Here is a 57671-nt window from a genome sequence, read left to right on the forward strand (position 1 = left end):
GCAACAAAAATTCCATCATTGGTTAATTCTTTATATTTCTTTGCAGGAGCTGTTTTACTATCCAAAAGGGTAACTACTTTTTCTTTAAGACCGCGTTTTAAAATATTCAAATGAGCAGCAAAGTTCTCTTCAAACTTTTGTGTTTCTTTGAGCACGATGTCTTTATAACGTTTGTCTTTTCTGATACCACTACGAGAGAATACTTTAACGTCAACAACTGTTGCTTCAACTCCAGGTGGAACGCGCAACGATGTATCGCGAACTTCTCGTGACTTTTCTCCAAAAATTGCTCGAAGCAATTTTTCTTCAGGAGAGACTTGAATATCACCTTTGAGTGTTACTTTTCCAACAAGGATATCGCCAGGCTTAATTCGTGTTCCAATTTTAACGATACCATCTTCGTCAAGTGCTTCAAGATCTTTTTCGGAGACATTTGGGATGTCTCGTGTAATTTCTTCGGCACCAAGTTTGGTGTCACGTGCTTCAGAAACAAATTCTTCAACGTGAACTGATGAAAAAACGTCATCAGAAACAAGTCGTTTACTGATAACAATAGCGTCTTCATAGTTGTATCCTTGCCATGGCATGAATGCTACCAAGACGTTACTTCCAAGTGCAAGTTCACCATTTTTTGTTGCAGCACCATTGGTGAGCACATCGCCTTTTTTGACGGTGTGACCAACGCGAACAATCGGATCGTAATGAATCCAAGTGTTATGACTTGATCGAGAGAATTTCTTTAAGTGATAAACGTCGATAGGTTTTGCAAGCCACTCCGTTTCACTCGTACTTTTTTCGTCAATTCTAATAATGATCTTATCAGCTGAAACATATTCAACCAGACCATCATTTTTAGAAACTATAACAGTGCCTTCAAGCGAACCGAGTTCTTTTTCCATGCCGGTTCCTACTATTGGAACTTGGCATTTTATAAGCGGTACAGCTTGTCGTTGCATGTTAGAGCCCATCAATGCTCGGTTTGCGTCGTCATGTTCCAAAAATGGAATTAAAGCTGTAGGAACAGAGAAAATTTGTCTTGGAGAAGCGTCGAGATAATCAATTTCTCCCACTTCAACAGGAAGAATGTTTCCATCCTTACGAATAAGAATCTTGCTTTCATTAATTGCATTATGCTTATTCATTTTGATTGCGGCTTGTGCAATTGTTTTGCCTTGCTCTTCAAACGCATCTAAATACATGACGTTATCAGCAACTTTTCCATCATCAACCTTGCGATAAGGTGTTTCAATGAAGCCAAGTTCGTTTACGCGAGCATAGGTTGAAAGTGATGAAATAAGACCAATGTTCTGTCCTTCAGGTGTTTCGATAGGACAGATGCGACCATAGTGAGAGGTATGAACGTCACGAACTTCGAAAGTAGCGCGTTCGCGGGTAATACCACCGGGCCCAAGAGCGGAAAGTCTACGTTTGTGTGCCATTTCTGCAAGTGGGTTGGTTTGGTCCATAAATTGAGAAAGTTGACCAGTTCCAAAGAATTCTCGTAATACAGCAGCCAGAGGCTTCACGTTTAAGAAGTCATAAGGCATGAGTGATGAATAATTTTCTTGCAAACGGAAACGCTCTTTAATGATACGTTCAATTCTTGAAAAACCAACATACAGCTGACTTTGAAGTAATTCACCAACTAATCGAATACATCGGTTACCTAAATGATCGATGTCATCTAATTCGCCTTCACCACGTTCTTTTAAACCAACGAGGTATTTGAGCGTTGTGATAATATCTTCTTGGGTTAAGTGAGTGATCTCTTGATTACTGCTCATGCCTAACTTACGATTTGTACGAATACGTCCAACAATTGTTAAGTCATAAAAGCGAGAATTAAAGAAGAGATTACTAATGTATTCTTCCATTATTTTTAATGAAGGAATATCGCCAGGCTTCAGTTTTGAGTAGACCTCTTTAAGAGCATCTTCATGATTATTGATCTGATCTTGAGCAAAGGTCAAAGCCATGGTTGGCTGAAATACATAACCAGATGATTGAATGAGGCTGAGTTTGCAGTCTCCAAGTTCACCAATTTGATCAATAATTTCTTCAGTGAGAATAGATCCCAATGGAATGAGAACTTCGCCGGTTGTTTCATCAATAACGTCTTTAGCAACGATACGATTAGTCAAGCTGCTTTTACGTACAGATAAATTTTTGATGCCATCTTTGAGAATTTTATCGATCATAGGCTTCGTGAAACGTTGCCCGATAACGAAGCTATCCTCGATATCTTTTGGCAATGAACCTGTTTCAAGACGCTGTCCTATGAGATCAGCATTAACTTTTCTGTAAAATTTTCCTTTTTTAACTTCAATATCATCAAAGTCATAAAAGGTTGATAGAATTGAGTTTTTTTCAATTCCAATTGCTTGAAGAAATGTTGTAGCAAGAATTTTTTTCTTCTTGTCGATACGGACGTATACAAGATCATTATGATCAAATTCAAAATCAAGCCAAGACCCTCGCCCAGGAATAATTCTTGCGACATGATATGGCTGACCACGGTAGTCTTTTGTCTTCTTACTTAAAGAAAACATTACACCCGGAGCACGATGAATTTGGCTTACAACAACACGATCAACGCCATTGATCAAGAATGTTCCTTGGCTACCAAGTTGGAAGCACCCATCTTGATCTTCGTAAAGATCGACCATTACCGGTAAATCACAAAAGAATACATCTTGTTCTTTGATATCGCGAATGACTTTAGCATTTGTTTGCGGATCAATATCCCAGCTACTCAGTTGCATTTTTACTTTGAGCGGCATTGAATAAGTTTTTCCACTATATCGACAGTCACTAACCGAAATATTGCCTTTGATTGTGACACGGGAGAAACATTTTTTGCAAGGAGTATAGCAAGCAGTATCTTTGCTGCAAGCAGGACAAATTTTTCCATTTTTTAGAGAATTGAATCCTGTTTTTTTACAGGAAGAGCAACCCCACTTGTAACGATTTTGAATACCGGTTAATTGGCCGCATACGCAAGCCCAATCACCAAGCTCATAACTTACATACTCCAAAGAGATGCGCTCATTATGTTCCACAGGGAATGTATCGCGCAAAACCTTTTCAAGCCCAATATTTTTACGCTCGGAAGGTAAGCAATCTAATTGAACAAAATCATTAAAGGATTTTGATTGTACCTCAATAAGATTGGGTAGCGATACGACCTCTTTGATTTTGCCAAATGATTTTCTTAAGACTCCCTGACCTCTGCCGAACTGAGACATTCAATCGCTCCTAATCGTAAACGCAACAAGACATCACACTGCAAACATAATTATTTTCATAAGAGAAAATAAAGGGGACCCGTCTTAAAAGGCATTATTTTTCCTTTAAGACGGTCCCAAAACTTTATTCCAAGCACGTAGAATTAAATTTAGCTTAATTCTACTTTGGCGCCAGCTTCTTCAAGTGTTTTTTTGATTTTTTGAGCTTCTTCTTTTGGAGATGCTTCTGCGACAACAAACGGAGTATTGTCAGCAGCTTCTTTAGCAGCGCCAAGAGATAGTGTTGTTACACCTCGAAGTGCTTTAATAACGTTGAGCTTGTTAGCTCCAGCGTCTGTAAGCGTTACTTTGAATTCAGACTTCTCTTCTGCTGGTGCAGCAGCGCCGGCTGCAGCTACTGGCATTGCAGCAACTGGTGCAGCTGCAGAAACGCCAAATGCTTCTTCCAAAGCTTTCACCAAATCAGCGAGATCTTTAACGGACATTTTGCTGATTTCTTCAATCATCTTTGATGACATGGATAACTCCCTATAACAAACAGTAAACGAACAATCTTAATTACTCTGACAACCTAAAAACAGATTCGTAAAATCCCCCACGAAATCTATTACTTACTAAGCACTCAATTGCTTTTGTTCTTCGATGCGCTTCAATACATAAAGTAATCGAACAATAAGCAAGTTAAGCAAGCGAACAAAGCTTGAAATTGGAGCTTGTATTGTTCCAACAACTTGCGCAAGTAAGACTTCTCGAGAAGGAAGTGATGCAAGAAATACAACATCTCCAAGTGCAAGTTTTTTTGCTTCAAAAAAACCTGAAACCACTTGCAGTAATCCGTTGTCTTTTGAAAACTTAATAAGATTTTTTGCAAGTGCGGAAACGTCGCCTTGTGCAAATACTATTCCAACTTGATTGGAAAAGTCTTGACTAAAATCATTAGCACCTTCAACATCACGTGCGGCAAGCTTCATTAATGTTGTTTTGGTGACTTTAAAAACAGCCTTATTTTCTCTCAGATTTTTTCGAAAATCTCTAAGAGCTGCTACGTTTAGCCCTTTATATTGCACTAAAAACGCCGCTTCAGATTCTGAAAACAGTTTTTTAAAGTCAGAAAGAGCTGATTCTTTTTGTTGACGATTCATAACAAAACCCTTTTAAAAACTGCTTATAAAATCTCATCAGAGTTGATGGTGACGCCAACTCCCATGGTTGAAGAAATAGAAATCTTCCTGACAAACTTGCCTTTTGATGTCCCAGGCTTGCTGCTTTGAACCGCTTTAATAAGGGCTACAAGATTTTCAAGAAGTTTTGGTATTCCAAATGATACTTTTCCAAATGGAGCATGCAGGATGCCACCTTTATCATTTCTGAAAGTAACACGACCTTTTTTGAGATCTGAAACAATACTTGCTATGTCGAAGGTTACAGTGCCTACTTTTTTATTAGGCAACAAACCTCGAGGCCCAAGAATTTTTGCAACTTTTCCTACAGGACCCATAAGGTCTGGAGTAGCAACTGCTGCATCAAAATCAACCCAGCCACCTTCAATTTTTTCAATTAAATCATCAGAACCAACAAAGTCAGCACCAGCACTCGTTGCAGCATCAGCGTATTCACCTTTAGCAAACACGAGAACGCGAACCTGGTTTCCGGTACCATGAGGAAGAAGTACTGAGCCACGAACAGTTTGCTCACCCTTTGTAGGATCAATTCCGAGGGTAACGCTTACATCCACAGACTCATCAAATTTCACATGTGCATTTTTTATAACAAAGTCAAGGGCGTCTTTATTTGAAGAAATTGCTGCAGAGGCTAATTTTTCTTTTACTTGTCTGTGTTTTTTTCCAATATTACTCATTGAGTATCCAATTCATCTAAACCATGTTTCAATCGTTTATTCAACGATTGCAATACCCATACTACGAGCACTTCCTGCAATTACTTTCTTAGCAGCTTCAAGATCAAAGGCGCTTAAATCAGGTAGTTTGATTTTTGCGATATCTTCAACATCTTTCCACTTAAGAGTGCTAACTCGCTCTTTGCCAGGATTTTTAGCCCCTTTGCTTATGTTAGCTTTTTTGCGAAGCAATTCCGAAACTGGAGGTGTCTTTAGAACAAAATCAAATGTTTTGTCTTGATAGATCACAATTTGAACCGGAACAGTTTCGCCTTTGCGATTTGCTGAAGCAGCATTGAATTTTTTGCAAAAGTCCATGAGGTTCACGCCGTGTTGACCTAATGTGGAACCTACTGGAGGAGCTGGTGTTGCGCCACCACCAGGCAATTGCAGTTTTACCTGAGCTTTAATTTTTTTCGACATGACATTACCTATACACGATTACTTTTTAACTTGATCGAAACCTAACTCAACGGGGGTTAATCTACCAAAAATACTTACCATAAGAGTAAGTCTTTCTCGGTCTTCATCAACCTTATCAATGATACCAACAAAACCAGAAAAAGGGCCGCTTGAAATTTGAACTTCATTGCCAACAATAAACGATGTTTTCTCGCTTAAAGCTGAAAGTTTACCAGACATTTGAGAGAAGATTCGCTCAACTTCTCGGTCTGATAGTGGAGCTGGGCTCTCACCACCTAAAAAACGTGTAACACGTTGATTTGAAGAAACAAGTCGAAAAGTTTCTCCATTCATGTCCATATTAATGAGAAGGTACCCAGGAAAGATTTTTTCTTTTTTGTTTTTTAGTTCAGAAAAGAAAGAAGCAACCTCGCCAGTTGGAATTAATATTTCCCCGAACAAATCTTGAAGACCTTCTTCCTCGAATCGTTTTTCGAGGTCAGTTTTTACAATATCTTCAAATCCTGTAAATACTTGTGCCACATACCAACGTTTCATTGCTTAACCGCGCGCCTTTTCATATTGTTAATCAATTATTATCTAGCCAATTAGTTGTCTGATAAAATAACTAAACGAACTGTCCATTGTTCCAAGAATAGCTGAAAAAATAACAACCACCGTGCAAACAATTACCATGGACCCTGTTAGTTCATCTCGACTTGGCCACGTTGTCTTTTTTATTTCGGCTACCACTTCACTTGAAAATGAAGTGATACGACTGAAAAATGAAGTAACATTGCTCATAAGCCAACTTTCCTTCAATTTTGGGTTTTGGCAGGCCAGGAGGGATTCGAACCCCCAACACGCGGATTTGGAGTCCGCTGCTCTACCATTGGAGCTACTGACCCAACCCTTTTTTTATTTTGTTTCTTTATGCACAGAATGTTTTCGGCATTTGGCGCAATACTTATTCAATGCAAGCTTTCCAAATGAACGCTTTTTTGATACACGCATGCTGTAATTTCTCAAGCCACATCCAGCGCACTCTAAGTGCATGATAACGCGATTTTTAGCCATAATCAAACTTTCAGTACTCGTTAAACCATTAATCAATTGAAACTGGAGCCCGCGACCGGGCTTGAACCGGTGACCTCTCCCTTACCAAGGAAGTGCTCTACCAACTGAGCTACGTGGGCTTTCTCTTTTATTTCAAATTCTATTCGTGTGGATTATCCACTTGTTTGCTTTTAAAGTTTTTCATCGCTCACTTAGGGCGTGTATGCGGTCATCAAGGGTGTTTAAGCACTTGTCTAGGTTCTGGAGCTGGCAACTGGACTCGAACCAGCGACCTGCTGATTACAAATCAGCTGCTCTACCAACTGAGCTATGCCAGCTTATGTCTCTTGGAGCGGGAAACGGGGCTCGAACCCGCAACCTACAGCTTGGAAGGCTGTCGCTCTAGCCAATTGAGCTATTCCCGCGGAGCTTTTACCTGTAGAAAGAGCACTTTTTGTATTATACAAAAGTTTTTATTAAGTGCCAATTAACAAGTAATTTTTTTCTTAAAAACAATTATTTTAAGAAAATGGTGGGGAGAACAGGATTCGAACCTGTGAAGGCTGAGCCAACGGATTTACAGTCCGTCCCCTTTGACCGCTCGGGAACCTCCCCATTAAGCATTAAGAATCAACTATTCTTTGCAATGACATTAAGGATAGATTTTTTATAAAAGATTTCAACTTTTTTTTAAAAAAAAGTTCAATATGTGCTATTAGATTCTGATTATTCTACAAGAAAAATCGTTTGGATCATATGATAATTTGATAGATTGAGTTCTTTTAATTAGTTCAGAGGTAGCAAGCAATGAATCGATCAGATCGGGCCATTCGATAATAATAAAAGAATTTTTTTGTGAGAAATATTCATCAAATCCAGCTCCAATAAATTCATCAATTGATGAAAGCCGATAAAGATCAAAGTGATAAAATATTCGATTATGAGATCCATGATAGGTATTAACATACCCAAAAGTGGGACTTACAACGGTCTGGGTAACGCCAGATTGTTGTAAAATTTCTTTGACCAATGTTGTTTTTCCAGCTCCCATAGGGCCATGCAAGGTGAAAATATTTTTATAAGCAAGGAGGGGGATGATTTCTTTTTTTACAATCGCGGGAATATTTTCTTGATTAAAAATAATATCCATAAGGCCTAATAGATCGATGTTATTATCAAAGTTTCTTGAGTTTAGCATAAATCTTTTTTTCTTTTTTAGATAGAGATTGAGCAGCTCCCTTCCTGCTACGAGGAGTATTTTGCTCTACAATAGGATCTTTTTTTGGAGTAAAAACGCTTGCTTGCTGCATTAAAAAATCAAGAGCCTGTTTATTGGTTTGAGTCTCAGCTTCAGAGAATTCTTCGTCATAAAGACTTTGAATGGGTTCAAATTTTTTGATTTTTTCGTCATAGAGAAGCGTATTGGTATTATTCGATTGCTCGGCTATTGCATTGTAAACAAGTTGATAAAAACTTGATCCATCAATCGATTCTGCATGGTATTTACTACATTCTTGAATAAGGCCTCGATCTTTAGTAACAACAATAACTTCTCGATTTTTGTTTTTTTTTGCATAATTTATGATCCATTCGTCAGCATTGCTTTGCTGACCTGAAAACATCACAACAACTCCTTTGTGTACTTCTCGGGTTGCATGATGGAGTGGTCCTGCATCAAAAACAATAATGAGGTCGGAGATTTCGTTTTTTTTATAATTTTTATAGTGTGCAAGTTGTTGGATGAGGTACTTTCTTTGTGGGTCAAGTTTACCTTTATCACCTGGAAATATTTGTCTAAGCATATTATAACCGTCAATAACAACAATCATAAGTGGTTTTTTCCTAAAAAATGGTTGAGGTTTAAAGTGTTGCCCCTTACTATAGCCTATCTCTTTAGTTCACTCATTGTAAAAAAAATGATTTTTTCGTATGTTAATAAGTGCCGAACAACTGCATGCCGATCTTTTTGACAAGGAATAAACGTGTCTCAACTAGCCCAATTAAAACAGCAGATTAAATCGGTCCAAACAACAAAAAAAATTACACATGCTGTTCGACTCGTATCGATGTCGCTTTATGCTAAACTTGAAAAACAGCGTGTTCCAATGAATACCTATATGAGTAGCGTTCGATCTCTTTTCTTACGGTTTACTCAGGGAGCTCATTGGAATGATCCTTTTTTATTTCCTAATGATGTTCTTGATCAAAATCCTCTTTTTCTGATTATTGGCACGTCAAAAGGGCTTTGTGGTAGCCTTAATTCAAATCTTTTTCGTTATGCAAAAAAATCTATGTTTGTTGAGCCGCATCAAAAACTCAAGCTTATTGCTATTGGCCAAAAGGCGGTTAAATTTGCAAAAGAGGCTAAGATTGGTGAATTAATTTGTTTTTACCATGAGCTTACATCGCATAATCTAGCAACGATTACCGATGACTTAATGGAAAAAATTTTAAATACAGATCAGCCATATTCTTCAGTAACTATTCTGAGTAACGAATTAAAATCATTTTTTATGCAACGACCTCTTAAAACAACTCTTACTCCTGCTTGTCTTGATAATTATGAGGGTGATTCGCATGATTCTGAAAGTATCAACAAGCAAACTGATCTTATCGACGATCAAGAGATTATTTTAGAGCAAGATCGTGATGATATCGCAAAATATCTTGCTCATTTATATGTGCGTACCACTCTGGTAAACACTCTCTTTCAGGCTCTTATTGCAGAGCAAGCTGCTCGTTTTGTAGCAATGGATGGTTCGTATACCAATGCTGATAAGATTCTTGAGCGGCTGACCATTCAATTTAATAAACTACGTCAGGCGCTTATTACAAAAGAAGTTGCAGAACTTTCAGCAAGCTTACCGGGGAGATAAGCTGCTGACGTATAGTGTGCTTGGTTATCTATTTATGGTATACAGCTCAGGCAGATCGTAGCTCAATTTGAGCACCTAAAATTCGAAGTTTTTCTTCTAGGTTATCATAGCCACGTTGCCAGTGGTGAATACCGGTGACTTTGGTTTGTCCAGCAGCCTGCAGACCAGCCATGACAAGACTGCATGATGCTCGAATATCATTTGCAATAACTTCACAACCATAGAGTGCATCGACTCCGTGTATTACCGCGGTTGTTCCATTTACAGAAATTTGTGCCCCCATTTTGCGTAGTTCTTGTGCATGAATAAGGCGATTTTCAAAAACAGTTTCTTCAACAATACTGGTTCCATTTGCCAAACACAAAGCTGCCATCATGGGAGCTTGTAGATCGGTTGGAAATCCTGGATAGGGAGCTGTTTTAAAACTTACAGCGCGTGGAGATTTTGTTGCAATTAATGTAATTCCTTTCCAGGTTGGATCAGGATTATTGAATTGCGTAATTACTTGATGTCCCATTTCTTCAAGTTTTGCCAAAAACATATCCATATGATCTGGACGCGCATCGGGAAGATGAATCTGGCCGCCAGTAATGCTTGCAGCCAGTAAAAGTGCGCCGGCTTCAAGGCGATCTGGAATAACATGATGATCTATTGGATTGAGCTTGCTAACGCCTTGAATATGGAGCGTTCCATTTCCAAGTACGCTAATTTTTGCACCCATTTTATTAAGTACATCAATCATATCAAGAACTTCTGGTTCTGTTGCAGCATTAATAATCGTCGTTTGTCCAGGCAATGCAACGGCAAGCATCATAATATTTTCGGTAGCTCCAACGCTTGGATATTCAAGAACAATTCTGGCATGATCACTGCTTTGGTGCGATGATAGTTTTGCGTACAAAAAATGACCTTGACTTTCAATGACCACACCCAATTTTTTTAGACCAATCAGGTGGTAGTTAATAGGGCGAGCTCCAAGGACACAACCTCCTGGATATGCTACGCGTGCTTTGCCAAAACGTGCAAGCAACGGTCCTAAAACGAGTATCGATGCACGCATTTTATTCATAATATCAGGAGAAACTTCAAAACAGTTGAGTGTTGATGTATCAACCGTGAGTTCTTTACTTTGAGTGTTAAAGTTTACAAGAGCTCCCAATGATCTAAGCAGGTTAATCATTTGATGAACATCTGCAGAGTCTGGAACATTTTTAAGATGAGATGTTCCTTGAGTCAGAATGAGTGAAGCAATAATCCCCAAGACGGCATTTTTTGCACCAACAATGGCTGCTTGACCGTGAAGCTCCGGAGATTTTTTGAGTAAAAGATATTCTTCTGACATGACGTTCTTTCTACGTAAAGAAATTAAAGTAGGATAAGCTGTTCAATAAAAATAATTTTTGTTTTTTGATAATATCACTAAAATAAAATTGTTGAACAGCGAATTGTTATTTTGTTCAGGAGTTTTATTGTGTTAGAAAAAAAAATGGCTTCAAAAAAAATTGTTTGTGTAATACCTGCTCGTTTGCAGGCAACACGGTATCCTAAAAAATTGCTATCAACATTGCATGATCGCCCCCTTTTAGAGTGGGTATGGAATGCAGCAAAAAAAGTTTCACTTTTTGATGAAGTAATTTTTGCAATCGATGATCAAGAGCTTGCCGATGTGATTGATACATTTGGCGGACAATGGACAATGACCTCAAAAGATTGTCAATCTGGTACTGATCGTATTATTGAAATTATGCAACGCAATATTTTATCAGCCGACATTTGGGTAAATTGGCAAGGAGATGAGCCTTTTATTACGCAATCAATGATCGAGCAGTTATTACAGTCAAGTGGCTCAAATGATGCTGATGTTTGGACACTTAAAAAACAAATTATTACTGCACAAGAATTAACAAGTCCTAAGTTTGCAAAAGTTGTATCCGATCATAATGGATATGCACTTTATTTTTCTCGAAGCATGATTCCTGCTGTGCGCGATGAGCAAGATTTAGAAGTAATTATAAAACAGCAAATTCACTACAAGCATGTTGGGCTCTATGCTTATACGACCGATGCTCTGAAAAAAATAGCGCTCGCCGAAGCTTGTGCCCTTGAAGAAGCTGAGAAACTTGAGCAGTTGAGATTTCTTTATCATGGCTTACGCATTAAAATGCATAAAACAGATCAAGAAGTAATCGGTATTGATACTCCAGAAGATCTTGTACGAGCTCATGAATACGCTCAAATCCGTGGACTGAGTGGATTTATTCAAGCTACAATTTCAAAATAATTACTCTCATGTGCGTCCATTTTTTATATTCAGATTGAAAAATAGGCGCACATTTATTTATTATTCTCATAATAATATAATTACAACAATTCCCTATTTGACACTTTCTTTGTCTTGGCTAAACTTTGACTATCGTTAAAATACTGATTCTTAGGACCATTTACTTGATTATTTGGTACTCACTTCAATCATTTAATTAAAAAATGAGATTTATGCACTACAGATTGCAAAGATATTTTGGCTTAGATATGAGCGTAGTTTTTAGTAAGGTTTGGATACTCTTTTTTTTTCTTTTTTCATTAGTTAGTCAATGTAAGTCCCGAGATGCATTACCATCTCTTTATAAATTTCAAAAAAAAGTAGAGCATGCTCGTAGTTCGTTTGAAGACGTTTATTATGAGCTGGTAAAAAGTCACTTCTTTGATGATGTGAATAATCCAAGTTCTCCTTATTCTAATAATTTAATTATTTCAACTAATCTTAATGATGACCCTGTTATGCAGGGTACTATTTTATTACGTTTAATTTCCTGGCTTGAGAAAAAAAATGATCGAGATAGTCGTTTTTTATTACGTAAAATTAATCGCCTTTATTATTTAGAGTTTCATAGAAATCTGGCAAGCTTAAATCCTAAGGATGAAAGCTTGCCAGATTCCCTTATGGATTCATTTCATACATTAGGTAAATATAAAATTTTTAATGTTGCAATAGGCTCTGATTATCCTTTTAGAACTGCTATTACAAAATCTGTTTTAACATTATTGGTTCTTAATAAAACTTCAATTCCCTATTCGGAAAAAAAAGAATCAGTTCTCTATATTCTTCAAAAAATTAAACAGGAAATACTATACATTAATAATAATTTGGGTAAAGAAAGCATTGATGAAGAAGTTATTCATGCCTTTATTTTTGGGCTTGAAAAATTTGGGGTACGTCAAACGCTTGTTGAATCTAAAATATTTAGAAATTTAATTATAACTACCATTACCATTACTGTAATTGGTTTTTGCTTTTACCGTTGGGATTTAGTTGCTAAAGGGTCTCATAAAGCTGGTGAGTGGGCAAACTATTTTTTTACACAAGCAATTAATGGGCTTACAAAGAAAATGGCTGAAGGCTTTGAAGAAGTGTGGCACATTAATGCGCGTGTCAACAGAATAGAAGCACAACTATCTCCTCAAGGAGTTGCAGATTTATCGCGAAGGGCTGGAGAAAGTATGATGGATGCTCTTGCGATTTCTTTAGAGGGAGGGGTTTTGGGCGATGTTGTGAGTACGCCTCAATATATAGCCGCAGCTCGCCAGCGTTTCCACGAGCAGGGAATCCGAGAGCAGGCTGCGTTAGAGCTAGCTCTCGCTCAAGCTGCCTTAACAGTCGCACAAGCCCAGGCTGCATTAAATGAACAAGGCAATGAGGATCAACCTGGACAACATGCTGCATTAGAATTGGCACAAGCTCAGGCTGCGTTAGCATTAGTACAAGCTCAGGCTGGACTAAATCAACCGGCGCCTGCCTACATACCTCTACCGGAGCAGCCTATAATTCAGGCTGAAGTGCCATCAAGAATGAAACGAGCACTTGCTCGATTCGCTTTAAAGGGATTAGGGGTAAGGCCCTCTGATTTAGATCTTAACTTGCAAGAAGCCCCTGCAGCGCCTGCAGTTGGCAGATTGCGCTTCATATGGGATAATTATTTTTATGGGGTTGGAACTTAATTTCAAGAAAAGAATATCAATAATGCACATTGGTATCAATTATGCATTAATTTGCTATTTTTTAAAATTCAAATTGAGAATTTAACCATGAAACACTTTATTTTAAGGTTGAATTATCAGGGTTGACAGGCTACTTTTTGACATTCTTCAAGCCTTGTCTAAACTTTGACTACTGTTGAAATACTGATTCTTAAGACTATTTACTTGAGCATTTAATGCTCGCTACAATTATTTAGTTGAAACGTGAGATCTATGGACTACGGAATGCAAAAAAAAATTGGGTGGGATATGAGAGTAGTTCTCTATAGAATGTTCGGATTATTTTTTGGATTCTTTATATTGATTGGTCAATGTGAATCGCGAGGCACATTGCCACCTCTTTATGATTTTCAAAAAAAGGTAGAACAAGCTCGCAGCTCGTTTGAAGATGTTTACTATGAGCTCGTTAAAAGTCATTTTTTTGACGATGTGAACAATCCAAGCTCTCCTTATTCTAATAATTTAATTATATCAACTAATCTTAATGATGACCCTGTTATGCAGGGTACTATTTTACTTAGTTTAATTTCTTGGCTCGAGAAAAAAAATGATCGAGATAGTCGGTTTTTGTTGCGTAAAATTAATCGCTTATATCATTTAGAGTTTCATACAACTCTATCAAGCTTGAATACGAAAGACGAAAACTATAAAGATTCTCTTTTGGGTTCTTTTCATGAATTAAGTAAGTATAAAATTTTTAATGTTGCAATAGGCACAGATTATCCATTTGGGAATGCTATTACAAAAGCAGTTTTGACCTTGTTTGTTGTTAATAAAACATCGGTTCCCTATGCTCAAAAAAAAGAATCAGTTTTGTATACTCTTGAAAAAATTAAACAAGAGATGTTGCGCATTAACAATGGTTTGGGTAAAGAAAAAATTGATGAAGAATTTATTCGAGTATTTATTTTTGGGCTTGAAAAATTTGGCGTACGAGAAACACTTGTTGAATCTAAAATTTTTAGAAATTTAATTATTACGACCATTGTCATTGCTATAATTGGCTTTTCCCTTTACCGTTGGGATCTTGTATCTAAAGGTGCCGATCAGGCGGGTGTATGGGCTAACGACTTCTTTACTAAGGCAATTGATGGACTTACAGAAAAAATTGCTGAAGGTTTTGAAAAAGTTTGGCACATTAACGCACGCGCTGATCGAATGGAAGCACAAGTTAATACTGCAACTAATGACCTGCGAACTGCAATTAATGATCTTAGAACTAATGGTCCAATGTATGCAGATCAAGCAACAGAGCGAGCTGTACGTGGAGCTCTTCGTGCGGCTGCACATAACGCACCACAACCTCTTCCCGTTGTGCCTGGTGCTGAACCGAATTTAAACCCAGATGCTCCTGTGATTGTTCCAGAAGGACCAAATCCAGATGTTCAAATTATTGTTGCTCAAGCACTTACTCCGGCAATTGCGCGGTTAGATCAGCTTATTAATGAAGCTCGTGCTGGATATGTTGGAAGAACCATTTTTGGAAATGCCCCTCAGCCGCCAGTGCCTGTTGTAGCAGTGCCAGGTGATCAGCAACAACCGCCTCAACCTCCTGCAGGAGGTCGTCGTTGGTTTGGAGGTCTTTTTGGTGGTGGTGAGCCTGATGCAGACGATAGTGACTTTGATGATGAATAGTTTTTTCAGCTCCTTCTTTTATCGCTTGATAACCTTGATATACTAAGAGCGGTTTTGATTTTATTTTGTTACGGTGAGGAGCTGCTATGAAGTTTGAGTCCAGTGTATTTCCTCAAAAAGGAAGATTAGAAGTTGTTTGTGGATCGATGTTTTCAGGAAAGACTGAAGAGTTGATGAGGCGTCTCAGACGAGCAGAATATGCAAAGCAGCAAGTTGTTACTATCAAACATCATATCGACAAACGAAACAACAAAGCTCCAACGTGTATCGTATCACATGAAGGCCGTGAGCGCTTTGCATTTTCGGTTGGTGAGAATGCGGTTTCAATTGATAAAATTCTTGAACTTGCTCATAAAAATGTTGATGTTATTGGTATCGATGAAATCCAATTTTTTACAACAGAAATCATTGATATTATCTGCAAATTAATCGACGCTGGAAAGCGCGTAGTTGTTGCTGGTCTTGATCTTGATTTTCGTGGCGAGCCTTTTGGGATCATGCCGATTCTTATGTCAATTGCTGATGAAGTTGTAAAATTCAAGGCAATTTGTGTTCAGTGTGGTCAAGATGCTCATCAAACACAAAGGCTGATTGATGGAAAGCCAGCTCGTTACTCTGATCCGATTATTTTAGTTGGCGCAGAAGAGCTTTATGAAGCACGTTGTCGTAGTTGCTTTCAAATTGATTGTTCAGCGCAGCTTGGTGTCTCTATTCCTCCCCTTGTACAGAAAAAAAACACAACAACATTGGTTGAATAAACTGTGGCAAAGCAAAAAATTTCGTTTGAATGTACTAATTGTGCATTGCAAAGCGCTAAATGGGTAGGTTGTTGCCCCGCTTGCAGTGAGTGGAACAGTTTTATTGAGCAAACTCCTACCTTTGATGCTTTTGCAAAGAAAAGCTTTGGTGGCAGCGGTACAACAAACATGCCGGCAGCCGAGCTTTTTCAACTTGATGATATTAATATTCAAGCTCAAGAGCGCATGCAGTCGGGCATTAAAGAATGGGACCGTGTGCTTGGTGGCGGAGTTCTTCCAGGATCATTTATTATTCTGACGGGCGACCCGGGCATTGGAAAATCTACGCTCTTATTGCAGGTTGCAGATCGCCTTGCTCAAGAATATGAAGTTGTTTATTTTTCATCTGAAGAGTCTTTGCAACAGGTTAAAAATCGAGCAAATCGCCTTGAAGTGACTGCTTCTCATTTACGATTTTCAGATCAGTCATATCTTGAAGGTATTGTTTCTACAGCAAAAGCACATAAGCCTGCATTGATTATTCTTGATTCAATTCAAAACTGTCACCTGTCACCAGATTCACATGCTATTCCCGGCACGATTGCGCAGTTACGTGAGGCGGGATTTATTCTTATGCGTCTTGCAAAAGAAAATAACATTGCGGTACTTATTACCGGCCATATTACTAAAGAGGGGCAGATGGCTGGCCCTAAAGTGCTTGAGCATATGGTTGATGCAGTTTTTTATCTGCAGGGCGAAGATCGTTGGCAGTCACGTATTTTACGTTCAGTAAAAAACCGTTTTGGAACGATTAATGAAGTTGGTTTTTTTGAAATGCGTGAAGAAGGGCTTGAAGAGATTGCCAACATCAACCAGCATCTCCTGGGAGAGGCATCGCAAGTTCCGGGTGCAGCACTTGTTTGCAGTATTGAAGGCTCTCGGCCCTTGTTGCTCGAGCTGCAAGCGCTGACGATTCAATCAAAATTCGGTATGCCTCAACGTGTAGTAACCGGTATGGATCCCAAGCGTATTGTTCTTATTGCTGCAATTCTTGAGAAATATTTGTACATTAAATTTAGTATGCAGGACATTTTCTTCAAAGTGAGCGGTGGTTTTAAAATCAAAGAAAGTTCTTCAGATCTTGGTATAGCACTTGCGCTCCTTTCAAGCTACTTCCAAAAACCGCTTCCACCCAAATCACTTGCCCTTGCAGAAATCAGTCTTACCGGGCAAATTAAGCCGGCCAATCAAGTAGGCATGTGTATCAAAGAAGCTGAAAAATTTGGAATAGATACAATATTTATTGCACGGGCTCAGACTGGAATCAAAAGCTCGTGTAGGGTAATTGCTTTTCAATCGGTCTATGAATTACTGAACCTCTTTCCTGAAGATAAATAAAAATCGGGCGTAGATTCTACGCTTCGGCCAAAAACACCCCTTTTGAACCTGCCTAGAAAGTCTCTACTTAACTTCCAATAAATCTTTTAATTCTTTTCTGATATTTTGCTTTTGAGCAAGACTGCGAGCACTTCTTCCATGGTTATCAGCAAGGTCAGGGTCGGCATTTTTATTGAGCAAGAGTACAACAATTTTGGTGAAGTCTATACGCTTTGATTCGTCATCGCTATGCTCTATAGCTTTTGCAACAGCCCGTTGCAACGGCGATTGGTCATGAGCACCATTCGTGTAATTCACTTTTGCTCCATGATTGAGCAGTAATTCTACAACTGATAGTTTGCCATTTTCAATTGCATGCAAAAGGGGAGTATCCCCATGTGCTGCTCGCACCTCAATATTTGTCCCTTTATTAAGAAGTTTCCTCATACGTTTGATATCGGATTTTCCATCTGCAACCGATGCAAGCAGTAGGAGCTTCTCTTCCTTACTAGTGGGCGTGTAGGCATTTACTTGTGAACATAATAAACCTGCTACGATAAGAACGAGTATTTTTTTTGAAAAATATGACATGTGTGTCTCCTTTTGTTTTATAGGAATAAATCAACTTCCTGAGGGATTATCAAGGTGATTATTCCCTGCAGTTTTATCCTACATAAAATATATTCATTTTGTAAATGATTTAATTAAACAAACTGAAAAAAGATTCTTTGGTAATATTTTTATAGTTTCAATTTTGCACTATTTGAGATGGGGGTAAGTTAAGAAAAGTAAAAAAAAGACAGGAAATCGAGGCTGCAACAAGGGCGATTTTCTGTCTTTTTGAGAATTGGTTAATTTATTTGATGAAGCAAGATAAGTTATTATTGCTAAGACAGGATTGCTTCTTCCCTTAACTGAGCAAATCCTTCGTTTTCATGAGTGAGCATAAAGTTGGTCAGATACCCTAAAACCTCTTGTTTATAAAGCTTATTAAGCTTTGCAAATGTTATAACCGAGCGACCATAGTTGTCTTTATGGCATAACACGGCGATAATCATATCATATTTTTCCAATGCCTTTACCAACATTTGTACAATTTCAGGGCACGCATTTTGTGCGGCAGGGTGTAGTGGAGTTCTCCCCGCCTGGTCGATGATGTGAACCGGTGCTCCAGAGTCAAGCAATTGACGAACAACCGGAACAAGGTTTTGTGCTGCCGCACGGTGCAACGGAGTTTGTCCTGGGTGTGCGCCGGAGAAGCGTAATTCTGTTCCTAAGTTTGGATGCGTTAGAAGCATGATAATATTTCTTGCGGAGGTCACTTGTTCACTCTCAGATTCTTCAAATTCTTTGCCTGCAAAATCCCCAGACTTTGCAATGGCAACCAAAAGAAGCGTGTCTTTGGTGTCATCGATAGTATTAGGATCAAAATCACCGCGCTGTATTAATTCGCGAATATGAGATTCAGCAATAACTGTACTGTTGTTACTAAAACAAGAAAATATATGTGCATACTGTGCAAGTTTTTTGTTGTTTGCGCGTGCAACAATTATATTATTTGGTAATTTTGCAAAGTTACTTTGCATAGCATGAACAGAAGAAAAACTGAGCAAGCAGAACGCCGAAGTTTTGATAAATCTAAACATCATCATAACCCTTTCACAAAATATAAAGCGAAAATTTTGACGGCATGATGGTAGGCCCTTTTTGGTAGCCTGTCAAATGTAATGTGCGATTATAAATTTAGTTTGAATCTTTGGTCAGAAATGATACTCCATAAATTAATACAACGCTTATTGCAAAGCCAGGAATCAGTGCGGGAATAGAAAGTCCTGAAATAGTGATTAATGATTTGAGGTAATTTTCCCACAGCGCAGCAATAATACCACCTCCTAAAATGCCAGCACAAGCACCGTAGCGGTTGATACTTTTGCTGTAGAGTGAAAGGAGAACTACTGGGCCAAAAGAGCTTCCAAGTCCCATCCAGGCATATCCAACAAGTTGTTGGATAGAATGTAATTTGAGAAGAGCTAGGCAGCATGCTGCAATGGTAACAAAAAAGATGCAGGTACGAAATGCCCATTCAAGTGCTTTTTTGGTAGGATTTTTGAGTGTCTGATGGTAAAAATCTTCGGTAAAAACTGAGGCAACGACAATGACTTGCGCTTCAACGGTTGCAAGTGTAGCGCCCACAATAGCGCATAAAATGAGTCCTGCAGCAAGTGGTGAAAACATATCAACAACCATGCGGATAAAAATAAGCTCAGGATTGATTATTCCCTGCGAAAAATATGCCATACCAATAACGCCAATACTTACCGCAACACTGAGTGCCATAATTTGCCAAGCGATGCCAATGTACTTAGCCTTATGCATTTCTCGTACATCGTTAATGGCCATAAATTTAGTAAGAACATGAGGTACACCAAAATAGCCAAGTCCCCAGCTGAGTCCAATAAAAAGAGCATTGAGGAGTGTGGTCCATGAGTAATCTGAGAGCAAACTGAGCGAAACTCCTTGAGTTGCAGCTGCAATCGGGAGCATTGGCCAGCCTCCAACAATAATTAAAGCACTTGATGCGGTTAAAAATAGAGCGCAAAGTAAAAAAATTGCTTGAAATGCATCAAACCATGCAACGGCAACAAAGCCCCCTACAATGGTATAAATTGCAACCATGATACTTGCACCAATAACACCATATGCGTAATTTATATTCAGAGCAGATTCGACAAGCAAGCCTATACCGGTCAGCCCTGCGCAAATATAGACAATAAAGAAAAAGAGCGTCATGAGGGCGCTTAATGTTCGGAGTATTCCTGATTGGTCGTTAAATCTTTTTTCGAAGTAACTAGAAAGCGTAAAGCAGTTAAGTTGCTCAGTGATAGTTCGAAGCTTAGGGGCAATAAAGTGCCAGCTTGCAAACATACCGCTCACAAGACCAATGGCAACCCAGGCATTAAAAAGACCTCCTGTAAAGATCATAGCAGGGAGTGCCATAAACAACCAATCACTCATGTCGCTTGCCTGAGCAGAAAGGGCTGTTAGCCAATAATTAACCGATCGGTTTCCAAGAATAAAGCCAGAAGAACTTTCCGGGCTTGAGGAGAGCGCTTGATTTTTATGAGCTAAATAACCAATTAAAAAGACGACTGTAAAGTAAATAATAAAGCCAAGCACAATAAACATAAAAGACCCTTGTTTTGAGTAAGAAAATCTAGGCTAAAGTTTATTAAGCATAGATTAGAAGCTGTAAAAGCTCAACTTTGCCTGATTTTCAAACAGGGGAAAGTAATTGTGGAGCTCTTGATTATTTTCAGAAGAACTGGAAATTTCGTTTGTTGAAGAACCTATTTTGTTTCAGATATGTTTGTATATCGACGTAAGTTATGGGCTGGTTATTGGGAATAGCTCTTTATGAAGAAAATTATAATAGTACTCTGCTTGTTGAGTAATATTGGATCTTTTTTTTGGTGCTTGCCATGTAAGAACAAGGCTTCTGATCCTGTAACAGAGTTAGAAGCTCAATTGTTCGTTGATGCCACGTGTAAAGATGAGGCATCAATAAAATCATTCCGATCTTTTCTTTTGCGAGAGTTTAATTTTTGCGTTAATAACAGCATGATACTCCCTCAAATTGCATCAAGAAGTAGTAATTTTTGGGGTAACCAGAGTTTTTTATATCGAGATATTCAGAATCATAATTTTGGTTCGTATGATCCTGCGGTTAAGAAAGTCTATCTACAAATTCACGATCAAGAAGTTTTTTGTCGTCTCCAACAACTACTGACCACTTCAGAATCTATCCAAGATAAGGCGTACAGTCTTAAGAATCTTTACGGTATGTCATGGGGTGTGTGCATGCTTGATCTTGCTCAAAATAATGGACTTAATTTATTTACAGATCTCATTGCAGATCTTTCTTATGGAAAAGTTAATACAAAGAAATGGAAGCATTTTTTTACCTGCTATAAAAAATTTATCAATATGCCAATGTTTCCGTATTTATTGATTGATGGAGGATTATCGCCTCAAGAGTATTATTTTAGTTATGTTACATTGAATCAATATATAGTTATCAACACTCCGCTTATCGTTGCGGTTCAAAAAAATAATGAATTTCTTACAGAATGGCTCATGCATCAAGAAGTAAGAGTTGACCAACGAAATAGTGAAAATAAAACGGCATTAATGGTTGCTGCTTATAGGAATAACTATCGTTTTGTTCGATTTCTTTTGGAGTGTAAAGCTGACTTATCATTAAGAAATGATGAGCGTAAAGCATATGATTATGCCACACAAGATAGTGTGAAAGATATCTTGTATCAGTGGGAACTTATGTTGCAAGAAAAAGAACAACTCGCTCATGAAGCAATTCCCTACAACCTATGTTGTGACGATATCGATGATTTTATTTATGGTGTATTGAGTGTTATGGCTGATCGACCAGAGGAATTGCGCTTTCGTTCTATGTTAACCAGTAGTGCTTATCGATGTATCGATCGCATGCACAATTTGTTTGATAAGATTCAGAGTGATGGTGTGTTAGAATATCTTTGTAAGCGTATAAAATTTCGGATATCAGATGCAGATCGATGCAATAAACTCATAGAAACGCTTCATTGGTTTGCAGAAAATTATGTACCATCAAACAAAAATATGGATGTTTTGTGAAGAAAATTATTGATTTTTTATTATTATTTTTTTTGCTCAATGCACTGCCGACGGTTATTTTGGGAATGGAAGAAGTAAGTCCAGAAGAGGTGAATTTTATTCGAGCAAATTTCTTATCAGAACCATTACCATCTGAGCAAGAGGCTGAATTATTTATTACCGGAGTACTTGAATCAAAAGAAAAATTTGATGTTTTCAAAATGCTCTTAAAAAGTCTGACTATTGAACCAAATGTCTGTACCTTTTTAGAAATAATTAAGACAACCTCGTATCAGCTGCTAAGCGACGCTTCTTCAATAGAGCCTGAGATAAAAAAAATTTATCTGCAACTTTATGATCCTCGATATTTTGAATTTATTTGCCAGCGCATACGAGCAGGTGAGTTTACTCAAGCAGAGACGCTCAGCCGCTTATATGAACTTACGTGGGGGGTTATTATGCTTGTGCTTGCCGAGCAGAATAAAATTAAAAAATTCAAACTCCTGATCAACGGTCTGCGCATAACGACTCAATTTAAAGATCATCTTTGGCATGCTTTTTTTAATGAAAACCCTTGGCTGATCAATATGCCTCTTTTTGTTGTCTCACCAACTAATAATTATTTTACGTATATCCCAACAGATAATTCTGGGAGTGTTAATACTCCCTTGATGGCTACTACGGGACTTCGAACACAAGCTATGGCTCAGTGGCTTATTGAACAGGGAGCTTTGATTGATGGGCAAAATAGCCTTGGTCACTCAGTTTTTATTTGGTTTTTAAGATATAAATTCCTGGATTGTACTTATACTAATTTTGCACAATATGAGAGTTGGATCAGATGGTTTTTAGAGCGAAAAGCTGATATTAATTTGCCAAACTATTTGGGTAAAACAGTGCTTGAAGATGCAATTATGAGTAAAAAAACTTTGTTAACAGGATATCTTGTTGAGTGTGGAGCAGATTGCTCAATAGTAAATGCATTAGATGGTCAAACGCTCCTCATGAAAGCAGCCGAACATAATCTTTATACAGAGGTTAATTTTTTGATTGGGCAGGGCGCAGATCCAGAAGCAGTTAATTATGATGGGAAGCGAGCATCGGAGCTTACTACTGATTATAATGTACAGCTTCTTTTATGCGGCTGGGAAGAGATAAAAAAGAATGAACGAGAACTGGCTTTAGAAGAAGTGCCGTGCGGTTTTGAGCGATGTGATATTGATGATTTTATCTTTGCAATACTCGAAAAAATGCTGAAAGTACCAGAGGATAAACGATTACGTATTTTTCTTCAAAGCACACATCGAAGTGCCTCTATTGCAAGCTCGTTATTTAATAATCTTATCGATCATAAACTTCTTATCTATGTACGCAAGCGCCTTGCTGTTTTTAAGGAGAATTTCAAAGAAGTAGACGGGTTGCTTGAAGTACTGCATTGGTGTAGCGATAGCTTAGTTCGTAAAAAAATGGGTTATGAAGATTCGCTAGAATTAGATCAACTTCTTTATCAAATATATCATGAAAAAATCTTTAACTCTGAGAGATTGACTCGATTTATTGAGAAAAATCAGTGGCTTATCAACAGCCCTCTGTCTTATAAAACAGAAACAAAAACATCAACAGAAACATTATTAGTTCATGCTCTTTATGCCCAAAATATATCATGTATTGAGTTTCTTGTGCACGAAGCGCAAGTAGATACAGATTATCCTTCTACCTGTGGATATACGCCTAAAATTATTGCCGAAAAAATAGAAGATCAATCTGTGAAAGTCACAATTCAAGAGCTATTGCTACGCGATGTTGAGCATTAAAAAAGGCCCCCAAATTTTTGAGAGCCTTTTTTAAAATTATTCAACGGTTACTGATTTAGCCAAATTTCGAGGCTTATCGATTGGTCGATCAAGCTGTCGCGTAATTTGGTAAATGAAGAATTGCATAAGCCCAGTCATCGATAGCGGTCCAAGGAGCGGTGTAACTCGCGGTACAATAAATGCATAATCTGCAAGCTTAATAAGCTCATCTTGACCTTCAAATGCAAAGATAATTAAATGTCCGTTTCGGGATTTAATTTCTTGAGCATTTGAGATGATTTTACCGTAGATTAATTCATCAAGTACTGAAAATAAAACCGTTGGTGTTTGATTATCAATCAAAGCAATCGGTCCATGCTTGAGTTCACCTGCGGGATAGCACTGCGAAAAGATGTATGAAATTTCTTTAAGCTTAAGCGCTGCTTCCATTGCAAATGGGTAGCTGATATGTCTGCCCAAAAAGATGAAGCGATTGTACTGAGCATATTTTGGAGCAAGCTCTTGAGTAATTTGAAGCTTATAGGTATCAATTGCAGACTCAAGAACTTCGGCACAAACAAAGAGGTCTTCTTCAGCTTGGTGCATCTCTTGGAGTGTGATTGTTCCCCGTTCCAGCCCAATTTTATGAGCAAGCCAATACAGTGTTGCAACTTGGGTTGAAAAAGCCTTAGTTGAAGCAACTGAAATTTCAGGTCCTGCCTGCATAGGGATAAAGCCCGTTGCTTCTCGCACAATCGTGCTCGATGCTACATTGGTCAGCGCAATTGTTGGAACATTAAAGGAGTTAACCAATCGTAATGCTTCAAGTGTATCCGCCGTTTCGCCTGATTGTGTAATCATGACAAATATACTGTTATCTTCTGCAAAAAATGGCATGTAACGAAATTCGGATGCCAAATAAACACGAGTTGGAATTTTGCAAATAGTTTCAAAAAAGAACTGAGCAATACGTGCCGCATGCCATGATGTGCCTGCTGCAACAAGGTTAAGATAGCGAAGCGATTTAATGTGATGCTTTGCAAGACCAATCTGGCGCCAGATGCAATCATTGTATTCTCTATCAGAAAATTGATCCGAAAGAGTTCGTGGCGCGTTATCACTGCTGCCAATAACTTTACAGAACGAGATTGTTCTGGTAATTGCGCGCTTTTGTTCATAAATTTCTTTGAGCATGTAATGTTCAAAGTTTTGCTTACTCATCTCTTTGTATTTAGCATCGATGTGTTGCGTAATAACAGGAATTGAGTTGCCATTGAAATCAAAAATTTGGAGTAAATCTTTTGAGACAAAAGCAAAACTTTCGTCAGGCATAAACACAACAGAATCTGTTTTATCTGAAAATGCTAAGAAATCTGAAGCAACAAACGTTTCGCCATCACCAATACCTATTGCAAGCGGTGAGCGTCTTCTCATCAAAACTAGTTGATCTGGATACTCTTCAAGAACAAAAATAAACGAAAATGCTCCGTGTAATTCTTGTGCAAGTTTCTGGATAACAATTTTAAGATCTTTATGAGTTCGTACTAATTCACTGAAATAATGAGCAACAACTTCTGTATCAGTGGTTGATTCAAAGTGGTGCCCAGAAGCAATAAGTTTTTCTTTAATGCTGTCGTAACGTTCAACAATACCGTTATGAACAACGCCTATATTTTTTTCACAATTAAAGTGAGGGTGGGCATTTATTTCGTTGACAACGCCGTGCGTAGCCCATCGCGTGTGACCAACTCCGACAAATCCATTAAAGGTAATTTTTTCAGCAAGTCGTTTGAGTTGAGAAACACCACCAGCTTCTTTAGCGCATGAAAGCCGACGTGTTTTGGCATCGATGCACATGAATCCAGCAGAATCGTAACCACGATATTCAAGTCGAGAAAGACCTTCAAGAATAAAGTCTTTGCATTGTTTCCCACCCACATATGCAACAATTCCGCACATGAAAGTCTCTTTTTTTTAAAAATAAAAGGCAGGCATTTAAGCCTGCCCAGAAGAATTTTATCGTTTTACGAATTGGAATTTGCGACGAGCGCCTTTTTGACCGTATTTTTTACGTTCTTTGATGCGATCATCAACAGTAAGAAGTCCGTTTTGACGAAGAGTTGGTTTGATTGTTTCATCGCCAAGAAGCAATGCACGAGAGATGCCAAGTTTAATTGCATCGGCTTGTCCAGCAAGGCCTCCACCATTAACATTTACTGTGATATCGAAGTTTTTTTCCAAGCCCAAAATTTTGAGAGGAAGAACGACTTTATGTCGGTTGAAGTCGGTATCAAAGTACTCTGAGTACTTCTCGCCATTGACAACAACGCTACCTGATCCTGATTTAACCCAGACGCGGGCGACAGCTTTTTTACGGCGGCCAACACCGTGGAGGTTAAGTGCACTTGCTTGTGTTTTCATAGATTATCTAACCTGAAAATTCGTTTTATTCGTAAAGCTCGACTGACGTTATGCCACATGTTCACCAAAAATCCTACAGAACATGAGGATTTTTGTCAAAAAAAGGTCTTAAAAAAGGTCTTTTTGCATCAATTAATACAAAAGATACTGTTTTTTGGGCCTTGAAAAGGGCAACTACCCTCATCATAATTCTATTTATTATGGCTCTGGAGCCGGTGAGCGGAATTGAACCGACGACCTACTGATTACGAATCAGTTGCTCTACCACTGAGCTACACCGGCCTACTATTGCCAAGTTCTGTAAGTCTAAACTAAAATTTTAAATCTGTTGAGAGGCTTTTTTTTATTGCTCAAAAGCTTCTTGACAAACTATGCATCGTGCGGCGTAAGGAAAGTTCTCAAGTCGGCGGTCAGAAATAGGCTCAGAACAATCAACACATAGTCCATACTCTCCGCGATCAAGGCGAATGAGTGCATCATCAATTAAGCGAATTTCATCAATTTCATTCTTTTGGAGTGAATTTTGGAGTTTTTCCATTGAAAGAGATAGTGCTTCATCGCCGCTATCTTGAACTTGCCCATCTGATACTTTTTCATGTGAGTGCTGCGTAAGCTGATCGGTCATTTCAGCTTTTCGAGTTAGCAGTCCTTGTTTGATTTTTGTGAGTACTTCAACTCTCTGCTTCACGGTTTTACCCTTCTCATTTTTCTGACTTGTTTAAAAAATGCTTGTAAAAGATCAACGCTTTCTTGTTCTTTAACACCACCCTCAATAGACAGGCCTTTCGTGTAAAACGATAGATTTTCACTATCGCATGTAAATGCGCCAAATAAATGAGACTTTGCACCGTACACTACACCCTTAATTCGGCTCAGTTTGATAAGCCCTAGGCACATTAAACAAGGCTCAAGAGTAACATAGATCACGCAACCAATCAATCTCCAGCTGTCGATCTTGCGACAGGCTTGGGCGATAGCACGAACTTCGGCATGACCAAGTTGGCTTTTATTTGTCTCAATTTTGTTATAACCTCGTCCAATTACAACCCCATCTGCATCAACAACAACGGCTCCGATCGGAACTTCATTATATTTGAGTGCAAGGGCGGCCTGTTTGAGTGCTTTTGTCATAAAAAAACTTTTTTTTGTTTTATTCATATTTTCTTATATTGAATTTTTGATGTAAGTCAGGAGCTTTGCTATACTGCATTGTGCAGATTTTCTCTAAGGTAAACTACCCGCAGCGTACTCGTTTCTGATATGCTACACTAAAGTTTTCCAAATTTTAAAGTATCTTTGTTGTAAATTATGTTTTTGTTTGTCGTCTGGCAGCATTATTGTAGGATCGGGATATGATGGCAGAAGAAAAAAAGAAAGAAACTGGGGCGACGTCCTCTTATCAAGCAAGTTCTATTAAAGTACTTGAAGGATTAGAAGCGGTTCGCAAACGCCCAGCTATGTATATTGGGTCAACAAATATCGCCGGATTACATCACTTGGTGTATGAGGTTGTTGACAACTCCGTTGACGAGGCTCTTGCCGGTTTTTGTAATCACATCACCGTACTGCTACATAAAGATGGATCATGCTCCGTTGAGGATAATGGTCGAGGTATTCCTGTTGACATGCACCCAACTGAAAACATGTCTGCAGCACAGGTTGTTTTAACCAAGCTTCATGCTGGCGGTAAATTTGAAAAAGATAGTTACAAATACTCTGGTGGTTTGCACGGCGTGGGTGTGTCGGTTGTAAACGCTTTGTCAAAAGATCTTGAAGTACGTATTTGCCGCGATGGAAAAGTCTATCAGCAATTTTATCAGTGTGGAAATCCATTAGCTCCTTTGGCTGAAATTGGTACAACCGATAAACGCGGTACATTTGTACGTTTTTACCCAGATGGTACCATTTTTGAAACGGTGGAATTGGTTTTTGATACGCTTTCTTCACGTATGCGTGAATTGGCCTTTTTGAATTCTGGCTTGCGTATTGACATCGTTGATGAGCGTAGCGGTGATCAGCAAAATTATTTCTACCCTGGTGGAATTGCTTCATTTGTTGAACACGTGAATGCAAAAAAGAACCCTATCTTTACAGAAATTATTGAACTTCATAAAGATGATGGCACCTACATGCTTGATTGTGCGCTTCAATATAATGAAAGCTACAATGAGCAAGTATTTAGCTTTGTGAATAACATTCGTACGATTGATGGTGGAACGCATGAAATTGGTTTCAAGTCTGCGCTTACTAAAGTATGCAATCGTTATGCTCAAAAATATAACATGCTCAAAGATGAATCTCTTTCCAGTGAAGATACACGTGAAGGTTTGACGTGCGTTATTAGCATTAAGGTTCCAGAACCTCAATTTGAAGGACAAACCAAGGGACGTTTGGGCAACAGCGAAGTTAAGGGTTTGGTTGACTCTTGGGTCTATTCATTCCTTGATACTTATTTTGAAGAGAAGCCTGGTATTGCCAAGAAGATTCTGCAAAAAGCAATTTTGGCTCAACAAGCTCGTACTGCTGCAAAAAAAGCGCGCGAATTAACGCGTCGTAAATCGGCTCTTGAAAGCATGGTATTGCCCGGTAAGCTTTCTGACTGTTCAGAGACCGACCCTGTAAAATCCGAGCTTTACATTGTAGAGGGAGATTCTGCAGGCGGTACCGCTAAGCAAGGTCGTGATCGATTCACTCAAGCGGTTCTTCCATTACGTGGTAAAATTTTGAACGTTGAAAAAACGCGTCTTGACCGAATCCTTTCTAATAATGAAATAAAAGATTTAATCACTGCTATCGGTTCTGGCATTGGTAATGCCGATTTTAATATCGAAAAAACGCGTTATCATAAAATTGTTATCATGACCGACGCAGACGTTGACGGTTCGCATATTCGCATTTTATTGCTGACCTTCTTCTTCCGATACATGTCACCGTTGATTGAAAAAGGTTATTTGTATATTGCGCAACCACCACTTTATAAAGCTAAGGTTGGTAAGTCTGAGCAATATCTCAAAGATGACTCTGAATTCAAACGCTTTTTATTTAACTGGGCTGCAACGCATGCACATCTTTCTGTTGCAGGAGCGTTACAGGATGATGCACAGTGGAGATCTATCCTTGATGGATTGCTTGCTTATGAAAAGGTACTTGAAAAAGTATCACATCAGTTTGAAGTAGCATTATCACATGCTCATGAATTAGTTTTATTTATGCATAAAATTGGTTGGGGCTCGGAACAGTTCTCACACGAACAGCTGCTTGAAAGTCTTCAAAAAGCCTTTCCTCAGTACTCAATTTCCTATACTCAACAAAAGCCTGACAAGAATGAAGTTTTGCTTGAGGGGCAAGTTCGTCCTTATACGAGTATTACTTTTAGAGAACTTAAAAAGAGTTGGGATGTTCCAATGAATTTCTTCTCTTCAGGTGAAGTTGAAAAAACCATACAAGCACTTGTACCCGTTAAGTTTTTGGAAGACTCTACATGGGAATTTGTCCTGAATGGAAAAGAAGAAAAAACTACCAGCACGGGTGTATTTGCATTGTGCAACCATATTGTTGTAACGGGTAAGTCATTCATGACTATTCAGCGTTACAAAGGTCTTGGTGAAATGAATGCTGAGCAGTTATGGGAAACAACCATGGATCCTGCGCGCAGAACGTTTATGCAAGTAACGGTTGATGATGCTATTAAAGCGGATCAATGGTTTACTTCATTAATGGGTGACGATGTTGAAGATCGACGTCAGTACATCGAAAAGCATGCTCACTTTGTCAGAAACCTAGACGTTTAAATATTTGAGATCTTACAAAAACCCCACTCACTTTTACCAGGTGAGTGGGGTTTTTTATTGGACTTTTCTATTACTGTTGCACACTGAGTGTACAAGCTTGATGCTTATTAATAATCTCAATAAGTTCAGATGCCAGTAATCCTTCTTCACTCATTTGATTAATCGCAGCAAGAACTTTTCCAGCAAGTGACGTAGGCATGTGTATTGAGATTCGATCAGGGTAATAGGGCTTGCATGAGTTATCGGTCATCATGCGGGAAAAATGTTGATCAAATTGCTTACAGATTTCTCGATCACTGCTCGCAATAACATTTTCATGATTTTTTTTGTTGGCCGCACCTGTCCAATTAAATGACCCGGTCCAAACCATAACTTTATCAATAATCATAAATTTGTGATGCATGAGCGGATCATTTGAAAACCATTTTTCATCAGTCGACCATTTTGTAGAAACAATTTTAGTTTTTAATCGTAAGCTTTGTTTTTTAGGCTCTCGTGTTTGAGGTGTGTGAACATCAAGAACATAAACCGGTATGCCATTTTCAACAAGCATATCGGCTTTGCCATATTTTCCTAAACTAATTTGGTCCGTAATAATGCGAACATCAACTCCTCGCTTTTGAGCATTAATCAGTGCTTGAGCAATATCTTTGTCGGTAATCATATACACAGCGGCGTGAATAGATTTTTTTGCTTGAGCAATAAATTCAATAAGTTGAGCTGTTGGTTTATCGTAGGGAGCAAAAAAGATCCAGTTACGGGCGACCATTGATGATGTGCATAGAGTACAAATCAATGCGAATAGAAGAAAAGCGTGAAATAGTGATGCGATTTTTTTCATAACAAAATCCTTTGAAAAAGCGAGTTGAAGCGAGAAATAGAAGCGCTTTTTTGAGCATCTTCTTATTCTAAAAATTCTTTCTGCTTATTCAGAAGGATTTTGTTATTTTGGTCAGATTAAAGCTTTTATTTAAGGTTATGATATAACGCTTTAAAGTTATCAAAAACCTCGTTCATGCTTTTATTTTCAACATCTAAATTATGAAAAGGCATGCGAGCGTTATGATAGAAATCAACAAGCGGTTGATTATTTTGTGCATAGACTTCAAGGCGCTGGCGAACAATTACTTCCTGATCATCTTCGCGTTGAATCAAAGCACTACCGCATTTTTGGCACCTTGTTACATCTTCAAGTGTTGTGCGTGAATAAACCGTTTGGCATGTTTTATTTTCACACATGAGTCGGTTGCTAATGCGTTGAATAATTGCATCATCAGAAATGGTAATTGAAATTACGTGTAATGTGAGTTCGGGAAAGTTACTTTTTAAAAGGCTGGTTAGCAGCTCTGCTTGTCGAGCGGTTCGTGGATATCCATCAAGAACAATTGTTTTTCCTTGTCCGGCATTTTCTTTAAGCCATACCTTTACCATATCAGAAATCATTTCATCAGGAATAAGCTTGCCTTCTTTAAGGAGTCCTTTAATTAATTCATCGCCTCGAGCAATTGCTTGGCGACATAAGTTTCCGGTTGAAAGTACCTGCATCCCTAGTTTATCAACGCATTGTTGTGCAATCGTTCCTTTACCAGATCCTGGAGCTCCAAGAAAGGTAAGCAAAATTGCTTGAGTCTGAGGAGCATCTTGTTTTGCGATAAAAAATCGGTAGATCAATGTACACGTGATAATAACAAGCAATAATATGATAAGTGTAAGCTTCATGAGTTTTCTTTCGCCAAATATCAAGAAAAAACGGTTTGAAAGTAATGGAATATTCTTAATTAAGAATAGCATAAAAGCTAAAAAAAGCATCGGATATTAAGGGTTTCTGCTCGGATTTTGCTCATAAAAGATCATCTTTTAATCACATAAATAAGGGGCCTGTAGAGATTAATTACAGGCCCCTTAAAGAAAATACGAGGATTTTTATGCAGGAGTTGGTTGGTTGGCAGCAGCTGCTTCAGGTGTTTGTTCTCCGACCGGTTGTGTTACAGGAGCTTCTGACGCAGTAGTATCAGGAGCCTCTTGAGCAGGTTGTGATTGCCCAGCTTGTTGTTCTTGTGTTGCAGCGTCCTCTGGAGTAGTAGCTGTTGGAGCCGCAGCCTGTGCTGCTGGCTTGCCACTCATTCGTCCTACCTGAACATTACGCAGGGTAATTGGGATATCCCAGTTACTGAAGCCAACATACTTTATTCCCTTCCATGGGAATGGATCTTGCCATTCCATGATCATATTTTTTCCAGGAGCTCCTTTGCCAATACGGACAAGTCCATTCTTGAGTGATACCCAATAGGCTTCAAATTTATTTTGTCTGAACATTGAATCTGGGTTTTCTTCTTTTGTTAATGTTTTTGCAGATTTACCAAGGCTTTTGATGCGAATAACGTGTCGTGTATTTTCCCAGCCTCCAAGGGTTACTTCGTAAAGCTTGTTATCGGTATTACGAACTCTAAATGGTTCTTGAGCAAAGCCAACAAATACATCGCCTAGCGCATTAGCTTCAAAAATAACCATGCCATCATCTTCGAGTGGAAGTGGTGCAGGGAACCAGACGTATTCACCGAAGAGTGGTTGAAGATTAATAGCTGTATCTTTCTTTGCAAATTTAAAGACATCGGTTGAAATTTCAAGAATGGTTTTGTACCACGTATCACGTGCCGCTTGATCCTGCTTATTTTCAGGATTAATCAGGTAGGTATTTGAAAGTGCGTGAATCAACATGTTCATAAATAGGTCTTGAAGTCGATAGTCTTGCTGTGTTTTGTAAACGGTGCACATGCGTGAAATGCCATCAAAAATACTCAGTTTAGTTGCAGAATCTGAAACAACATATGGATGGTTGGCGCGACGTATAATTTCTTCATAGTTTGTTACAAGTTCTTCAAATTGAGGTGCATAGGTAGCATTCAGCTTGGCCATTTTCATCATCATCATGTTAATAAGTTCTGCATTACGTTCAGCTTCTGGTGGAACAGAGGCATCAGCCGATGTATCAGCTTGAACATTTTCGGTAAATACATAACTATCATGCGATCTGTATGTATGTTTAAGCATTCCTTTTGTTCCAGCAGCACCTGCTTTTGCGGCAACACCTGCACCAGCCATTGCTGTCTTAAGTCCAAGTGCAACCATGCTGCTCACTGCATCAGCTCCACCACTAATTGAAGCGGCAGCGCTTATGCTTGCATCACCGGTTGCATCTGCAACTTCTGCCGCAATTTCAAGAGCAATCTTCGCAGGAGGTTCAGTTGGAAAAGCGGTTTGATAAACTAATGGAACACCGGTTGGATCAATATCAAGCCTGAGTGGATATTTTGCCTGGCGCATTGGTGTTTTCGCAATAGCATAAGGAGTTCCTGTTGTTTTAGCTCGATCACCAAATACGGTTAAGGTAACGCGTGGACCATCTTGAACAAGTTCATAAGTATACTGTTTAATGATAAAGACCGATCCTTTATATTTAAATCGCTGTATTGGTTTTTTATATGAAAATTTTTGTTTTTGTGCGCCAAGACCGACTGATGAGGCGACTAATACATTGGAAATAGTTTGTGGATGGTCGGCTATCACCCAGCCAATTTTAGCGACATTATCAATTGGATTGTTATCTTCCCAGACTAAGAAAATATTTTCACCAAGTTTTCCTTGGCCAGCCATAATAAGGCCACCGTCAATGCTTACCCATATCGAATTATTCTTTGTTGTTTCAAGTTTTCCAAAAGGCATTGTTTCAATATTCACCGATAAAGCGAGATCATTATTTTTGAAAACTTTTGCAGTAGTATTGCTATCACCACCAATAACAATCCTGTATCCATCACCTTTTTCGTTTTGGAAAACAGTTGTAAGATCATTTTGTGCTTTTGCATTAAATTGTAATGTTCCCTCGTTTGGAACACGGAGTATATAATCGCTCATTTGTAGAGAGCCTTGCTTGCCACTCAAGGAGATTGTTTTCTGAGGGACAGGATATTTTGTTGTGTCTGTTTGAGAAACAAGAGGTTCTCCAAATTGAATTTCAGTATATTCGATGCGTTCAGCATCGGAGCTAAAACCAACACGGTTTGGCTGTTCTTTAAGTGGTATATATGCTGATAAGAAGACGTTATCACCAGGAGCCCCAATACCTGCTGTTAAAAAGTTGTTATTCAAGCTGACCCAGTAAGGAATAAATCGTCCAGGTTGTGCCTTTGCCATGTTGTTAATATTTCCCTTTGCTTCTGCAAGAATTTTGTCTCCCATTTTTACAAGAGATTTCGAGTTTCCATCAGCTCCAATAATGACGCGGAACATATAATTGACATTAATGCGATCGCCAAAAATAACCTGAATATTTCCGTCATCAGATGCTCGAGCAAGAAAGGTAACGGTTGTGTTTCCTGGATTCTGTAATGACTCAGCAATCCATGCAACACCTTGACTCCATAGAGCTCTGAGCATAAGCATTTTACTTGAATCAAAGTTCAAAATTTCTCGTTCACGAGCATAACCGGCAATAGAGAATGGATTGGATAATTCATAGCTTACGTGCTGCTTTGCATCATAGGCTGCAATGTTTCCAATAGATGTTTGAATTGCATATTCAGATTTGTTTACAACTTCATCCAAAATACCAAGACCTGCAGTCACGCGGCTTGCGCGTAATTTGCTTCCAGCAGATGCTTGTGTAGCCGGTGCTGTTCCCGCAATTGAGCGATATGCTTGTTTAGCTGTAGTCGGTAGCGCTGATTCATCAGTTATTGTTTCAATTGAAAAAATTTGCGTACCGCCGCGATCTTTAGAGCCGAACCACTGTTGTGAAGATAACGGGTCAACGGAATTTTTTTGCGGAACGGTGAGTGAGAAATATCCCTGCTTCCATCTGCTTGAAAAGTTAACACAAACTTTTCTGCCTTGCGATACCGGAGCTAAACTTTCAATTTCTACAACGTCATTACTACGAATTGCACCGGTCAGTCCATATGGGCTTGAAAGTCTAAAAACTTGAGATCCGTTTTGAGTGTTCGGATTGGCAACCAGTGAAACAACAATATCATTCCAGCCAACAATTTTTGGATCATAGTGATTTGCTGGAACCCACCACTTCCATGATTTTCCAAGACCTCCTGCTTTGGTTTTAACACCAAGGGCTGCGTAAAGAGACCAAATTTCAACTGTGCTTCCAAATGTAAGTTCTGTTCGGTCATTAGGATTATCTTTTTTTGTAAACATAAAAAAGCAGGCTTGTTCAGGGCGAGGATCTTTTGTTGGATTATCGCTTCCAACAAGAATTTCGCTATGATTATTGGGAATAGGATTTGCGTCTTGAGGATCGCGAGCGCTTGAGCCGTGCGTCCAAACTCGGCGACCATCCCACTTTGATGTGAGGCGCGTAATTTGATTTGCGATAACTTTTGTTCCACGTGCTTCATCAAGCTTTCTGATTTCTTGTGTAAGAGGAATTCGCTCAAGAACGGTTCCTTTTTCGTCGGTACTCACAATGGTTCCCTCGTACCCGATGCTTGCTTGAGCTGTTTTAAAATCACTTAAAAGTTGCCAATCATCAGCTTTAGTTCCTTGAGCACCGGTTACTCGTTTCCAGATGCGTCCTTGATAATCAACAAACAAGATATTGAACTTATCCATAACAACGATGCTTTTTGGGTTACCAAGTCCAACTTCTGCCGGTTTAATTACTCTAATCCATTTTTTATCGCCGCGAAAAAATCGATAGAGAGCAAGATCGCGTGCATCAATTTTCCAAACGCTTCCATCTCCTCCGGCTGCAACATAAGCAGCAGAGTCTGGCAGTGCTCGCCAGAGCGCAAGCTCTTCTTGAGCCTTATTTTTTGGTGGATTTGCAGCATCAGCTCGGCGTAAAATTTGATTGTTCATGGTCACAATATACACTTCATCTTTTGTTCCGACCGAAATTTGCTGTGCTTTAACTCCTGGAAATTGTATCCAATTATTTTTTTCAAAGCGCCAGACGCCGCCATTTTTATCAAGTCCCCAAATAGTTCCATCACCAGAAATTTCACAACTTTGAAAGTCACTTTTATTTCCAAGTGGATCCCATTGTTTGCCTTTAAATAACAGAGCTTTGCCTTCTTTGGTGACACCTGCTATGAGTGCATTGTCTCCGCCGCGCACAGTCGACACATACTGTAGTGTTGCTGAATGAGCTTTATAACCACGTGGCACTGCGGTAATTACTTGTCCGCTGCCAACAGGTTGAGATGTGGGTTCCTTGTTGGGTTGACTTGGTGCACCATCTTGTTCTGTTGCTTGAGCAATGAGTGCTTGCATACTGGGGACCGCTTGAGCTCCATGGCAAGCAAGTGATAAAGTGCTTATGAGCACTAGTAAGTAAGAAATTTTCAAAACATTCGATGATTTTATCATTACAACTCCTTTAAATCTTTCGTCGTGGTGCTATTAACATTGGTCTATATTTCATCTCTTTTTGCCAATCGATCATATCTTCTTTGTACGTAGTTCCCTCTTTGAGTGTTTGGGCTTTTGCTTTTTCCTGTTGTTCTTGGGCTGTTTCTTGTGCAACAGTTCCTTGATCGGTCAGTAGTTTTGCATTTTTAAAGGTGATAGGGGTATCCCATGAGCTGATCCCAATGAGGTGCATTCCGGTTGATGGGAATGGATCGTTCCATTCTAAAAAAACATTTTTTTCTGGATCATTTTGTCCAATTTTAATGTTTCCATTATTCAGGGTAATCCAGTATTTATTAAATTTAACAGGAGAAAGCATTACTTGGGCATTCTGTTCTTTATTGAGTGCGGCAGCAGGACGCCCAAGGTTTTGAGTATGAATTTCATGGCGGTTGTTATTCCAGCCTCCAAGCAAAATCTCATAAACCTGATTATTGATACTACGAGCTTTGAACTGATCCTGTGCAAAACAGATAAAGACATCATTTGATGCTTTAACTTCAAATGAGATACCACCTTGGTCTTGTTTTGCAAATTCAAAAGGAAGCCATATATATTCTCCGTAGAGCGCTGGTAGCTCGATAGGTTGATCTCCAGCTTTAAGAAGGCGCTCTTTAAGAAGTTCGCTCATCGTTATGGACCATTGTTGAAGATCGGGCATAGTTTTTAAGTAAGAATTGGTGATAGCAGAAATAAGCAGGTTGAGAAATTGCATTTGAAGCTCCGATGAGTACACTTTATAAGCGCCCATCAAAAGCGACATACCGCTCGAAAGTGATGTTTTTGTTGTGATTTTTTTAAGAACATATGGGTGATTAATACGTCGAATAATTTGTTGGTATAAGGCAATTAATTGCTCAAAATCTTGTTTAACCGATGGCTTAAGTTCTTGAGCATCAAGCAGCATTTGCCCAACTGCAGCTTCGTTCCGGATTGCTTGCCGTGGAATTTCTCCCTTGCCTGTTACTTCAGCTTCAACTTCTTCTGTTTTAACATAACTCGTATGAGATCGAGCTCCGTATTTTATGGTTGCTTTTAAACTAGCAGCGGCAGTTTTTGCAGCAATTCCAGCGGTTACCATTGCCGCAGAAGCTGCAACAAAAGCAATGTTTTTAATAACCACACTCGCTTGTCCTATCATAGGAATGGCGCCAATAGCATTCGATGCTTTTGCTGCAAAACCTGTTGACTGTGCATAGGCCATTGCTTGGTCTCCAACCATTGAGAGCGCTTGTGCTGCAAGTTCAAATATAAGTTTTGCAGGAGCATCGGTAGGAGATGCCCCTTTAATTTCTGGCTTGCCATTAGCAGTTATCGTAATAGTAAATGGGTAGCGACCATTTTGCATTGGCGTTGCAAGAACAGGAACCAGAAGGCTTTCATCATCATTCATGTCTTTAAAAACAACACTGGGGCCATCCTGAATCAGTTGATACTCAAATGGTCTAATTAAGACCATCGGTCCTTTGAATTGCTTTACGGGTCGGATGGTTCTTGTGTACTCAAACTTTGGCTTGAGTTCCTGCAAGCTCACAACTGGAGCTTGAGCAAGTGCAGTAATTTCTTGCTGGAAGGTGGTGCCGACAAAACCGATCCGTGAAACATCGCGAATAGGTGCAATATCTTCCCACAGCATAAAAATATTGGTGCCGATGTTTCCTTGTCCAACAATAATCCGACCATCATCAATACTCACCCAAAAATTTGTTGGCTTATTTGCAGAAAGTTTAGCAAAAGAAAGCATGTCGAGATTTACTGAAAAAACCGTTTGCCCATTTTTAGAAATATAGGCAGATTTATTATTATTTGCCCCAAATTCAATTTTGTATTGCTCTTGTTGATTGTTATCAAGAACCATGGTGACTGAGTGAGGAGCTTTTGTTTGAAAAGTTACGGTACCGGTATTAAAGACACGAAGTGGTGTTTGGCTCCAGGTAATATTTCCTTGGTCTGCTGGAATCGTTAGTGATTCAGTTTTTTGACGATAGTTGTTGCCACCTGATTGTAGAACAAAGGGACTTCCAATAATAATTTCAGTGTAGTCAACCGGTTGATTGTGCGAGCTAAAGCCTATTCTGCTTGGTTGTTTAGTCAAGTTAACAGAGCTTGCAAGAATAATATTTGTTCCAGGAGTTCCGGCTCCAACCATAACAAAATTATTATGCATGCTTATCCAGTAGGGAAGTAATTGCCCAGGCTGTGCTTTGGCAAAAGGGTTAACTTCGGCCTTAACTTCAGCAATAATGTTGTTGTCCACCACAATTGCAGCTTTGCTATTTTTCCAGCCACCAATTACTACGCGAAAAATATCTTGTGTGCTGATGGTATCACCAAAACAGACTTGAATATTTCCTTCATCAGTTGCTCGAGCAAAGAACATAACTGTTGCGCTTCCTGGTGTCTGTAATGACTCATTAATCCATGCAATACCCTTACTCCAGAGTTTTTTGAGCTTTACAAAAGTTCCGCTTTCAAAGTTACTCGTAACTGTTTCAAGCGCTGTACCAGAAAGCCAAAATCCTTTTTCAAGGGTGGCTCCTAAAAGTCCTGGAGCTATAACTCGGGCAACTGTTTTATCAATTAAAGCTTCTACGCCCGTTGATCCTAAAAACTTGCCCACTCCTTGCTTAATAACCCCGGTTGGTGTTTCCAAGGGGTAAGCGGTAAGGTTGGTAATTTTACTGATAATTCCAATTCCGTCACCAACTTTAGCTTTAAGCATTGTTCGGTTTTTAGTTTCTTGTTTTCCTGTTGGTTCAATTGGTTTGCCAATAATTTGTTGATAAGCAGCATGAGCGGCTGATGGAACTTTATTGGCGACAATCGATTTAATGATAAAGCGTTGAGCTCCACTTGTTTCACCAGATCCAAAAATTTCTTTGACAATTCCTTCTTGATCAATTGTTGTTGTGGCAGGTACTGCAAGCTCATAGCTCAGCGTTCCCGCTTTATTCTGAGTCCGAACAAATAGTTTACGATTGCGCGCGCCTGGTGCAGATGATACCAGTTCAACAATATCGTTTCTTCGGACCGGTCCGCTCATGCCATAGGGGCTGATAATTTTAAACTTTTGAGCTCCGGTTTGGGTTCCTGGATACTTAATGAGTGAAACTGCAAGGTCACACCAGTTTTTACCAAGCTGTATATGCGGGTTGTGAACCCACCACTTCCATTCTTTTCCTAAAAGACCCGATTTTTTTGGCATGCCGGGTGCTGCAAAGAGCGAAAAAATTTCTACCTCATCATCGAAATTAATAAACTCTCGTTGTTGAGTTTTTTCATCGTTGCCCCGTGTCAGTGTAAAAAAGCCGCCAGAAAATTGGCGCGGATCGGTTGTTGGGCCAACCAAAAGTTCAAGATGGTTATTTGGTGGAGCATTCGTTCCTGCAGGGTCATAGGGGCTTGAGCCTTGTGTCCATACTTGTCGACCGTCCCATGCAGAAATAATATTAACAACGTCAGTTGCTTGTATTTCTTGTCCGCGAGCTTGTTCAAGTATTTTTTTATCATGATCAGATGCTTCGCGTCTGAATAACTCTCCATTGGCTGTTACTCCAATAATTGTTCCATCGCTACCAATTGAAAATGTGGTAAATTCTTGTTCACTGACCAGTTGCCAATCGGTGCCAGCTTTTCCCAATTTACCGGGAATCAATTTCCATATTTTTCCTTGAAAGTCTAAAAAGGCGATATTGAACTGGTCGGCACAGCGTATGAGTTGAGGAGCTCCTAGAGCAGCATCTCCTGGCTTGATAATCACTTCCCACCGAGCTGCAGGACGGTAGAGTTTGTAAAGCGTTGCATCCTGTCCGCCAATCACCCAGACAGAGCCGTCTCCACCAGCAGCAATATGCAATGCTTGTCCAGGGAAAGGGCGCCAAGCGGGCGTTGTACCAGTTGGATCAGTTTTACGGTAGACCGTTGTTTTGAGTAATCCCCACACATCATTTTTGTTTCCCAAAACGAGGTGATCAAGTTGTGATCCCGTGAATAAAGTCCATTTTTTTTCGTCTTTTCGCCAGACCTGTTTTTTTGTATCGATTCCCCAAATGGTGCCATCTCCAGCAATTTCAATGACCTGTAAGTCTTTCTTATCAAGAGGCTTCCATGTTGTGCCATCATACTGAACAGCACCTTGCTCGTTGATGCCGACAATCAGGGGATTTGTGCCTCCGCGTGCAATGCTTACGTGTTTAAAACGAGTTCCATTCATTGCAGTAAACAACGCTTGAGGCGTATCTGCTTTTGATTCTTTTTTTTCAGAGGAATCGGCTGAATTTTTTTCTGCTTGAGGAACTTGAATTTCTTGTTGAGAAGAAGTTTCTTGTAAGAGGGGTGCTGCAGGTTCAGTTGTTTGTAAAGCAGGTGATTCGGTTTCTAGATTTATTGCCTGACTTGCTGGCTGATTTTCAGGATTAATCTCTTGCGCAAGAATGTCTGAATCAGCTGCAGGTGGTTGATCGCTGGCTTCTTGGCATACCAATGTAAAAAAAGTAAGTGCTATGCATAATAATATTGTGCATAGAATAGAATATCTTAATTTGTCATGAGTAAGCATATCTGGTTTCTCCTGTTTCATCGCGAAAGGCGCTTATTTAAGGTTCTTTAACTATAAATAAGCGCATTCTTTGAGTGCAAGAGATATGACAAAATAGCCTAAAAAATTCCAAGGAGTATGTAAAATAGAAAATACTCAGGGTTATTGTCAGCGTAGAATAATAAATTTTTTTCAAGGTTACTTGAGGTTACTTTTTAAAGTAGCAAGATTTTTAGCTAAGTCTTTTAGCTTTTCTTTAAGTGTGCGTAGTTTTTTCTTGAGCTTAGATAAATTTTCAGTCAAAGGATCTTTTATTTTTTTCCCTTTTGGAGGAGGGTTATTTTTTTTGACTTTTGATGGTGATCCACTTGGTGATGAAGAAGATGAAGGTGGACTGCTAGATTCTGGAGCTGATGAGTGAGTTACTTTGTTCGGTTGAGCATTTGTCGTATTAATAAGATTGATAACTTGATTAAAAAAAGGTTGGTTATTTTTATTATTTTTGTAAGCATTTTCATTTTTAATCAAATCTTCAAGACCATCTTTGTGTGCGCCATATTCAAGAAGTAATTTAATGTTGTCATTATATTTTGTAATATTTTTATTGGTTAGAGTTTTTATCGTATCGATAAGTTCTTGAATGGGCGTCTTATCGGCAGAATTTTTTAGGTTAATGGCACTTTTTGCTTCAGTTTTTTCTAATAAATGAGTAAGAATTTCTAGTTTATCTACTGCTGCATGAATGAGTGTATTGTTCTTTTTATCTTTACAATTTATATCTGCTTTTAACTCGAGAAGAGCTTGAACATTCTTGAATGTGTTATGATCACATGCCAGAAAAAGTGGTGTTTCGCCCTCATCATTTTTACTATTAAGATCTGAAAGTAGTGGCTTGTACTCATCGTACGTTGCAGCGGATTTCAGATAAAATTTACCCTCTGGTACTGAGGCCAAATAGTGCATTAATCTAGATCCAGATGAATTAAGTATTTCATTGTGCTTTTTTAACCGAATAATATTCTCGAATGCATAATTCAGAAGGATCCCAATTGAATATTCAATCGCTGTATCACATACTGTTTTAAAGAGGGATTCTGTGACTTGTCTGAGCATCTTTGTGTAGGGGTCAGTTTTTTTATAAGTATATATTTTGGTCAGGTCTATAGATGTGCTATAAAGAAAATATACCGCAATTTTTTCTGCTCTAATTCCTGCTGTGCCTGGTATTTTTTCCAAGGCAATATGCAGAGGAGTTTTACCATATTTATTCACTGCCTCAATATTCGCTCCAGCTTTAACAAGCGTTTCAAGCAGTCCTAGATCGTTATCACTATAAGCAAAAACGTGGGTCATTGTACTATTGTCCGAATCAACATATTCATTTATTTTGTTTTTGTTATTCATGAGCCAATCTGTTAAGTCTTGAGCATACTTATTGTCATTAGCAAGACTTTGAATGGGAATCATTTCTGAAGGCTTACTGTTTTCAATGAGCGTATACTTATAAAATAAGTCGGCATTCTTTCTTAATAGCAATTTGACCGTATTCGAGTTTTCTCTATGATTTGTTTTGTCTACAATATTAATGGCTAATGCAAGCGGAGTTGCATGAGGGATCTTTGCGGTTTTCCCATTGTTTTGCGTAAATTCTACGTCACCCAGATCTGCATTTACTTTGTCATCATCAATCTTAGTCAAGGTCATTGCTTTAAGTGAATCTATAATTGTTTTTTTTTCGAATTCATTGAGGGCCATTGCGCTATCAAATAAAAATAAGCTAGAAATAATCATGCTTAAGAACAAAAAATAGTTTTTTTTCATAAACATCTCCTTTTTTCAAAGAAATTTTCAAAATTCAAAACAATAATTTAATATCATAATAGAAAGAATTAGGGGGGGGGTGTAAAGGAAAAAGATTTCTAATTAAATTTGTGTTTGTATCGATAGACAAGGTCTTTGGTGCTTGCCAATTGATATGGCGCGCCTAAAAGCTTCGATTCTTGGATACAATCGCCTACATTGGTATGATCATGTTTTGATTTTAAACGTGAAACAAATTTTAGTTTTTGGATCTTAACCAAAGACCGGAGGAGAGCTTTTGGGGTATGTCAGTGAAAAATCAGTTACTACTAAGAAATAGTAACTGATTTAAAAAATTTTGATCAAATACTCAGAAATGCATCAACAAGCAAGCGTTGTGTTGCTTGAGCATTGATTCCGCGGCTTTCGAGATAAAAAATATCATCGTTATTGAGCTTGCTGACCGCAGCTCCATGTCCGCACTTTACATCGTTTGCTTCGATTTCAAGTTGAGGAATTGAGACTGCTCGTGAGCCGTTACTCAGAAGGATGTTTTTATTTTCAAGATGAGCATCGGTATGCTGGGCAGCCTTTTCAACCTTAATCATGCTATTGCAAAACAGCTTTGATTTCTGGTCAAGTACCGCTCGAACACTCAGCCGACTTGTGGTGTGTGCCGCATGGTGGTGTTGAAGCGTTGTGAACTTGAACACTTCACTTCCTGCGCTCAAACAGGCGCATGAAAGTGTTGCTTGAGCTTGCTCGCCTACAAGATTAATCGTTAATTCTTTTTCAACAATAGGAGCACTGGTAAGTGATTGTACACTCAAATGTTCTGTTCCCGCTTCAGGAGTAACACGCATGAAGTAATTGAGGTGTGCTTGTTCGTGAACGATAAACGTGAACTGATGCATAACTGATTGTTCAAGTGAACCATACGTGATTAAATCATCACAGAGCGTTACGTTGAGATGTGCTGGTACTTCGATAGTAAGCATAAGTTCAGTTGGAACTGCTGTTTGTAATTGAGCAGCAAGTATTTCTTTGAGGCTTACTGGAGATTCTGTTTGATTTAAGATAATTTTTTGAGTTGTCTTCATGTTATCCAATGCTGTCTTCCATTTCAAGTTCAATCAATCGATTCATTTCTACCGCATATTCCATTGGTAACTGCTTAACAAATGGCTCGATAAATCCGTTTACAATCATGGTGCGTGCTTGCGCTTCTTCAATGCCGCGGCTCATCATGTAAAAAATCTGATCATCACCAATTTTGCTCACCGTTGCTTCATGCCCAATTTCAACATGATCTTCATTGATATCAATAAATGGATAGGTGTCAGAGCGTGATTGTTCGTCAAGAATTAATGCATCACATTGTACAAATGATTTACAATTTTCAGCCCCATTAACCACTTTAACGGTGCCGCGATAACTCGCACGACCGCCCTTGGTTGAAATTGATTTTGAGATGATGCGTGAGCTGGTGTTGGAAGCTAAGTGAATAGCTTTTCCTCCTGAATCTTGAATTTGGTCCGATCCGCTTGCAACGGCAATTGAAAGAATTTCAGCTTTTGCACGTTCACCTTTCAGGACAACCGCAGGATATTTCATAGTAATTGCGCTGCCAAGGTTGCCATCAATCCATTCAACCAGAGCGTCTTCATGAGCTTCTGCCCGTTTGGTAACCAAGTTATAAACATTCTTGGACCAGTTTTGGATTGTAGAGTATCGAACGCGCGATTTTTTTCGTGCAACAATTTCAACAACCGCGCTGTGCAGCGAGCTTGAAACATAGTTAGGTGCGGTGCATCCTTCAACATATGAAACAAATGCTCCTTCATCAACAATAATGAGCGTTCGTTCAAACTGACCCATTTTTTCGGTGTTGATGCGGAAGTAGGTTTGCAGAGGGTCATTAATATGTACGCCTTTAGGAACGTAAATAAAGCTTCCTCCGCTCCAAACAGCGGTATTGAGTGCTGCAAATTTATTATCATTGTAAGGAATTACAGTGCCGAAGTACTCTTCAAAAAGCTCAGGGTGTTCGCGTAATCCGGAGTCGGTATCAAGAAAAATAACGCCTTTTTCTTGCCATTCGGCTTTGAGGTTGTGATAAACCACTTCAGATTCATATTGTGCGCCAAGGCCAGCCAAATGTTTTTTTTCAGATTCCGGAACGCCAAGTCGATCAAAGGTTCGCTTGATATCTGCGGGAACATCTTCCCATGAGCGTTGGTGTGGCTTGCGTGGCTTAACATAATAATGAATGTCGTGGACATTGAGCTTAGAAAGATCAGGTCCCCATTTTGGCATAGGTCGTTGCATGAAATGTTCAAGCGCTTGGAGTCTTTTTTCAAGCATCCACAGTGGTTCATTTTTTTTGGCAGAAATTTCGCAGACGATTTCTTCGTTCAAGCCAATATCAGATTTATATTCATAATCTTCAGCATCATGAAACCCAGCGGTATATGATAAATCAAGATTAATTTCAGAATTTTTCACCAAGTTCCTCAAATCGACCAAAAATGTGTGGGAATTAAGCCTTTAAACCTATTCTTAAAGTATAACGGATTAAATTTTTTTAAAAAGGGCTGGCTTGGCCAGGTATCAAGATTAGACACTATTGGTATGAGTGCTGATACCCTTTTGACAAAATGGTATCGTTATTATATTCTATTTGTAATGTATTATTTATTTTTGTCTTTTTAATTTGGTTTTTTAATATGAAGATTTTTAGTGTTTTGCTGAATTTAGGCATAATTTTTTTAGGTATTAATGCTTGCTTTGCAATGCAGGATAATTCACTTGAAGCGCAAATTGCTCAGTATAGGGCTAAACATGCTCAGGTGGTTAGATGCGTAGAGCAGTCAGAGGGTACCCAGGTTGCTCAAAGTGATAATAACAAAAACAATAAAATACGCCGTAAGATTCTATCAAACAACTGCGATGTTCTTATCCTTAGGCTTAGTGCTCCAGAATTAAGCAGTAACAAAGAACAGATTAAAAAAATTGTTGAATCCGAAGTTGCTGATATTAAGTATGAAATTAAGCGAGAAAAAAAGAGTGGTAGGCCTTGTAAAAAGACTTTAAAGAGGCTTGAAAATAATAAGCGAAAGCTCGAATCATTTATTGGTGATCAAGATTTAGATGATGATCAAGATTTAGAGTTTCTGAATCGATCGTTAAAAAAATGTAAATTTGACGATGAAACTGAGCAGCTTGATGATGACATGGTGGATGGGTAAAAATCATGGGAGTTTTTATGAATAATTTAAATAGAGCAAAAATACTTATTTTTTTGGCAAGTATAATAACAACAGGTAGTCTTTTTTCAATGAACCAGACTTTTATTCAAGTAATAAGTCAGAGTTATGGGAATACTATTGTTATAAATAATGCAGGATCAAGTCCTATTATAATTAATGATGTAATGGATATTGTTACTTCAGATGATGATGAAATGGATATTGATACTTCATGGTTAAATGAAGTGTCTACAGCTCAAAATGATATTTTACCCCTCAGTAATAGTCATGAGGTGGTCACAACCGGATCAAGTAATAATTGTGTTGATTTATCCGAGGTAGAAGATAATAGAAGTGATGATGAAGGAATTATTAATTCAGATACTCTTGAGCCACTTACATGTGCCATGTGTCAGACTGAGTACGAAGAGCAAGATGTTAATATGAATATATCTTGTTGTCAGGGGTATCATGTTTTTTGTACTGCATGCATCACTGACTGGAAAAGAACTAAAAACAGCTGCCCTACTCCAGGGTGTACAAATAGACTTGATCAGCTGATTTCAAATAATCATACACAGGGTTATTTAAAAAACTTAGAGCAATCTCTTACCGAACATGATGTTCGAAAAAAAAATGTACTTAAATTTTTTCTCAAGAAGAAACAAAATCAACCAACTGTTACATTGCCGCGTATTATTGTGAATCTTGATCAAGAGTATCAAGGTAATGCACCTCGTAATACACGTCGCAATATACCAAGAATTCATGGGGATAATAATCGAATTAACCCAAGAAATAATAATGGGCAAGCGAGTAATCCTATTGTGATAGAAGGCAATCCTCGAGGCTTGGGCGGTTCAACCTCAAATCGGTTTTTTAGGTTGAATAATGTTGCTCCGGATATTCAAGAAATCATAATCATTGAAGATGATGTGGTTACTCCAATAAATAACTCGAATGTCGTAGGAAATAGCAATACGAGTAATACAGTTGTTGACGCTCCTCATCAAGAAAATCAGAACAAGAAAGATCAGGTTATTTCTCAGGAAGTTCCACATGAAGGACAAACGGCTGATGATTCACTATTTTCATCAGTGAGATCAACTGTTCAATCGTATTGCACGATTTCATAGTTGGCGTGTTTTAAAGATAAGAATCGAAATTGCCGCAGGTGTCATGCCTTGAATGAGCTGCGCCTGCGCAATAGTCTTTGGTTTATGGTAGATAAGTTTTTGTTGAAGTTCTTTAGTGAGACCCGACATTGAGGTGTAATCAAGTGTCTCGGGAAGCTCAAGGCATCGATAGCGCTCAGCTTTTTCTACTTCTTGAAGTTCTTTGTCTATGTAGCCGGTGTACTTGATATCTGCGTGAATAGCTAGAAGAGCGCGGCTAGAAAACCCAACCGTAGAGATGTTTTTTTCAGCAAGTAAAGTAAAAAGCTGTTCTTTACATTCTGCTCGAACTTCAGGGTTGAATTCAATCGAGTTAAAAAGTTTAAAAATTTTGCTCAAATTTCCAGCATTACGAATAAGTTGAATGCTCTTTTCAATAAACGATTTCTCGTTCAAAAATTTTTCATATAATTCATCAGAAATGAGTCCAAGTGATCTGCCGTAGGGCATTAAGCGTAAAAACACATTATCTTGTCGTAAGAGCAGGCGTCGTTCTGCACGAGAAGTAAACATGCGATAAGGCTCATCAGCGCCCAGCATAATCAGGTCATCAATCATGATGCCGATATAGCTTTCGGTTCGCTTTAAAATAAACGGCTCTTTGCCTGCTTGCTGTAAGTGAGCATTAATGCCGGCAACAATACCTTGTCCTGCTGCTTCTTCGTATCCGGTGGTACCATTGAGTTGACCGGCTAAAAAGAGGCCACGTACTGTTTTAGTTTCAAGTGTATGTTTTAAATTATTTGGCTGAATAAAGTCATATTCAATAGCGTATCCACACTTTGAAATGACCGCATTTTCTAAGCCTTTCATGCTTCGAATGTATTGATATTGCACATCAAGCGGAAGCGAGGTTGAAAGACCTGCAGGGTAGACTTCGTCAATATCAGCCCCTTCAGGTTCAATAAAAACGTGATGGCCTGTGCGGTCAGGGTAGCGGCCTACTTTATCTTCAATAGAAGGGCAGTAGCGGGGACCGGTCCCCTTGATATTACCGCTATAAAGCGCAGAAAGGTGTAAATTTTTACCAATGGTTTCATGGGTATGCGGGTTAGTTTGTGCAATAAAACAGGGAATTTGTTCTTTGACTTCAAGCTCATCAAATTCGTATAAATAGTCTAAAGGCTCATTTTCTTGTTGTTCTAGCTGACTGAAATCGATACTACTCCGCAAGAGGCGAGGCGGTGTTCCTGTTTTAAGTCGGCCAACAGGTACACCCATTGCATGAGCAATAGAGTTGGAAAGTCCGTAAGAAGCCTCTTCGCCACGGCGACCAGCGCGGTAGCGTGTGCGGCCAACGTGGACCAATCCGCTCATAAAGGTTCCGGTAGTTACCACCACGCAAGGGGCGGTAAATTCTAGGCCATCGGCTGTTCGTACTCCAGTAATCTGGCGCTTGCCAAGCTCTCCGGTGGTTAAAATTTCAGCAGCCATGTGCGGCAAAATAGTTAAGTTGGGGAGTTTTAAAAGCTCTTGGGCAGCAAGCTTGCTGTAAGCATATTTATCAATTTGTAGGCGTAACCCTTGTACTGCAGGACCTTTGCGCGTATTGAGCATGCGGGCCTGAAGGTAGGTTGTTGAGCATAAGCGTGGCATAAGGCCACCAAGAGCGCTTACCTCATAGACAATATGCCCCTTGCCAAGACCACCAATCGATGGGTTGCAGGGCATGGAGGCTATTTTATCCAAGTGGAGTGTGAGAAGGAGTGTTTTGGATCCCATTTGTGCGGCGGCATGAGCAGCTTCTACACCGGCATGTCCTCCGCCAATAACGATCACATCAAAGGTTTTTTCCATTTTTTTATTTTAGCCGATAATTAAGTTATCAACAAGAGAAACCCTTGTTTTATAGCTATATTCTATGATTTTAAGTTTTTATATACGCCAATCTTACACATAGTGATAAAGAGGCTGATTGAATTCAGATTTTCCAGCGTAGGCGACAATCCAGCTTTTTTGGATACCAATCATGAATAAGTAATTCACTAAAGAAAAGTTCATTGCCTTGATTGCCGCTTGCGTTTGTGCAATAGCATAAAAAGTACAAGGAGCATAGATTGCAAGAGAAAGAAGTCTAATTTTTTCTACGTCAACCACAGAAAGTCCTGCTGTATGTGCATAATAAATAAGTTGTATGAGATTGTCGTTTTGGAGTGGGTTACAAAAACATTCATAAATGCTTTGAGGTAGTGAGATATTATTTACATAAAGATACAAATTTATACCGCGCTTAAAGTATTGCGCTTCAGGGAGCACTTTAAGCTGCAAGTTTTCTGGTAAATCGAGTAAGTAGTCAGCAAGCAGAGCTACTTCATTGTTTTGTAATAGGGCGTTGAAGAAGATTTTTTCTTTGGAGATTTCAAAAAGTGAATTTTGAAAAAAAGAAAAATTATAGTCAGGAGTAAGGTCAAATGATCTTTCAAGTCTCATAGCGTTTGATTTAAATTGAGTTGATCCTGTAATGATAATCATCAAAAATAACATTAAATTTTTGTTAAACATGAGTTGCAGTAGCCTTTTTTTTATACTATAGGATTTGTTGAAGAACTCAAAAAACATGTCCAATTAGAGGATATGCTTTGATAAATGTGATAATAAATTTCATGATAATTGAGGCTACGAGCCTTAATCGCACTTGTTATTTTATCTATAGAATCTATATCGAAACACTCGATGAGTGCATTGACAGCATTAATGCTGCCTTGTTCTACTGCAAGGTCCAGTGCTGATTTATTTTGATAATCAAGAGCCGATGGGTTTTGATTATCAAGCTTTGCAAGCTTTGCAATGATTGCAGGATTATTGTTGTAAGCTGCTTGCATGAGTGGAGTTCTTCCAAAGATATCAGGGGTATTGATATCAACTCCCGGTGCTTCAAGTAATTGCAAAACAATATTGTCCTGTTTTGAATGCAAACCAGATATGATAGCGGATACTCCTTCATTACTAATAAGCCAATTTGGATGTACGCCAAGAGCTAAGAGGGCTTTGACCATATCGGGTTTATTGTTGTGAAGAGCAAATTTCATCTGTTGAATGCAATTGAACCAACTTCTTCCGTAAATAGCCAGCGAAAGCAATCGAATAGCATCTATCTCAATAATGGTGAGTCCTGCTAGATGGGCACAATTTATAAGTTGAATGAGGTTATTTCCATACAAAGGATTGCAGAAGAGTAGCTGAATGGTGTTTGCAGTGGTTTTGTCGCATTGAGCAAGAAGGTCATAGATCTTTTTATAAAAAAAATTTGCGTCATATAAAATTGGAAATTGAGCGCTTCCAATAGCATTTCTCAAATATATTACATAATTATGAACATATTCATCCGATAAAAGCGCTCTGCAAAAATCTCTGGGATGAGTTATTGATGGCTGTTGGTATTGAAAAGAGTAGCTAATATAGGGTGGATAAAATTGTTGAATACTGGAGCTGTTGGGTGTTGCTGGAGCCGTAGAGCTATCCATATCCATAGCATAGAGTGTGCAAGAAAAAATCGATAATGGTATGAGAGCTGCAATAAGTTGGAGTTTTACTGGTTTCATGAAAGTCCTTCTGAGATTGATTATGAGATGCATTGGCTTTTAAAATGAGATATAATTTGTCGTGCTATTGTTTTTGTTGCAGCAAGGTCTAATGCTCGCTTATCGTTTGTGTTTCGAAGTGATAAATCAACATTAGGAAACTTTTCAAAAATAGCAGCAAGAATTTTAGAATCGTTATTCTGCGCTGCAATCATAACTGCGGTTTCGCCAGCCGTCGTTTGTATATCGATATTAAGCAAAGGGTGGTTCAGTAATAGTTTACAGACCTTGAGATTGCCGAAAGAGACTGCATGATGGAGCGCTGTCCATCCTTCAAGTCCGGCTTTTAAATCTTGAGCATTTATATCGATTTCTGAGTGCTTGAGCAACATTGCAACAATATCGGTCCATTCTGCTCTAACAGCAACCATGAGACCTGTACGTCCGTACCTGGTTATGACGCCATTTACAGGGGTGCTTTGCAAAAGAATAGCATGTGTTTTTTTTTGATTTCCTGCAAAAATTGCATTTTTTAATCGTACAAGAAGGTCATAGTAATTTTCAGATTCTGAACCGAATAAGAGAATAAGAATTTTTTGGAGATGACCGATTTGATCTGGTGATAATCCAAGTTGGTGTGCACGATGAGTTATTGCAATCAGATTGTTATCAAACAAAGGATTTTCAAGAAGCGTAATACTTGCAAGTGTAAGGTTGTTTTGGGGTATGCGTAAAATTTTTGCAATCTTTGAACGAACGAAGGTTGTTTTTTGTTGAATTGTTTTAAGGGGGGTACCAGTGCTGAGTCCTCGAGCAATAATCGAATCCCATGAAATGAGTAATATTTCTAAATTACTTCGTGTAAGTTCTTGAACTCCCTGAGCACAAAGCTCTTTGAATTGTTTATTTGTTGATATCCAGAGGCTTTGAGTAGCTGCAATTGCTGCTTCATCAATTAAAAAATTGGAGTCAAATGCAGATTTTGAAGTTGTTTTTCCTAATGCTTTTGAATGCATACCGTTGAGTGGAGAAAAAAGCATATACATGCAAAGAAATAGATAAATAAGCATACAAGAAGCCTTAATTAAAGAGTGAGCTCTGGCATCAGTTCAAGAGAATATACGAAATTTGTTTGATACTGTGAAGGTAATACGAAAATTATGATGTAAGTAAAATTATGATTTTTTCATTATTATTGAGTTTTTATTTTTTTATCTTGCTTGTTTAAACATAAGCTTTGCTTCAGTTGCTGCTTGCGTATGATCGACTATGGGCGCTGGATAGTTACAACTATATTTTGTATGTGCTACAGGCCATGTATGAATATCTTTTACGGAAACTTTTTCAAGTTCAGGAACCCATTGCTTGATATACAAGCAATCAACATCAAATTTTTTCTGCTGCAGCCACGGATTAAATATTCTGAAATATGGTTGCGCATCGCACCCTGTTGATGCTGCCCATTGCCAGTTACCATTATTGACTGCAGGGTCGTAATCAATAAGTTGTGTTGCAAAATATCGTTCTCCCCAGCGCCAATCAATGTGCAAATCTTTTACTAAAAATGAAGCAACAATCATGCGGACACGATTATGCATAAAGCCGGTTGTATTGAGTTGGCGCATGCCAGCATCAACAATCGGAAATCCTGTTTTACCAAGACACCATGCTTCAAATTTTTTTTTGTTATTTTCCCATTCAATCGCATCAAATTTTTCATGAAATGCATGACCAAAAACATAGGGAAAGTGATGAGCGATATGGGTAAAAAAATCACGCCAATAGAGTTGCTTAATCAGCGGGTGGCTTGCGCCAAGTTTTTCTTGAACAGCATAAAAAATTTCTCGAACAGAGCAGGTTCCAAATTTATTGTGAGCAGAGAGTCCAGTCGTTGCTTCAAGCGCGGGGAAATCACGTGTTTGGATATATTTTTTATAATTATCCAGGTGAGCAATGATTTTTTTACAGGCAGCCCTGCCTCCATGAATAAAAATATCTTTGTTAGCTCTTGGCATGAGCTTTTTGAGCAGTGATGAATCTGATCCAGGAATAGATCCAGAAAAATAGTTGGAATGATTATTTTTAACAGGTTGTGCAACTTCAAGCTTAGATGCATTACGAAAAAATGGAGTAAAAATGGTATAGGGTTGTTTGTTTGTTTTCAATGCTGTCTCCGGTTCTTGGATTAGAGCATCGGGAAGGCTATAAAAATCGATTGATTCCTTTTTGCACATTTTTACAATTGCTTGATCCCGTCTGTGGGCAAAAGGGGTGTAATCGCGATTAGAAAAAATGGCGTCTATCGATATTTGCTCAATGAGCTTTTCAAGTACTTCGTGTGTTGTGCCGTGAAATAAAAAAAGCTTACCATCGCGTTTTTTAAGTTGCGCATTAAGATCTTCAAGTGACTCAATCATAAACTGGAGAGCATTGTTACTTTTAAAAATGTTTTTATCCGAAACTTGTGCCTGATCAAAAATAAAGCAAGGGATAACTGATTTTGAATTATTAAGAGCTTCGATTAAACCGGTATTATCATCAAGCCGTAAGTCGCGATGAAAAATAAAGAGACTTTTGTTAAATTTTTTTTCCATGTTTACATAGCCCTTTTTTTTATTGCGTATGAAGATCTTAATAATTTTTTGTCAAGTATAATCAACTTGTATGCGCACAATCAATAACTCAGTGCGCTTTCTTGACCGAGCAAGCTCTCAGGTGGTATAACTCAAATGTATTTTCAAGATCAGATGCTTGCCTTTGGTGAAAGGAACTGAATGTCTCTGTTTAAACGTGCAATAAATAAAAAAAAACAGCTGAGTATCATGATCATAGGTGCGATGACGCTTGTTTTTGATTGTCATACGCTTCCGTTGTATAACATTCAAGATACGCAACCTTTTCATACCGTAAAAGGGAGTGATAAATATTATTCAACACTTGAATCAAGCCATATTCAATTTCATCTTTCTCCGTATCATCAGCATGCAAAAAGTGGAAGAAATTTTTGTGGACAAAAGGTTCCCATCGGTGATATTTACGGTAAGTGGAATATGCTAGGGGTATTTTTTGGACCTGCTGGAAAGCCAACCGGGCTTTCAACTGCAAATTTAGACAAATCGAAAGCAGCGATTAACATTCTTTCTCTCCCAATTGTGCCAACTCCTCCTGGTCTTGCAAATGTTGAGGGTGTATATCGAATGGTTGGTGTCGACTATACCAATGAAAATGATTTTAATTCTGAGCGAGATACTTTTGCTTACTATGATTCTGTTCATGTTCGTTATGAACGCATCGGCGTTCGAGGACAAATGTCCTTTGATTTTAAATTTGGCTTGGGTCTTGGTATGCGTAGCGGTGTTGCCGACTACAAGCAAAAAGCTGAATTTAATTTAGCGAATGATTTTAGAAAGCTTGCTGGTCTTTCTTATACTGAAACGGTTGACGGAAAGGTCGTGCAAAAAGAACCATTGCCTGCTACAAAATCTGATGGTACTGCAGGAACTCCTGGCGTTGACGTTCTTGATAAATCTGCCCAATATATTTTACGAAATCTTATGGATGAAAAAATACGTAATCTTATTGCTAAAGATCTGAGTCTTGATCTGGGCGAAGTTCGTGAATCAAAATGGGAAGACACTCATTTGTATATGTATTGGCAGCACCCCTTTGAAATAGCAGATAAAGAGGGTGATTTTTCATGCAGCATAATCCCCTACGTTTCAGCTGGTATTTGGTTGCCAACCGGAGAAGAGCGCAATCCTGACAAGCAATTTTCAATTGCAACGGGCAACGATGGTTTTACCATGGTTACGCTTGATGGGTCCTTGAGCTTTGATTTTCCTGAAATGCTTCAGACAAGCTTTGGTGGAGGCGTTATGTTTGCAAATAAGCGCGAGCTTTCTAATCAGCGCGTACCAACCAGCATCTATCAGACTGGAATTATTCCATGGAAGGCTAACATTCATAAACACCCTGGTTTAACCTGGTATCTGAATGCATCAATGAAGGCTGAGGACATTATTAGTACTTTGTCGGTTTATGTTGACTGGCTATATACCCGACATTTGAAAGATTCAATTACCTTACGAGAGGCTAATACTGACCGTTATAAAGCTTTTTCTATCGGTATCCCTATTTTAGAGCGAGATTCTGAATGGAAGAACCAGCAGGCCTCTGTAGGGTTTAATTATCGCGTTACCCCCCTCCTTTCATTTGGATTTGGCCTTCAGGCCTATATTAGTGGTGTCAGAGTCTACCGCACGACTACTACTATGGGCAGCGTAACTCTGACTTTTTAAGAGTAATTAATCAGGGCGATTTCCCAGCTCAAAAGCCTGATATGCCCTGTTGAGAACTTTAGATACGTCTATTTTGACAAATACAGTAGGATTCAGTAAAATGATGGCTACTAAAGATTTTTTACTGGTCAAAACTTTAATTCCTCAAAAGGATGGTGTTTTAAGCACATGGCAAGAAAACATAACATCGAAATCCAGGTTTCTGGTAATCTTGAAAAAAGCCTTAAACAGCTCAAGAAAAAGATTGAGCGTGAAGGCGTTATTCGCGACATGAAGCGTCAGGTTTATTATGAACCACCAACACAGAAGCGTCGCAAACGTTTGATGCGTTCAATTAAGAATAATTTTATCAAAAATGCTGAAAGCATGCTTTTATAACGGAGACATAAATAATGTCTCAACCTAATAAGCATGGCCAGAGCACTCGAAGTAATATTAAGCAAGATAAACGTAAAAAGCTTTATCTCAGAGAGCTTTCTGTAATTGTTCAAGCACTTGCTGCACAAGAGCCTGCAGTTGCAGAAGTATACGTAACACGTATTGAATTTTCTGCAGATACAGGCATTTGCTTTGTTTATTTTACTTCATTTGTCCCTGATGGCCTGGCCTCATACGAGAAAGCCTTGGAGATCCTTAAATTATATAAAGGCTCCATGCGTAAAGAGCTTGCTCGGACAATTAATGCTCGTTATACGCCAGAGCTTGTCTTTGTGTATGATGAAAATAAAGAGAAAGAGCGTCGTATCCATGGATTGCTTGATAAAGTTCTTGAAGAAGAACTTGTAAGCGTCCAGAATCCTGAGGATAGCGACGAAGAGTAAAGGGGAAGTGGTATGCAGGGTAGCTGCAAGCAACAGATCACCCCAGCATCTGAGCAGCTTGTATTGCACAATGCAATACAGCAGGACATTGTTGATGTCTTGATAAAAGAGGCTCAGGCAATATCTTTTGCTGCTCAAAAACTTCCAGAAACAGCTGTTCAGCTGGTTTTAAAAATTTTAAATACTGTTGGCCGTGTCGTATTTTCAGGCACAGGCAAATCCGGTTTAGTTGCACGCAAGCTTGCGGCAACCTATTCAAGCGTTGGCATTCCATCATTTTTTCTTCATCCGGGCGATGCATTGCATGGTGATTTGGGGATGGTCAGATCGGAAGATCTTTTTATAGCGCTTTCAAAGAGTGCTACCGGTTCTGAATTGGAGCAAATTTTCTCCATTTTAAAAGGGCAAGGCAATAAGACAAGTTTAATTTGTTGTGGTGATGGCAACCTCACTCAGCTTGCCGGTTTAGTGATAAAGCTTCCATTTCAAGGAGAAGCTTGCTTTATGAATCTTGCTCCAACAAGCAGTTCAACTTTGATGATTGCATTTGGTGATGCGATTGCATTGGCGGTGAGTAAGAAAAAAGGTTTTGGGCATAATGACTTTGCTCGATCGCATCCAAGTGGCGCTTTGGGTAAACGACTTACGTTGACGGTTCGTGCATTGATGCATTCGACACAAACGCTTCCATTGTTGCCTGTCGATTTGCCCTTTAAAGAAGTGTTAGCTGAAATATCTTTACGCAAACTAGGTGTTGGCTTAGTACTTGATCAGCTCGGTCATTTGAGTGGCATCATAACTGATGGTGACTTGCGTCGCGCTTGTGAGCAGGGACCTGTGGTGTTTGACCGTTGCGCTGGTCAGATTATGTCTACAGTGCCAAAGACTATTGAAGTTGCTAACCTTGCTTACGATGCGCTTTTGATTATGGAAAAATTTAACATTACCTCTCTTGTTGTAGTGGATGCCCAAAAACCAGTAGGTGTTGTGCATATTCATGATTTAGTTAAAGCAGGTTTGCGCTCATGAGGCCTTTGTTGATCCTTAATGAAATTATTATTGTTTTATTTGGATTAGTATGGGGTTCATTTTTAAATGTTGTTGCTTATCGAGTTTTATATGATCAACCATTTTTAACTTCGCGTTCATACTGCCCTGCTTGCAGATGTGGTATTGCTTGGTATGATAATATTCCACTTTTTTCATGGATATTATTGCGAGGTAAATGCCGTTTATGTCGGGCCACCATTTCTTGGCTTTATCCCTTCATCGAACTACTGACGGCATTCATAGCGTGGTCTCTTTTTTTTAGGCTACCCGTTGAGGAGTTGGGTATTTTTGAATTTGATTTTTTTAATCAACCGTTTATTGATGTTATTTCGCAGCTTTCTTCTCAAGTTATAGGTTATCAATTAGCCTATGGATTATTTTTTTCAGCCCTTATTATTGCCGTTCGTACTGACTTTGAGGCAATGGTAATTCCGCAACTTTTCTCTATTTACTTAGTTCCTGTTGGCTTTGTCTGTGCAATATTTGGATTACTGCCAATTTCCGCCGGAGCCAGCTTGATAGGTGCTTTTTTTGGATATGGAATTTTATGGGCTGTTGCCAAAATTTTTACCTACGCAACGGGTAAAGATGGAATCGGAGTTGGAGACATGGAGCTTCTTGCGTTCATTGGCTCATTCTCAGGCCCCTCGGGGGTATGGATTTCCTTGATGCTTGCATCAATTATGGGTACACTTTGTGGCGGTATCTATTTAGCAGTGACCGGTCAAGGAAAAACAACCAAAATTCCGTTTGGACCATTTCTTGTACTTGGTGCTGTTGGATATATTCTGTTCGCTTCTACGTTTCTTAATGTTTTGCTTATTTAAAGCGCATTTTTTTCAATGAATCGGATAGTAATTGAGAGCAATCCTATCAATGGTCT

46 protein-coding genes and 6 tRNA genes (1 of these 52 only partly in view) are annotated in these 57671 nt (G+C 38.8%); 16 read left to right on the forward strand and 36 right to left on the reverse strand.

The genetic code is table 11. The features are described from left to right. The 15 genes from rpoB to JST56_05445 form a co-directional block, all read right to left on the reverse strand. Positions 1-3245: the 5' portion of a DNA-directed RNA polymerase subunit beta gene (gene rpoB / locus JST56_05375; protein ID MBS1988398.1), read on the reverse strand. It extends 1087 nt beyond the left edge of the window; only the first 3245 of its 4332 coding nucleotides appear in the window; the start codon lies at positions 3243-3245; the stop codon falls past the left edge of the window. A gap of 149 nt (positions 3246-3394) precedes the next feature. Next, positions 3395-3763, reverse strand: coding sequence for a 50S ribosomal protein L7/L12 (rplL, locus tag JST56_05380; protein ID MBS1988399.1), 369 nt, complete (start codon positions 3761-3763; stop codon positions 3395-3397). 96 nt (positions 3764-3859) lie between these two features. Continuing rightward, positions 3860-4387, reverse strand: coding sequence for a 50S ribosomal protein L10 (locus JST56_05385; protein MBS1988400.1), 528 nt, complete (start codon positions 4385-4387; stop codon positions 3860-3862). A 23-nt stretch (positions 4388-4410) separates the two neighbouring features. Next, positions 4411-5103, reverse strand: coding sequence for a 50S ribosomal protein L1 (locus tag JST56_05390; protein ID MBS1988401.1), 693 nt, complete (start codon positions 5101-5103; stop codon positions 4411-4413). 36 nt (positions 5104-5139) lie between these two features. Then, the gene (gene rplK, locus JST56_05395; GenBank protein MBS1988402.1) at positions 5140-5565 is read right to left on the reverse strand and encodes a 50S ribosomal protein L11; all 426 of its coding nucleotides are present in this window, start codon (positions 5563-5565) and stop codon (positions 5140-5142) included. Positions 5566-5583: 18 nt separating this feature from the next. Continuing rightward, positions 5584-6102: a transcription termination/antitermination factor NusG gene (gene nusG / locus JST56_05400; GenBank protein MBS1988403.1), complete on the reverse strand. Its 519-nt coding sequence runs from the start codon at positions 6100-6102 to the stop codon at positions 5584-5586. A 42-nt stretch (positions 6103-6144) separates the two neighbouring features. Then, complete coding sequence (gene secE, locus JST56_05405) at positions 6145-6348, reverse strand: preprotein translocase subunit SecE (GenBank protein MBS1988404.1); 204 nt, start codon at positions 6346-6348, stop codon at positions 6145-6147. Between the two features lie 28 nt (positions 6349-6376). Continuing rightward, a tRNA-Trp gene (locus JST56_05410) sits at positions 6377-6452 on the reverse strand. A 10-nt stretch (positions 6453-6462) separates the two neighbouring features. Continuing rightward, entirely contained in the window at positions 6463-6621 is a 159-nt protein-coding gene (gene rpmG, locus JST56_05415; GenBank protein MBS1988405.1) for a 50S ribosomal protein L33, read from the reverse strand. A 43-nt stretch (positions 6622-6664) separates the two neighbouring features. After that, positions 6665-6740: transfer RNA gene (locus JST56_05420), tRNA-Thr, on the reverse strand. A gap of 122 nt (positions 6741-6862) precedes the next feature. Beyond that, positions 6863-6938, reverse strand: a tRNA-Thr gene (locus JST56_05425). A gap of 10 nt (positions 6939-6948) precedes the next feature. Further along, a tRNA-Gly gene (locus JST56_05430) sits at positions 6949-7025 on the reverse strand. 105 nt (positions 7026-7130) lie between these two features. Then, positions 7131-7215, reverse strand: a tRNA-Tyr gene (locus JST56_05435). Positions 7216-7315: 100 nt separating this feature from the next. Continuing rightward, positions 7316-7798 carry a tRNA (adenosine(37)-N6)-threonylcarbamoyltransferase complex ATPase subunit type 1 TsaE gene (gene tsaE / locus JST56_05440; protein MBS1988406.1) on the reverse strand — a complete coding sequence of 161 codons (483 nt, stop codon included), beginning with the start codon at positions 7796-7798 and terminating at the stop codon, positions 7316-7318. Then, the gene (locus JST56_05445; GenBank protein ID MBS1988407.1) at positions 7776-8429 is read right to left on the reverse strand and encodes an NYN domain-containing protein; all 654 of its coding nucleotides are present in this window, start codon (positions 8427-8429) and stop codon (positions 7776-7778) included. The genes tsaE and JST56_05445 overlap by 23 nt, the downstream gene beginning before the upstream one ends. A gap of 153 nt (positions 8430-8582) precedes the next feature. Here JST56_05445 and JST56_05450 point away from each other — a divergent pair, with 153 nt between their 5' ends. Continuing rightward, positions 8583-9476 (forward strand): F0F1 ATP synthase subunit gamma, encoded by an 894-nt coding sequence (locus tag JST56_05450; GenBank protein MBS1988408.1) that lies wholly within the window; start codon positions 8583-8585, stop codon positions 9474-9476. A gap of 46 nt (positions 9477-9522) precedes the next feature. Here the strand turns inward: JST56_05450 and murA are convergent, their stop codons facing one another. Then, entirely contained in the window at positions 9523-10818 is a 1296-nt protein-coding gene (gene murA / locus JST56_05455; GenBank protein MBS1988409.1) for a UDP-N-acetylglucosamine 1-carboxyvinyltransferase, read from the reverse strand. Positions 10819-10947: 129 nt separating this feature from the next. On the opposite strand from murA, the gene kdsB reads away from it, so the two are divergent. The 5 genes from kdsB to radA all read left to right on the forward strand — a co-directional run bounded on the left by kdsB (position 10948) and on the right by radA (position 17281). Further along, positions 10948-11757, forward strand: a complete 810-nt coding sequence (gene kdsB / locus JST56_05460; protein ID MBS1988410.1) for a 3-deoxy-manno-octulosonate cytidylyltransferase — start codon at positions 10948-10950, stop codon at positions 11755-11757. 212 nt (positions 11758-11969) lie between these two features. After that, a complete protein-coding gene (locus JST56_05465) occupies positions 11970-13472 on the forward strand; it encodes a hypothetical protein (GenBank protein ID MBS1988411.1) in 1503 nt (500 codons plus the stop codon). 264 nt (positions 13473-13736) lie between these two features. Beyond that, entirely contained in the window at positions 13737-15146 is a 1410-nt protein-coding gene (locus JST56_05470) for a hypothetical protein (GenBank protein MBS1988412.1), read from the forward strand. A gap of 86 nt (positions 15147-15232) precedes the next feature. After that, positions 15233-15904: a thymidine kinase gene (locus JST56_05475; GenBank protein ID MBS1988413.1), complete on the forward strand. Its 672-nt coding sequence runs from the start codon at positions 15233-15235 to the stop codon at positions 15902-15904. A 3-nt stretch (positions 15905-15907) separates the two neighbouring features. Beyond that, the gene (radA, locus tag JST56_05480) at positions 15908-17281 is read left to right on the forward strand and encodes a DNA repair protein RadA (GenBank protein ID MBS1988414.1); all 1374 of its coding nucleotides are present in this window, start codon (positions 15908-15910) and stop codon (positions 17279-17281) included. 63 nt (positions 17282-17344) lie between these two features. Here the strand turns inward: radA and JST56_05485 are convergent, their stop codons facing one another. The 3 genes from JST56_05485 to JST56_05495 form a co-directional block, all read right to left on the reverse strand. Then, entirely contained in the window at positions 17345-17851 is a 507-nt protein-coding gene (locus JST56_05485; protein MBS1988415.1) for an ankyrin repeat domain-containing protein, read from the reverse strand. A 296-nt stretch (positions 17852-18147) separates the two neighbouring features. Further along, entirely contained in the window at positions 18148-18909 is a 762-nt protein-coding gene (locus JST56_05490) for an ankyrin repeat domain-containing protein (protein MBS1988416.1), read from the reverse strand. A gap of 94 nt (positions 18910-19003) precedes the next feature. Continuing rightward, entirely contained in the window at positions 19004-20446 is a 1443-nt protein-coding gene (locus JST56_05495) for a sodium/proline symporter (protein MBS1988417.1), read from the reverse strand. 228 nt (positions 20447-20674) lie between these two features. Between JST56_05495 and JST56_05500 the strand changes: the two genes are divergently transcribed. Together JST56_05500 and JST56_05505 are read left to right on the forward strand one after the other, a co-directional pair. Next, complete coding sequence (locus JST56_05500; protein MBS1988418.1) at positions 20675-21931, forward strand: ankyrin repeat domain-containing protein; 1257 nt, start codon at positions 20675-20677, stop codon at positions 21929-21931. Continuing rightward, positions 21928-23724, forward strand: a complete 1797-nt coding sequence (locus tag JST56_05505; GenBank protein MBS1988419.1) for an ankyrin repeat domain-containing protein — start codon at positions 21928-21930, stop codon at positions 23722-23724. The genes JST56_05500 and JST56_05505 overlap by 4 nt, the downstream gene beginning before the upstream one ends. Positions 23725-23760: 36 nt before the next feature. Here the strand turns inward: JST56_05505 and glmS are convergent, their stop codons facing one another. The 5 genes from glmS to JST56_05530 all read right to left on the reverse strand — a co-directional run bounded on the left by glmS (position 23761) and on the right by JST56_05530 (position 27282). After that, positions 23761-25662, reverse strand: coding sequence for a glutamine--fructose-6-phosphate transaminase (isomerizing) (gene glmS / locus JST56_05510; protein ID MBS1988420.1), 1902 nt, complete (start codon positions 25660-25662; stop codon positions 23761-23763). A gap of 57 nt (positions 25663-25719) precedes the next feature. Then, positions 25720-26124: a 30S ribosomal protein S9 gene (gene rpsI, locus JST56_05515; GenBank protein ID MBS1988421.1), complete on the reverse strand. Its 405-nt coding sequence runs from the start codon at positions 26122-26124 to the stop codon at positions 25720-25722. A 207-nt stretch (positions 26125-26331) separates the two neighbouring features. Further along, a tRNA-Thr gene (locus JST56_05520) sits at positions 26332-26406 on the reverse strand. 61 nt (positions 26407-26467) lie between these two features. Continuing rightward, positions 26468-26812, reverse strand: a complete 345-nt coding sequence (locus JST56_05525) for a TraR/DksA family transcriptional regulator (protein ID MBS1988422.1) — start codon at positions 26810-26812, stop codon at positions 26468-26470. After that, positions 26809-27282 (reverse strand): nucleoside deaminase, encoded by a 474-nt coding sequence (locus tag JST56_05530; protein ID MBS1988423.1) that lies wholly within the window; start codon positions 27280-27282, stop codon positions 26809-26811. Before JST56_05530 ends, JST56_05525 begins: the two co-directional genes overlap by 4 nt. Positions 27283-27479: 197 nt before the next feature. Here JST56_05530 and gyrB point away from each other — a divergent pair, with 197 nt between their 5' ends. After that, on the forward strand, positions 27480-29915 hold the full coding sequence (gyrB, locus tag JST56_05535) for a DNA topoisomerase (ATP-hydrolyzing) subunit B (GenBank protein ID MBS1988424.1): 2436 nt from the start codon (positions 27480-27482) through the stop codon (positions 29913-29915). Between the two features lie 70 nt (positions 29916-29985). On the opposite strand, the gene JST56_05540 is transcribed toward gyrB, so the two are convergent. The 7 genes from JST56_05540 to sufB all read right to left on the reverse strand — a co-directional run bounded on the left by JST56_05540 (position 29986) and on the right by sufB (position 45183). Next, positions 29986-30756, reverse strand: a complete 771-nt coding sequence (locus tag JST56_05540) for a DUF1669 domain-containing protein (GenBank protein ID MBS1988425.1) — start codon at positions 30754-30756, stop codon at positions 29986-29988. 125 nt (positions 30757-30881) lie between these two features. Continuing rightward, positions 30882-31634, reverse strand: coding sequence for a nucleoside monophosphate kinase (locus tag JST56_05545; GenBank protein ID MBS1988426.1), 753 nt, complete (start codon positions 31632-31634; stop codon positions 30882-30884). Between the two features lie 204 nt (positions 31635-31838). Then, complete coding sequence (locus JST56_05550) at positions 31839-36296, reverse strand: hypothetical protein (GenBank protein MBS1988427.1); 4458 nt, start codon at positions 36294-36296, stop codon at positions 31839-31841. Between the two features lie 10 nt (positions 36297-36306). Next, positions 36307-40896, reverse strand: coding sequence for a hypothetical protein (locus JST56_05555; protein MBS1988428.1), 4590 nt, complete (start codon positions 40894-40896; stop codon positions 36307-36309). Positions 40897-41073: 177 nt separating this feature from the next. Beyond that, complete coding sequence (locus JST56_05560) at positions 41074-42696, reverse strand: ankyrin repeat domain-containing protein (protein ID MBS1988429.1); 1623 nt, start codon at positions 42694-42696, stop codon at positions 41074-41076. Between the two features lie 341 nt (positions 42697-43037). Next, positions 43038-43775, reverse strand: a complete 738-nt coding sequence (locus tag JST56_05565) for a SufD family Fe-S cluster assembly protein (protein ID MBS1988430.1) — start codon at positions 43773-43775, stop codon at positions 43038-43040. Position 43776: 1 nt separating this feature from the next. Further along, positions 43777-45183 (reverse strand): Fe-S cluster assembly protein SufB, encoded by a 1407-nt coding sequence (gene sufB, locus JST56_05570; protein MBS1988431.1) that lies wholly within the window; start codon positions 45181-45183, stop codon positions 43777-43779. Between the two features lie 218 nt (positions 45184-45401). On the opposite strand from sufB, the gene JST56_05575 reads away from it, so the two are divergent. Beyond that, positions 45402-45923 carry a hypothetical protein gene (locus JST56_05575; GenBank protein ID MBS1988432.1) on the forward strand — a complete coding sequence of 174 codons (522 nt, stop codon included), beginning with the start codon at positions 45402-45404 and terminating at the stop codon, positions 45921-45923. Between the two features lie 17 nt (positions 45924-45940). After that, entirely contained in the window at positions 45941-47059 is a 1119-nt protein-coding gene (locus tag JST56_05580; GenBank protein MBS1988433.1) for a hypothetical protein, read from the forward strand. Here the strand turns inward: JST56_05580 and mnmG are convergent. The 5 genes from mnmG to JST56_05605 form a co-directional block, all read right to left on the reverse strand. After that, a complete protein-coding gene (gene mnmG, locus JST56_05585; GenBank protein MBS1988434.1) occupies positions 47054-48895 on the reverse strand; it encodes a tRNA uridine-5-carboxymethylaminomethyl(34) synthesis enzyme MnmG in 1842 nt (613 codons plus the stop codon). The genes JST56_05580 and mnmG overlap by 6 nt on opposite strands. 93 nt (positions 48896-48988) lie before the next feature. Beyond that, complete coding sequence (locus JST56_05590) at positions 48989-49600, reverse strand: hypothetical protein (protein MBS1988435.1); 612 nt, start codon at positions 49598-49600, stop codon at positions 48989-48991. A gap of 20 nt (positions 49601-49620) precedes the next feature. Further along, positions 49621-50640: an ankyrin repeat domain-containing protein gene (locus JST56_05595; GenBank protein MBS1988436.1), complete on the reverse strand. Its 1020-nt coding sequence runs from the start codon at positions 50638-50640 to the stop codon at positions 49621-49623. A gap of 20 nt (positions 50641-50660) precedes the next feature. Continuing rightward, a complete protein-coding gene (locus JST56_05600) occupies positions 50661-51689 on the reverse strand; it encodes an ankyrin repeat domain-containing protein (protein ID MBS1988437.1) in 1029 nt (342 codons plus the stop codon). Positions 51690-51830: 141 nt separating this feature from the next. Beyond that, positions 51831-53213: a deoxyribodipyrimidine photo-lyase gene (locus tag JST56_05605; protein MBS1988438.1), complete on the reverse strand. Its 1383-nt coding sequence runs from the start codon at positions 53211-53213 to the stop codon at positions 51831-51833. A gap of 180 nt (positions 53214-53393) precedes the next feature. On the opposite strand from JST56_05605, the gene JST56_05610 reads away from it, so the two are divergent. The 5 genes from JST56_05610 (at position 53394) to JST56_05630 (ending at position 57615) form a co-directional block, all read left to right on the forward strand. Beyond that, entirely contained in the window at positions 53394-54917 is a 1524-nt protein-coding gene (locus tag JST56_05610; protein MBS1988439.1) for a hypothetical protein, read from the forward strand. A 168-nt stretch (positions 54918-55085) separates the two neighbouring features. Continuing rightward, the gene (gene rpsU / locus JST56_05615; GenBank protein ID MBS1988440.1) at positions 55086-55295 is read left to right on the forward strand and encodes a 30S ribosomal protein S21; all 210 of its coding nucleotides are present in this window, start codon (positions 55086-55088) and stop codon (positions 55293-55295) included. A gap of 14 nt (positions 55296-55309) precedes the next feature. Beyond that, entirely contained in the window at positions 55310-55738 is a 429-nt protein-coding gene (locus JST56_05620) for a ribosome-binding factor A (protein MBS1988441.1), read from the forward strand. 12 nt (positions 55739-55750) lie between these two features. Continuing rightward, positions 55751-56767, forward strand: coding sequence for a KpsF/GutQ family sugar-phosphate isomerase (locus JST56_05625; protein MBS1988442.1), 1017 nt, complete (start codon positions 55751-55753; stop codon positions 56765-56767). Further along, a complete protein-coding gene (locus JST56_05630; protein MBS1988443.1) occupies positions 56764-57615 on the forward strand; it encodes a prepilin peptidase in 852 nt (283 codons plus the stop codon). Before JST56_05625 ends, JST56_05630 begins: the two co-directional genes overlap by 4 nt. Positions 57616-57671 lie beyond the last annotated feature (56 nt).

The organism is Candidatus Dependentiae bacterium, from assembly GCA_018266175.1.
Lineage (GTDB): Bacteria > Babelota > Babeliae > Babelales > RVW-14 > JAFEAY01.

Excerpts from the sequence above, each read along its gene's own strand:
- JST56_05600 (MBS1988437.1), bottom strand. The coding sequence starts at position 51,689 with ATGCTTATTTATCTATTTCTTTGCATGTATATGCTTTTTTCTCCACTC.
- JST56_05530 (MBS1988423.1), bottom strand. The coding sequence starts at position 27,282 with ATGAATAAAACAAAAAAAAGTTTTTTTATGACAAAAGCACTCAAACAG.
- JST56_05625 (MBS1988442.1), top strand. The coding sequence starts at position 55,751 with ATGCAGGGTAGCTGCAAGCAACAGATCACCCCAGCATCTGAGCAGCTT.
- gyrB (MBS1988424.1), top strand. The coding sequence starts at position 27,480 with ATGGCAGAAGAAAAAAAGAAAGAAACTGGGGCGACGTCCTCTTATCAA.
- JST56_05500 (MBS1988418.1), top strand. The coding sequence starts at position 20,675 with ATGAAGAAAATTATAATAGTACTCTGCTTGTTGAGTAATATTGGATCT.
- JST56_05465 (MBS1988411.1), top strand. The coding sequence starts at position 11,970 with ATGCACTACAGATTGCAAAGATATTTTGGCTTAGATATGAGCGTAGTT.
- JST56_05545 (MBS1988426.1), bottom strand. The coding sequence starts at position 31,634 with ATGAAGCTTACACTTATCATATTATTGCTTGTTATTATCACGTGTACA.
- tsaE (MBS1988406.1), bottom strand. The coding sequence starts at position 7,798 with ATGCTAAACTCAAGAAACTTTGATAATAACATCGATCTATTAGGCCTT.
- JST56_05470 (MBS1988412.1), top strand. The coding sequence starts at position 13,737 with ATGCAAAAAAAAATTGGGTGGGATATGAGAGTAGTTCTCTATAGAATG.
- JST56_05605 (MBS1988438.1), bottom strand. The coding sequence starts at position 53,213 with ATGGAAAAAAAATTTAACAAAAGTCTCTTTATTTTTCATCGCGACTTA.
- JST56_05565 (MBS1988430.1), bottom strand. The coding sequence starts at position 43,775 with ATGAAGACAACTCAAAAAATTATCTTAAATCAAACAGAATCTCCAGTA.
- mnmG (MBS1988434.1), bottom strand. The coding sequence starts at position 48,895 with ATGGAAAAAACCTTTGATGTGATCGTTATTGGCGGAGGACATGCCGGT.
- JST56_05630 (MBS1988443.1), top strand. The coding sequence starts at position 56,764 with ATGAGGCCTTTGTTGATCCTTAATGAAATTATTATTGTTTTATTTGGA.
- murA (MBS1988409.1), bottom strand. The coding sequence starts at position 10,818 with ATGTCAGAAGAATATCTTTTACTCAAAAAATCTCCGGAGCTTCACGGT.
- JST56_05485 (MBS1988415.1), bottom strand. The coding sequence starts at position 17,851 with ATGTCATATTTTTCAAAAAAAATACTCGTTCTTATCGTAGCAGGTTTA.
- JST56_05590 (MBS1988435.1), bottom strand. The coding sequence starts at position 49,600 with ATGTTTAACAAAAATTTAATGTTATTTTTGATGATTATCATTACAGGA.
- JST56_05550 (MBS1988427.1), bottom strand. The coding sequence starts at position 36,296 with ATGATAAAATCATCGAATGTTTTGAAAATTTCTTACTTACTAGTGCTC.
- JST56_05610 (MBS1988439.1), top strand. The coding sequence starts at position 53,394 with ATGTCTCTGTTTAAACGTGCAATAAATAAAAAAAAACAGCTGAGTATC.
- JST56_05575 (MBS1988432.1), top strand. The coding sequence starts at position 45,402 with ATGAAGATTTTTAGTGTTTTGCTGAATTTAGGCATAATTTTTTTAGGT.
- JST56_05560 (MBS1988429.1), bottom strand. The coding sequence starts at position 42,696 with ATGAAAAAAAACTATTTTTTGTTCTTAAGCATGATTATTTCTAGCTTA.
- rpsI (MBS1988421.1), bottom strand. The coding sequence starts at position 26,124 with ATGAAAACACAAGCAAGTGCACTTAACCTCCACGGTGTTGGCCGCCGT.
- JST56_05390 (MBS1988401.1), bottom strand. The coding sequence starts at position 5,103 with ATGAGTAATATTGGAAAAAAACACAGACAAGTAAAAGAAAAATTAGCC.
- rpsU (MBS1988440.1), top strand. The coding sequence starts at position 55,086 with ATGGCAAGAAAACATAACATCGAAATCCAGGTTTCTGGTAATCTTGAA.
- nusG (MBS1988403.1), bottom strand. The coding sequence starts at position 6,102 with ATGAAACGTTGGTATGTGGCACAAGTATTTACAGGATTTGAAGATATT.
- JST56_05495 (MBS1988417.1), bottom strand. The coding sequence starts at position 20,446 with ATGTTTATTGTGCTTGGCTTTATTATTTACTTTACAGTCGTCTTTTTA.
- JST56_05490 (MBS1988416.1), bottom strand. The coding sequence starts at position 18,909 with ATGATGTTTAGATTTATCAAAACTTCGGCGTTCTGCTTGCTCAGTTTT.
- JST56_05445 (MBS1988407.1), bottom strand. The coding sequence starts at position 8,429 with ATGATTGTTGTTATTGACGGTTATAATATGCTTAGACAAATATTTCCA.
- JST56_05555 (MBS1988428.1), bottom strand. The coding sequence starts at position 40,896 with ATGCTTACTCATGACAAATTAAGATATTCTATTCTATGCACAATATTA.
- secE (MBS1988404.1), bottom strand. The coding sequence starts at position 6,348 with ATGAGCAATGTTACTTCATTTTTCAGTCGTATCACTTCATTTTCAAGT.
- JST56_05540 (MBS1988425.1), bottom strand. The coding sequence starts at position 30,756 with ATGAAAAAAATCGCATCACTATTTCACGCTTTTCTTCTATTCGCATTG.
- rplL (MBS1988399.1), bottom strand. The coding sequence starts at position 3,763 with ATGTCATCAAAGATGATTGAAGAAATCAGCAAAATGTCCGTTAAAGAT.
- JST56_05385 (MBS1988400.1), bottom strand. The coding sequence starts at position 4,387 with ATGAATCGTCAACAAAAAGAATCAGCTCTTTCTGACTTTAAAAAACTG.
- JST56_05580 (MBS1988433.1), top strand. The coding sequence starts at position 45,941 with ATGAATAATTTAAATAGAGCAAAAATACTTATTTTTTTGGCAAGTATA.
- JST56_05620 (MBS1988441.1), top strand. The coding sequence starts at position 55,310 with ATGTCTCAACCTAATAAGCATGGCCAGAGCACTCGAAGTAATATTAAG.
- glmS (MBS1988420.1), bottom strand. The coding sequence starts at position 25,662 with ATGTGCGGAATTGTTGCATATGTGGGTGGGAAACAATGCAAAGACTTT.
- rplK (MBS1988402.1), bottom strand. The coding sequence starts at position 5,565 with ATGTCGAAAAAAATTAAAGCTCAGGTAAAACTGCAATTGCCTGGTGGT.
- JST56_05595 (MBS1988436.1), bottom strand. The coding sequence starts at position 50,640 with ATGAAACCAGTAAAACTCCAACTTATTGCAGCTCTCATACCATTATCG.
- rpmG (MBS1988405.1), bottom strand. The coding sequence starts at position 6,621 with ATGGCTAAAAATCGCGTTATCATGCACTTAGAGTGCGCTGGATGTGGC.
- JST56_05475 (MBS1988413.1), top strand. The coding sequence starts at position 15,233 with ATGAAGTTTGAGTCCAGTGTATTTCCTCAAAAAGGAAGATTAGAAGTT.